Source organism: Nostoc sp., assembly GCF_036919615.1.
Taxonomy (GTDB): Bacteria; Cyanobacteriota; Cyanobacteriia; order Cyanobacteriales; family Nostocaceae; genus Nostoc.
Genome location: NZ_JBALCN010000044.1, coordinates 1 through 57,671, shown reverse-complemented (window position 1 = coordinate 57,671; position 57,671 = coordinate 1). Strand labels below are relative to the sequence as shown.

Annotated in this window: 53 protein-coding genes and 1 pseudogene (1 of these 54 running past the window's edge); 31 read left to right on the top strand and 23 right to left on the bottom strand. The window is 42.1% G+C overall.

Annotation, left to right across the window (positions count from 1 at the left end; genetic code table 11):
• Positions 1-848, top strand: the 3' portion of a protein-coding gene (locus tag V7K48_RS14395) for a tetratricopeptide repeat protein (protein ID WP_335073479.1). Its footprint begins 658 nt before the window's first position; only the last 848 of its 1,506 coding nucleotides appear in the window; its start codon lies beyond the left edge, outside the window; it ends in the stop codon at positions 846-848.
• A gap of 80 nt (positions 849-928) precedes the next feature.
• Here V7K48_RS14395 and V7K48_RS14390 read toward each other — a convergent pair whose 3' ends face one another.
• A complete protein-coding gene (locus V7K48_RS14390; protein WP_335073477.1) occupies positions 929-1,558 on the bottom strand; it encodes a Uma2 family endonuclease in 630 nt (209 codons plus the stop codon).
• 161 nt (positions 1,559-1,719) lie between these two features.
• Here V7K48_RS14390 and hflX point away from each other — a divergent pair, with 161 nt between their 5' ends.
• The 3 genes from hflX (at position 1,720) to gshB (ending at position 5,538) form a co-directional block, all read left to right on the top strand.
• Positions 1,720-3,465 carry a GTPase HflX gene (gene hflX, locus V7K48_RS14385; protein ID WP_335073502.1) on the top strand — a complete coding sequence of 582 codons (1,746 nt, stop codon included), beginning with the start codon at positions 1,720-1,722 and terminating at the stop codon, positions 3,463-3,465.
• A gap of 583 nt (positions 3,466-4,048) precedes the next feature.
• A complete protein-coding gene (grxC, locus tag V7K48_RS14380; protein ID WP_335073475.1) occupies positions 4,049-4,321 on the top strand; it encodes a glutaredoxin 3 in 273 nt (90 codons plus the stop codon).
• A 242-nt stretch (positions 4,322-4,563) separates the two neighbouring features.
• The gene (gene gshB, locus V7K48_RS14375; RefSeq protein WP_335073473.1) at positions 4,564-5,538 is read left to right on the top strand and encodes a glutathione synthase; all 975 of its coding nucleotides are present in this window, start codon (positions 4,564-4,566) and stop codon (positions 5,536-5,538) included.
• A gap of 427 nt (positions 5,539-5,965) precedes the next feature.
• Here gshB and ftsZ read toward each other — a convergent pair whose 3' ends face one another.
• The 3 genes from ftsZ to V7K48_RS14360 form a co-directional block, all read right to left on the bottom strand.
• Entirely contained in the window at positions 5,966-7,276 is a 1,311-nt protein-coding gene (gene ftsZ, locus V7K48_RS14370; protein ID WP_335073470.1) for a cell division protein FtsZ, read from the bottom strand.
• Positions 7,277-7,336: 60 nt separating this feature from the next.
• Complete coding sequence (locus V7K48_RS14365) at positions 7,337-7,624, bottom strand: hypothetical protein (RefSeq protein WP_335073469.1); 288 nt, start codon at positions 7,622-7,624, stop codon at positions 7,337-7,339.
• 731 nt (positions 7,625-8,355) lie between these two features.
• On the bottom strand, positions 8,356-9,189 hold the full coding sequence (locus V7K48_RS14360) for a cell division protein FtsQ/DivIB (RefSeq protein WP_335073467.1): 834 nt from the start codon (positions 9,187-9,189) through the stop codon (positions 8,356-8,358).
• Between the two features lie 696 nt (positions 9,190-9,885).
• Here V7K48_RS14360 and V7K48_RS14355 point away from each other — a divergent pair.
• From V7K48_RS14355 to V7K48_RS14345, 3 genes are all read left to right on the top strand, one after another.
• On the top strand, positions 9,886-11,217 hold the full coding sequence (locus V7K48_RS14355; RefSeq protein WP_335073465.1) for a P-loop NTPase fold protein: 1,332 nt from the start codon (positions 9,886-9,888) through the stop codon (positions 11,215-11,217).
• A 92-nt stretch (positions 11,218-11,309) separates the two neighbouring features.
• Complete coding sequence (locus V7K48_RS14350) at positions 11,310-16,352, top strand: nSTAND1 domain-containing NTPase (RefSeq protein ID WP_335073463.1); 5,043 nt, start codon at positions 11,310-11,312, stop codon at positions 16,350-16,352.
• 7 nt (positions 16,353-16,359) lie between these two features.
• The gene (locus V7K48_RS14345; RefSeq protein WP_335073461.1) at positions 16,360-16,578 is read left to right on the top strand and encodes a hypothetical protein; all 219 of its coding nucleotides are present in this window, start codon (positions 16,360-16,362) and stop codon (positions 16,576-16,578) included.
• A gap of 157 nt (positions 16,579-16,735) precedes the next feature.
• On the opposite strand, the gene V7K48_RS14340 is transcribed toward V7K48_RS14345, so the two are convergent.
• A complete protein-coding gene (locus V7K48_RS14340) occupies positions 16,736-17,089 on the bottom strand; it encodes a hypothetical protein (RefSeq protein WP_335073460.1) in 354 nt (117 codons plus the stop codon).
• A 1,005-nt stretch (positions 17,090-18,094) separates the two neighbouring features.
• Here V7K48_RS14340 and V7K48_RS14335 point away from each other — a divergent pair.
• From V7K48_RS14335 to V7K48_RS14315, 5 genes and pseudogenes are all read left to right on the top strand, one after another.
• Positions 18,095-18,931: a photosystem II manganese-stabilizing polypeptide gene (locus V7K48_RS14335; RefSeq protein WP_335073458.1), complete on the top strand. Its 837-nt coding sequence runs from the start codon at positions 18,095-18,097 to the stop codon at positions 18,929-18,931.
• A gap of 893 nt (positions 18,932-19,824) precedes the next feature.
• Positions 19,825-20,601 (top strand): RNA polymerase sigma factor SigF, encoded by a 777-nt coding sequence (locus tag V7K48_RS14330; protein WP_335073500.1) that lies wholly within the window; start codon positions 19,825-19,827, stop codon positions 20,599-20,601.
• Positions 20,602-20,767: 166 nt separating this feature from the next.
• Entirely contained in the window at positions 20,768-21,658 is an 891-nt protein-coding gene (locus V7K48_RS14325; protein ID WP_335073456.1) for a hypothetical protein, read from the top strand.
• 2 nt (positions 21,659-21,660) lie between these two features.
• Complete coding sequence (locus V7K48_RS14320) at positions 21,661-21,912, top strand: hypothetical protein (RefSeq protein WP_335073454.1); 252 nt, start codon at positions 21,661-21,663, stop codon at positions 21,910-21,912.
• 369 nt (positions 21,913-22,281) lie between these two features.
• Positions 22,282-22,615, top strand: a pseudogene (locus V7K48_RS14315) (ABC transporter ATP-binding protein); the annotation flags it as partial.
• 2 nt (positions 22,616-22,617) lie between these two features.
• Here the strand turns inward: V7K48_RS14315 and V7K48_RS14310 are convergent.
• Complete coding sequence (locus V7K48_RS14310) at positions 22,618-23,298, bottom strand: tetratricopeptide repeat protein (RefSeq protein WP_335073452.1); 681 nt, start codon at positions 23,296-23,298, stop codon at positions 22,618-22,620.
• Positions 23,299-24,004: 706 nt separating this feature from the next.
• Here V7K48_RS14310 and V7K48_RS14305 point away from each other — a divergent pair.
• Both V7K48_RS14305 and V7K48_RS14300 read left to right on the top strand, forming a co-directional pair.
• Complete coding sequence (locus V7K48_RS14305; protein ID WP_109009512.1) at positions 24,005-24,331, top strand: YbjQ family protein; 327 nt, start codon at positions 24,005-24,007, stop codon at positions 24,329-24,331.
• Positions 24,332-24,626: 295 nt separating this feature from the next.
• Positions 24,627-25,259, top strand: coding sequence for a hypothetical protein (locus tag V7K48_RS14300; protein ID WP_335073450.1), 633 nt, complete (start codon positions 24,627-24,629; stop codon positions 25,257-25,259).
• A gap of 153 nt (positions 25,260-25,412) precedes the next feature.
• Here the strand turns inward: V7K48_RS14300 and V7K48_RS14295 are convergent, their stop codons facing one another.
• The 3 genes from V7K48_RS14295 to sufR form a co-directional block, all read right to left on the bottom strand.
• The gene (locus tag V7K48_RS14295) at positions 25,413-25,565 is read right to left on the bottom strand and encodes a hypothetical protein (protein ID WP_335073498.1); all 153 of its coding nucleotides are present in this window, start codon (positions 25,563-25,565) and stop codon (positions 25,413-25,415) included.
• A 158-nt stretch (positions 25,566-25,723) separates the two neighbouring features.
• Entirely contained in the window at positions 25,724-25,984 is a 261-nt protein-coding gene (locus tag V7K48_RS14290; RefSeq protein WP_334724529.1) for a hypothetical protein, read from the bottom strand.
• An 89-nt stretch (positions 25,985-26,073) separates the two neighbouring features.
• On the bottom strand, positions 26,074-26,772 hold the full coding sequence (gene sufR / locus V7K48_RS14285) for an iron-sulfur cluster biosynthesis transcriptional regulator SufR (protein ID WP_335073448.1): 699 nt from the start codon (positions 26,770-26,772) through the stop codon (positions 26,074-26,076).
• Positions 26,773-27,010: 238 nt separating this feature from the next.
• Here sufR and sufB point away from each other — a divergent pair, with 238 nt between their 5' ends.
• From sufB to V7K48_RS14250, 7 genes are all read left to right on the top strand, one after another.
• On the top strand, positions 27,011-28,450 hold the full coding sequence (gene sufB, locus V7K48_RS14280; RefSeq protein ID WP_335073446.1) for a Fe-S cluster assembly protein SufB: 1,440 nt from the start codon (positions 27,011-27,013) through the stop codon (positions 28,448-28,450).
• A 130-nt stretch (positions 28,451-28,580) separates the two neighbouring features.
• Positions 28,581-29,369 (top strand): Fe-S cluster assembly ATPase SufC, encoded by a 789-nt coding sequence (gene sufC, locus V7K48_RS14275; RefSeq protein ID WP_335073444.1) that lies wholly within the window; start codon positions 28,581-28,583, stop codon positions 29,367-29,369.
• A complete protein-coding gene (sufD, locus tag V7K48_RS14270) occupies positions 29,369-30,748 on the top strand; it encodes a Fe-S cluster assembly protein SufD (RefSeq protein WP_335073442.1) in 1,380 nt (459 codons plus the stop codon). The genes sufC and sufD overlap by 1 nt, the downstream gene beginning before the upstream one ends.
• Before the next feature lie 125 nt (positions 30,749-30,873).
• Positions 30,874-32,136: a cysteine desulfurase gene (locus V7K48_RS14265; protein WP_335073440.1), complete on the top strand. Its 1,263-nt coding sequence runs from the start codon at positions 30,874-30,876 to the stop codon at positions 32,134-32,136.
• Between the two features lie 103 nt (positions 32,137-32,239).
• Complete coding sequence (locus tag V7K48_RS14260) at positions 32,240-32,848, top strand: hypothetical protein (RefSeq protein ID WP_335073438.1); 609 nt, start codon at positions 32,240-32,242, stop codon at positions 32,846-32,848.
• Position 32,849: 1 nt separating this feature from the next.
• Entirely contained in the window at positions 32,850-33,482 is a 633-nt protein-coding gene (locus V7K48_RS14255; protein WP_335073436.1) for a Uma2 family endonuclease, read from the top strand.
• 84 nt (positions 33,483-33,566) lie between these two features.
• Positions 33,567-33,785, top strand: a complete 219-nt coding sequence (locus V7K48_RS14250) for an addiction module protein (RefSeq protein WP_335073434.1) — start codon at positions 33,567-33,569, stop codon at positions 33,783-33,785.
• 197 nt (positions 33,786-33,982) lie between these two features.
• On the opposite strand, the gene V7K48_RS14245 is transcribed toward V7K48_RS14250, so the two are convergent.
• Positions 33,983-34,660 carry a Uma2 family endonuclease gene (locus tag V7K48_RS14245; RefSeq protein ID WP_335073496.1) on the bottom strand — a complete coding sequence of 226 codons (678 nt, stop codon included), beginning with the start codon at positions 34,658-34,660 and terminating at the stop codon, positions 33,983-33,985.
• Between the two features lie 134 nt (positions 34,661-34,794).
• On the opposite strand from V7K48_RS14245, the gene V7K48_RS14240 reads away from it, so the two are divergent.
• The 4 genes from V7K48_RS14240 to V7K48_RS14225 all read left to right on the top strand — a co-directional run bounded on the left by V7K48_RS14240 (position 34,795) and on the right by V7K48_RS14225 (position 41,323).
• Entirely contained in the window at positions 34,795-36,372 is a 1,578-nt protein-coding gene (locus V7K48_RS14240) for a CPBP family intramembrane glutamic endopeptidase (RefSeq protein ID WP_335073432.1), read from the top strand.
• 806 nt (positions 36,373-37,178) lie between these two features.
• Positions 37,179-37,454, top strand: a complete 276-nt coding sequence (locus tag V7K48_RS14235) for a TM2 domain-containing protein (RefSeq protein WP_335073430.1) — start codon at positions 37,179-37,181, stop codon at positions 37,452-37,454.
• A gap of 660 nt (positions 37,455-38,114) precedes the next feature.
• The gene (locus tag V7K48_RS14230) at positions 38,115-40,604 is read left to right on the top strand and encodes a heavy metal translocating P-type ATPase (protein ID WP_335073428.1); all 2,490 of its coding nucleotides are present in this window, start codon (positions 38,115-38,117) and stop codon (positions 40,602-40,604) included.
• A gap of 278 nt (positions 40,605-40,882) precedes the next feature.
• Positions 40,883-41,323, top strand: a complete 441-nt coding sequence (locus tag V7K48_RS14225) for an FHA domain-containing protein (protein ID WP_334971932.1) — start codon at positions 40,883-40,885, stop codon at positions 41,321-41,323.
• A 72-nt stretch (positions 41,324-41,395) separates the two neighbouring features.
• On the opposite strand, the gene V7K48_RS14220 is transcribed toward V7K48_RS14225, so the two are convergent.
• Entirely contained in the window at positions 41,396-41,743 is a 348-nt protein-coding gene (locus V7K48_RS14220) for a hypothetical protein (protein WP_335073426.1), read from the bottom strand.
• Between the two features lie 486 nt (positions 41,744-42,229).
• On the opposite strand from V7K48_RS14220, the gene thyD reads away from it, so the two are divergent.
• A complete protein-coding gene (gene thyD, locus V7K48_RS14215) occupies positions 42,230-43,150 on the top strand; it encodes a thylakoid membrane protein ThyD (RefSeq protein ID WP_335073424.1) in 921 nt (306 codons plus the stop codon).
• A gap of 84 nt (positions 43,151-43,234) precedes the next feature.
• Here the strand turns inward: thyD and V7K48_RS14210 are convergent, their stop codons facing one another.
• The 3 genes from V7K48_RS14210 to V7K48_RS14200 form a co-directional block, all read right to left on the bottom strand.
• The gene (locus V7K48_RS14210; protein WP_334971938.1) at positions 43,235-43,480 is read right to left on the bottom strand and encodes a hypothetical protein; all 246 of its coding nucleotides are present in this window, start codon (positions 43,478-43,480) and stop codon (positions 43,235-43,237) included.
• Positions 43,481-43,568: 88 nt separating this feature from the next.
• Positions 43,569-43,991, bottom strand: a complete 423-nt coding sequence (locus V7K48_RS14205) for a tetratricopeptide repeat protein (protein WP_335073422.1) — start codon at positions 43,989-43,991, stop codon at positions 43,569-43,571.
• A gap of 130 nt (positions 43,992-44,121) precedes the next feature.
• Complete coding sequence (locus tag V7K48_RS14200; protein WP_179069217.1) at positions 44,122-44,478, bottom strand: iron-sulfur cluster assembly accessory protein; 357 nt, start codon at positions 44,476-44,478, stop codon at positions 44,122-44,124.
• A gap of 320 nt (positions 44,479-44,798) precedes the next feature.
• Between V7K48_RS14200 and V7K48_RS14195 the strand changes: the two genes are divergently transcribed.
• The 4 genes from V7K48_RS14195 (at position 44,799) to V7K48_RS14180 (ending at position 50,374) form a co-directional block, all read left to right on the top strand.
• Positions 44,799-46,439: a DUF6930 domain-containing protein gene (locus tag V7K48_RS14195; protein ID WP_335073420.1), complete on the top strand. Its 1,641-nt coding sequence runs from the start codon at positions 44,799-44,801 to the stop codon at positions 46,437-46,439.
• A gap of 1,565 nt (positions 46,440-48,004) precedes the next feature.
• Positions 48,005-48,181: a CopG family transcriptional regulator gene (locus V7K48_RS14190; RefSeq protein ID WP_334827121.1), complete on the top strand. Its 177-nt coding sequence runs from the start codon at positions 48,005-48,007 to the stop codon at positions 48,179-48,181.
• Positions 48,182-48,457: 276 nt separating this feature from the next.
• The gene (zds, locus tag V7K48_RS14185; protein ID WP_335073418.1) at positions 48,458-49,897 is read left to right on the top strand and encodes a 9,9'-di-cis-zeta-carotene desaturase; all 1,440 of its coding nucleotides are present in this window, start codon (positions 48,458-48,460) and stop codon (positions 49,895-49,897) included.
• Positions 49,898-49,930: 33 nt separating this feature from the next.
• Positions 49,931-50,374: an SRPBCC family protein gene (locus V7K48_RS14180; protein ID WP_335073416.1), complete on the top strand. Its 444-nt coding sequence runs from the start codon at positions 49,931-49,933 to the stop codon at positions 50,372-50,374.
• A 323-nt stretch (positions 50,375-50,697) separates the two neighbouring features.
• On the opposite strand, the gene V7K48_RS14175 is transcribed toward V7K48_RS14180, so the two are convergent.
• The 6 genes from V7K48_RS14175 to V7K48_RS14150 form a co-directional block, all read right to left on the bottom strand.
• Complete coding sequence (locus V7K48_RS14175; RefSeq protein ID WP_335073414.1) at positions 50,698-50,898, bottom strand: hypothetical protein; 201 nt, start codon at positions 50,896-50,898, stop codon at positions 50,698-50,700.
• A 176-nt stretch (positions 50,899-51,074) separates the two neighbouring features.
• Positions 51,075-51,293, bottom strand: a complete 219-nt coding sequence (locus tag V7K48_RS14170) for a type II toxin-antitoxin system HicB family antitoxin (protein ID WP_335073412.1) — start codon at positions 51,291-51,293, stop codon at positions 51,075-51,077.
• Entirely contained in the window at positions 51,286-51,468 is a 183-nt protein-coding gene (locus V7K48_RS14165) for a type II toxin-antitoxin system HicA family toxin (protein ID WP_335073410.1), read from the bottom strand. Before V7K48_RS14165 ends, V7K48_RS14170 begins: the two co-directional genes overlap by 8 nt.
• A 75-nt stretch (positions 51,469-51,543) precedes the next feature.
• Positions 51,544-51,780, bottom strand: a complete 237-nt coding sequence (locus V7K48_RS14160; protein WP_335073408.1) for a 2Fe-2S iron-sulfur cluster-binding protein — start codon at positions 51,778-51,780, stop codon at positions 51,544-51,546.
• Between the two features lie 130 nt (positions 51,781-51,910).
• Positions 51,911-53,395 (bottom strand): cobyric acid synthase CobQ, encoded by a 1,485-nt coding sequence (gene cobQ, locus V7K48_RS14155; RefSeq protein WP_335073406.1) that lies wholly within the window; start codon positions 53,393-53,395, stop codon positions 51,911-51,913.
• 265 nt (positions 53,396-53,660) lie between these two features.
• Positions 53,661-54,065 carry an Npun_F0494 family protein gene (locus V7K48_RS14150; protein WP_335073404.1) on the bottom strand — a complete coding sequence of 135 codons (405 nt, stop codon included), beginning with the start codon at positions 54,063-54,065 and terminating at the stop codon, positions 53,661-53,663.
• 194 nt (positions 54,066-54,259) lie between these two features.
• On the opposite strand from V7K48_RS14150, the gene V7K48_RS14145 reads away from it, so the two are divergent.
• Positions 54,260-54,697: a peroxiredoxin gene (locus V7K48_RS14145; protein WP_335073402.1), complete on the top strand. Its 438-nt coding sequence runs from the start codon at positions 54,260-54,262 to the stop codon at positions 54,695-54,697.
• Positions 54,698-54,896: 199 nt separating this feature from the next.
• On the opposite strand, the gene V7K48_RS14140 is transcribed toward V7K48_RS14145, so the two are convergent.
• The 3 genes from V7K48_RS14140 to V7K48_RS14130 form a co-directional block, all read right to left on the bottom strand.
• On the bottom strand, positions 54,897-55,295 hold the full coding sequence (locus tag V7K48_RS14140) for a hypothetical protein (RefSeq protein ID WP_335073400.1): 399 nt from the start codon (positions 55,293-55,295) through the stop codon (positions 54,897-54,899).
• A gap of 33 nt (positions 55,296-55,328) precedes the next feature.
• Positions 55,329-56,216, bottom strand: a complete 888-nt coding sequence (locus tag V7K48_RS14135; RefSeq protein ID WP_335073398.1) for an ABC transporter permease — start codon at positions 56,214-56,216, stop codon at positions 55,329-55,331.
• Positions 56,217-56,343: 127 nt separating this feature from the next.
• Complete coding sequence (locus V7K48_RS14130; protein ID WP_335073397.1) at positions 56,344-57,363, bottom strand: ABC transporter ATP-binding protein; 1,020 nt, start codon at positions 57,361-57,363, stop codon at positions 56,344-56,346.
• Positions 57,364-57,671 lie beyond the last annotated feature (308 nt).

Below are 57,671 nucleotides of genomic sequence, written 5' to 3'. Positions count from 1 at the left end.
AGACTCGTAAAGCAAGTTTACTCCTTGAGCTAGGAGATTTACTAACCACTGCTAAAGAGTATGAAGCAGCGATCGCATTTTATGACCAAGCACTAAAATTTCAACTAGATAACCACAAAGCTTGGAATAGGCGAGGTGTTGGGCTGGGCAGTTTAGAACGCTACGAGGAGGAAGTAGCATCTTACGATAAAGCGATAGAAATTAAACCAGATTATCACTTAGCTTGGTATCACCGAGGTATCGCGCTTAAAGACTCAGGTAAATGGAAGGAAGCTCTCGCTAGCTGGGAAAAGGCGATAGAAATAGAACCAAATGACGACTCAACCTTGAACTGGCTAGGAAATGCTTTAGATAAACTAGGTCAATCAGAAGAAGCAATAATTTATTATGACCAAGCCATTGCCCTTAATCTCAACCATCCTCATTCTTGGTATAACCGGGGTATTGCGCTACGCAATTTAGGACGCTATGAAGAAGCGATCGTTTCTAACGACCAAGCACTGAAATTTAAAGCAGATGACTACGAAGCTTGGTACTTGCGAGGCAGTGTGCTAAATGATTTAGGACGCTATGAAGAAGCGATCGCATCCTACGACCAAGCACTAAAATTGAAACCTGATTATCACGAAGCTTGGTATTTTCGGGGGGCTGCATTAATTAAATTAGGTCGCTGGAAAGAAGGAAATAAGAGTATTAGCAAGGCAAATGAAATCAATCCTGATTTTGTGAGAGATATATTTCATATTCAGAAAAAACAAATACTTGCTAGTTTACTTCAAAAATTGGGATTGCAAAAATTAGTTCAAATTTGGACAGCCTTCTTAAGAATAATTAGATTTAGGCATTGAGTCCGCGACCTTGGTATTAAAGTCTATAGTTGAATGGTTGAAGCGATCGCCCTCATACATTGACTGAAAATACTAACTGATTAAATTTGTTTCTTCACCCACTCCCGAAAATTTTGTGTCATTTTCATCACGCCAATTCTTTGACTTTCAGCTAAAAATCGAGCAATTTCAATTAAAGGCAATTGTGCAAAACATGGCGAATTATTACACTCTATATATTGCCCTTGTTGCAGTTGGTAAATATATAGCACACCTTCGTCATAACGCCAAATTTCCATAACACCTAAAGACGCATAAATATCGAATTTATTCAGCGAAGAACTCGTTAAATCTATTTCTACTAATAAATCCGGTGCTGGGTCACAATTCAAATCAATTTCTGATTTGTTCCTCACCAACCCTTCATTGCGAATATAGTAACTGCTATCTGGTTCCGCACCACGCCGCAAATCTTCCCGTTTCAAAGTCGTTGAACCTGTAGGAAAAATCTCTAAATTCAACTCTTCACCCAAAACGAAAATGAGCATTTTCAACAAGCAATTCCAATGTTCATGCGGCATTAGTGGAGTCATAATTTCCAGCATTCCTTGGTCATAGGTGATTCGAGAGGCTCTATCCTCTCCCATCTCAGCTAGCATGGTTTCAAAAGTCTGCCAACTGATATTTCTCAATACAGCCCTTTGTTCTGAGGCGGCGCGTGTTGTTACCATTGCTTGATTTGTGGGTTAATACCACCAAAATAGCGTCAAATCAAGACGCCTGTGAACTAATTCATAATGCATCCCTCAAGGGAGAGAGATAGGAGCCGAAACCCTGTTGTAAAATAGACATATAAGAATTGGGGGGGCCATTTAACTGGTCATAAACGCCTATAGAAACTATTTTTGGAAATCTCCAAGGTTTGAAGTCCAGCCAGCTGAAACAACTACAGCGGCTGTATCACCAGCGCATACCAGGCGATCGCATCACCACGCCTGAGTTTTCCCAGCGTCTGGCAGCAATTAGCACAGAAGTCAATCAGCCTGTGTGCGCCTACATCAACCGTCGCGGACAAGTGATTCGCGTCGGGGTAGGCACACCGCGTCAAACGCAAATACCACCGCTGGAATTGCCCCGTTACGGTGCAGAACGACTCAGCGGTATTCGTTGTATTGCCACACATCTGAAGCCAGAACCGCCAAATGAGGCGGCGCTCACGGCTATGGCACTGCAACGCTTAGATGCCCTAGTTGTCCTAAACATTACTGGAACGGGATTTACACGGCGGGGAGGCGGTTCGACTGGGTACGTCAAAGAAGCTTATTTAGCTCATCTGACACCCCAAGAATCTCGCACCCTGATTACTAGTACTGCGGCTCCCAAGGTAGGGGAAAGCCAAATCCAATCTCCAAGTTGGAATATATCGCCACCTCTGGACTTGGATGATCTGGCAGACCAGGATTTAGTAGACTTGGTAGAAAATCTGGAAGCGGAATTCCAGCGGGAATTTATCGCCCAGGAAGTAGATGCTGACCACGATCGCGTGCTGATTGTGGGGCTGATGACCAGTGAAATGACTCCCCTACAATTCCAAGACAACCTATTGGAATTGGCACGTTTAGTTGATACCGCTGGGGGAGATGTATTACAGACAATACAACAAAAGCGATCGCGTATTCATCCCCAGACGGTAGTTGGTGAAGGTAAGGTGCAAGAAATTGCCCTAACTGCCCAAACACTAGGAGTTAATCTCGTCGTCTTCGACCGCGACCTTTCACCCTCCCAAGTCCGCAACTTAGAAATGCAAATTGGTATCCGGGTGGTTGACCGCACCGAGGTCATTTTGGATATCTTTGCCCAACGCGCTCAGTCCCGTGCTGGTAAGTTGCAAGTAGAACTAGCACAGCTAGAATACATGCAGCCGCGACTGGCTGGTAGAGGTCGCACCATGTCGCGATTAGGTGGTGGTATTGGAACTCGTGGCCCTGGTGAAACCAAACTGGAAACTGAACGACGTGCCATTGGGCAGCGCATTTCCCGACTGCAAAAAGAAGTCGATCAGTTGCAGGCCCATCGTTCGCGATTACGGCAGCGACGGCAGCATCAGGAAGTTCCCTCAGTGGCTTTGGTTGGATATACCAACGCTGGCAAGTCCACTTTGCTAAATGCTCTCACGAATGCAGAAGTTTATACAGCCGACCAGCTATTTGCCACTCTTGATCCCACCACGCGCCGTCTGGTAATTCCTCATGGCGAAACTGATGAACATCAGGAAATTCTGATTACAGATACAGTAGGGTTTATACACGAACTGCCTGCATCATTAATGGATGCCTTCCGCGCCACCTTGGAGGAAGTCACAGAAGCCGATGCCCTATTACATTTAGTAGATTTGTCTCACCCGGCTTGGTTGCGTCATATTCGCTCAGTCAGAGAAATCTTAGCGCAAATGCCAATAACTCCTGGCCCGGCGCTGGTTATTTTTAACAAGATTGATCAAGCCGATAGTGAGACACTGGCTCTAGCTAGAGAAGAGTTTCCCCTAGCGGTGTTTATTTCTGCCAGTCAGCGCTTGGGATTAGAAACCCTACGTCACCGCCTTGCCCAGCTAATTGAATACGCCGTTGACAGTAGGTAAATACTGAAATTAAAGTTTTGTATTTCAGTTAAAAATGCCGTAGTTCTATTGACTACGGCATTTGTTATTAAAGATAAAAAATATTTCTACTCCACTAAGCTGAAGTTACCCATATAAATATACTAAATATACTGAAAAAGTTTTTGCCGTAATAGTTTGAGCGATTGGGAACAAAACTGTATGCCTCTGTAGACTGCTTCTGTGTGCCTGCGATCGCAGGCATACGCCACCACAGAGGATGAAATAAATTCAATTATGTTTTATTAAAGATATTTCTAAATTAGAAAATAGTTCATTCCATATGGCATAAGTAGACTAACATACCTCGACTCTAAGCAAACTATACAATTGCTAAAAAGCCTATAAAACAAGCTTTTTAGCGATTTTGGTTTTTGAATGCGTACTCCTCCAAAGAAGCAAGCTACGCGTAGCATGTCTCCAAGGGACTCATCTGTACTAATAACTTAATGTGGCAAATTTAGTTAGTAGCCACTTCTGAGGATAAAGTCAAAAGCAGATCGGGTAGCTACAGCCAGTGGCAAAGTTCTAAAATTAAGAAGTATTAAATCAAGTTGAGGATATCATGGCTGCAAAAGTAGAAATTTACACTTGGAGGACTTGCCCATTTTGCATTCGTGCCAAAAGTTTGCTGAAGAACAAAGAAGTTGAATTTATCGAATATAGCATTGATGGAGATGAGGCAGCCAGAAATAAAATGGCTCAAAGAGCAAATGGACGGCGCTCTTTACCGCAAATTTTCATCAATGATGATCATATTGGTGGTTGTGATGATATCCATGCTTTAGATAGTCAAGGCAAGCTGGATGAGCTACTAACTTCTAGCAATAGCGTGTAGATTCAGAAGGTTTTGCTTGTCGCTAGCGACAAGCCACTGCAATTACACGGCAGTCGCTACAATTCTGGAAAAACAACGCGCTGCTTTGTTTACGGACTTTTATCCCCACAAAACCGATGTCTATCCACAAGATTTTACCCTCCAGGTTCTACTCAGCAGTACAGATGTACGTCAATTGCTAAGATCATCAAGAGATAATAATTGAATAACCATTTAATTTCTTGGCGATTGAGGTATAAAGGGTGAAACTGGCTTTTATCATTGATCCCATCCATCAGCTTGACCCGTGTCATGATACCAGTATTGCCCTGATCGAAGCAGCGCAAATCTTGGGACACGAAGTTTGGGTGACTCAGGCAAACCTGCTGAGTGTGGTGGAGAGCAAAGCTTGGGCTGTCCTACAGCGAGTTGAAGTTGTACCAGTGCAGTTAATGGAGGGACGCTGGGTAGCAGCGAATCCTTGGTATAAGTTGAGCGATTCCTCCTTAACTTTTTTAGAGACAATGGACGCCGTATTTATGCGGACAGATCCACCAGTTAATGATTCCTACCTCTATGCCACCTACATTCTGGATTACATTGACCAAAATAAAACCCTGGTGATTAACAGTCCTAGTGGCATCCGAGGGGCAAATGAAAAAATGTATGCCCTCCAGTTTACCAAAGCGATTCCAGAAACGATTGTCAGTGCTGATAAACAGTTTATTCGGCAATTTGTAGAAGCAAAGGGAGCTGCGGTTCTCAAACCACTGGGTAACAAAGCTGGGGAAGGAATTTTGTTTTTGCAATCAGGCGATCGCAATTTTAACTCCATTGTCGAACTCAGTACTTTCCAAGGTCGAGTGCCAGTAATGGTACAAACCTATCTACCAGAGGCAAAAGAGGGAGATAAGCGAATTATCCTGCTCAATGGCGAACCGATTGGTGCGCTCAATCGCCTCTCTAGCGGAACTGATTTTCGCAATAATATGGCAACTGGTGGCACAGTCGCTCAAACTGAAATTACCCCAAGAGAGGATGAAATCTGTACCCAAATAGCCGAACGCTTACGCCAAGACGGCTTAATTTTTGTGGGTATTGACGTTATTGGTGGCTACCTAACTGAAGTTAACGTCACCAGTCCTACCGGAATTCGTGAGATTGATCGCCTAGATGATACTCGCCTTGGTTATCAAGTTATTCAATGGATTGAACAAACTCTAAAAATCAAAAAATAATTTGCATTTACCTTCTCTTTTTGCTTCGTGTTCTATTCTGCCGAGAGCAGACCTCGTTCGGACGGGCACTTACGTGGTCAAAATTTCTATATTACTCCTTATAAGTAAATATATTTACTTATACGGAATATAAGTTTAATGGATGACAAGGGGTAGATGTAGCGATGTCTACGCATCCGTAGTTGGGCAGGTCTTCCTATTTTTTTGTGACAAAAGCATAGCAGGACATGCGAGTCAGCAGACTCCTGCCCAAGTTCATTCTATAAAGTAGCGTTGACAAGTTTTTTTACCAATTGGCAAAATCGGGGATGGCAACAGATTGCTTACCCCTGCCTTTGGTAAAACCCTGAAACTAGCAGATTTTATACATGCACTCAGCCTGACCTGAGACTGATAAGTTAATCTAAAATCTCAAATCCAAAATCTTTTAATTCCTTGGTGTACGTCGGTTTCTCAGAAAATCAGGTATATCCAATCCAGGTTTTTCTTTTGGTTCCGGAGTTGGAGTTGGAGTTGGAGTTGGAGTTGGGGTTGGGGGATTCACTGTAGGTTGCTGTGTTGTTGGTCGCTTCGAAGTATTAGGGGCTACTCGAACGTTAGCCACGCTTTGTTGTGGCACAGCTTGCACTTCACCTGTAAACCCGGTGGCAATTACAGTAATTCTTACCTCACCTTGGAGTCTGTCATCAATTACGGCCCCAAAAATAATATTGGCGTTGGGATCAACTACTTCATAGATTGCTTCTGCGGCAGCATTCACTTCATGCAAGGTCAGGTCAGTACCACCAGTAATATTAAAAACAACTCCTCTAGCGCCTTCAATAGAACATTCTAGTAACGGCGAAGAAATAGCTGCGATCGCAGCTTCTCTGGCTCTCGATTTTCCAGAACTCACTCCAATTCCCATCAATGCCGAACCCGCATCTGCCATCACAGCTCGGACATCAGCAAAGTCAACATTTACCAAACCAGGAATCGTGATGATATCAGAAATACCTTGCACCCCTTGACGCAGCACATCATCTGCATAGCGAAAAGCTTCTTGTACAGGCGTTTGTTCGGGGATCACTTCCAGCAGTTTGTTGTTGGGGATAATAATCAGTGTATCTACTCTACTTTTTAGTCCTTCAATACCTTGTTCCGCTTGGCTGGTGCGGCGGCGTCCCTCAAACACAAATGGACGTGTGACTACACCAACAGTGAGAGCGCCCATTTCTTTGGCTACTTCTGCCACGATTGGAGCTGCACCTGTCCCAGTACCACCCCCCATACCAGCAGTAATAAATACTAAGTCTGCTCCCTCTAAAGCTGTAGCAATTTCGTCCCGTGATTCTTCGGCTGCCTTTTGACCGATGGCAGGATTACCACCTGCTCCTAAACCCCGCGTTAGCTTCTGTCCAATTTGCAATCTACTTGGAGCGCCAGCTAAGGTAAGAGCTTGGGCATCTGTGTTTATTGACCAAAACTCTACCCCAGAGACATCAGACTCGATCATGCGGTTAACAGCATTGCCACCACCACCACCGACACCAATCACTTTGATGTTGGCGACTCGACCAGGAACAATCTCGCCAATTCGGCTATTTTCCGGAGAAATCTTCTTATTATCGTGATTTTGTCCGAAGTTCAGCCCAGAGTTATTAAAGGGATTGGTTGAGTTAACTGCCAGAGAGAACCCCGGCTGTCCCGTAGATTGGGAATTTTTATAGGTAAGTCCTTGGTTATTATCAAGTGTCATTGGATTTGTGAAAGGGTAGATAAACGACTTTTTCAGGTGTTATTCACCTCAGAGTCAACTTTAGTTTGACAGTGCCACAATACTATGGCACTGTTCTTTATTGTTTTCACTACTGCCAAGCCTAACAGAATTGCCAGTGCGAAAATTTGCTATGGGATAAGCTTTTAAGGCAGCCGATCGCACAGCCAATTCTAGAGAAGTATACCTACATTTATCTAAAAGTGACCTGTATAACTTCAACCAGACATTAATCTCTTGATTATTCTCAGCGGAGGGCATAACTTGTAAAGACACACTATAGCGCCTCTTCTCTGTCTCAACAATAATATTGTTAATAGGTTTCACCATTGGGGATGATTGCAACTTTAGACACAAAACTTACGTTATACTTACTTATCCTTAAGGTGAAAGGTGAAAGTAAGCAAGAATTTACTTGTCAGACTATACCTGATTAACTTGTTGTTTGGGGAGTCTTAATGGAGACTTTGTTGCAGCAATAGTCTATCCTACGAAAACCTTCACTAGTGCGCTCAACAAATCAAGATTTCCTAAGAGGTTTGATTACCCAATAGGAATTACAGCACAGAGTAGTCCAAACTTATTGCCCAGAAGCAATGCTTATGCAACTTTGGGCGGTACGTTACAGATTGAAACTTCGGTAAACTGTCTTTGGAAGTGTCCTCAACAGACCAAAGCCAGAGCGTTTTTGGCTCTGCACTTGGATGGCGGCGTAAACCGTTCTCATCAGTGCCCTCTTTTCGCAAGTCGGATCTTAATGAAAAACTCAAGCATTTCTCTCTTTTTTGCACTGGGTTTAGTCAAAGAATGTATGGGCAGAAGGCGTTTTGCACGCCATAGACCATTATTAGATTGTCTGACATCTTGCACCCTACTATTAGATGTTAAGGTAACAATTGAGAATGTTTTACTCACAATCGAGATTTTATGATTGATCTTCTCATTTTAATTAGAAGTTAATGCCGATTTGCGTGGGATTTGCCAGAAAACTGAAAATAATAAATATATTTATCAGCATAAAGCTTCTTAATTTACTAGGAGCGCTCAATACATTAAACACGCTAGATGTTTTTAGGGATTTTGGGAGTTAATTTTTGGTCTTTTTGGTTCATTTGTACTAAGGGAAATTCGGGATTTTTCAGATCAATATACTCTATTTCACCGGAATTGAGTTTTGCAGCTAAATGGCGCATTTGGGCGAGTAGCTTAATTTGTTCAGACAACTGAGGGCCGGGAACGCCAAGATGCACATTTCCTAGTTCTGTTTTCAAAATTAAATTCGTTGGATTTCGACAATCAATTTCCATTACTTTCACCGGACTTTGGCTGATAGCTTGATGAAGTTGAGTCCAGTAGAGGCAGTATTGTTTTGGTGAACCAATTACTCTGAGATTGGGTAATTTCTTAGTAGGATTCAGTGATGTGTATTTTTCTAAAGGCATCCAGACCCCACTTGCATCTAGTAAGCCGATTGTTACTTTTTTATTGCCAAGTGTTTGAGTCACCGCTACAGGTACTCGTTCTTGGATTTCAATGATTAACCCAGGAGGAAACAGGCGGCGTCTGACGATCGCTTGGGCAATAGTTGGTTGTTTCTTCAAAGAATTAGCGATCGCCGACGGTTCAATTCGCCACAAAGACTGGGGGTAAGATAGCACCAACAGTGACTGAGCTGTCTCATCCGACAGTAATTTATTGCCTGATTTCATCACTATTTGTTTGGGAGCTTTTAGCATCCACACTGGTTGGACTGCCACCCACAGCAATCCACCTGCCAAACTAGTAATGGCAAAGGTTCGCCAAATAGCCTGAATAATTCTCATCTGCCGCTGCCGACGTAATTTTTGACGGCGCTGGGCTAGATCGGTGCGGGAAACTGATATTATGCCAGCCATTCAAACCCCTTTCTGGTTGCAATCCAAATTTCTTGACGCCCTCGGATCATGATTAATTTCAGTAAACATGGCATCTGTTAGCCGCTCTCCTCAAGACTTTTTTATTTTTAGTAACACTTTACAGTAACTACATAAAGATTATCGCGCTAGTGATCATTCCGATTAAAGTTTCCGGTGTCCATTTTTTACTGACTGTAGCCTTTTTAACAAGTTAGTTTGTCAAATTTTTTCCCTAAAGATTACAAAATATTAATTTAGATGTTTAGGATTTTCTTTTCTTGACAAATAGAATATGAAATGATATACCAGTATTCCTAAGCCTCTGTGTACTTTGCTATAATTAATACCAGTCCTACTTCATCAGCTATATAAACTGAGAACCATGTAATCTAGTAGCTTTTTTTACTGATTCACCAAGTCCTAATAGTCTGTGCCAGGTCAAGTAAAACCTACAGATTGTCAAAACTCAATAGCAGGTGTAAAAAGGACAGATATGCTTAAAGTTATTAGGGTCAATTAAATCTCTACCATACTACTGACAGCTACTGACAGTGATCCTGCACCAAATACTGTCCCTTGCAAGACACTACCAACTTGCAAGTTATTCGTATGCCTACATCCTGGATAGAGATTACTTGTATAAAAAATACGAATGAAATTGCATCTACACACACATCTACATACACCTCTACATACATGAAAATGACATTAAATTTGTCACGTTTTTATAAAGCATGTAACCCCAGCTACACGCTAAATATAAGTAACGTGCTAGATCGTCAGTATTACATAGATTTTGCTGATGTACGTGGTTGCAAGATTGTCGAAGAATTGCAACGGACTATCATTCGGATTTCTCCTGATGAGCCAACCTGTCAGTTATTTACAGGTCACATTGGCTGCGGTAAGTCAACAGAATTGCAGCGCCTTAAGACAGAACTAGAAGTCGCGGGATTTCATGTGGTTTATTTTGAGTCCAGTCAAGACTTAGACATGGCAGATATTGATATCAGCGATATTTTGCTGAGTGTAGCTCGTCAAGTCAGTGCCAGTTTAGAAGGCATTGGCATTAAACTCAAACCTGGTTACTTTACCAATTTGTTTAAAGAAGTAGGCGATTTTTTGCAAAGCCCCATAGAGCTTTCTGGACAAGCAGAGTTGTCCTTGGGTATTGCCAAAATTACCGCCAAAACCAAAGATAGTACCCAGTTGCGGAATCAACTGAGGCAATATTTGGAACCACGTACCAATAGTATTTTGCAAGCGATTAACGAAGAAATTTTAGAAAAGGCTATTGAACAGCTAAAGCTGCGGGGTCAAAAAGGACTGGTAGTGATTGTAGATAATTTGGATCGAGTCGATATGCGTCCCTTAGCGTCCGGGCGATCGCAACCAGAATATCTCTTCATCGACCGAGGCGAACAGTTACGCCGACTCAAATGCCACCTAGTTTACACAATCCCCCTTACGTTAATTTTCTCTAATGAGTATGAGACACTGAAAAATCGCCTGGGGGGAGGAATTGCACCAAAAGTACTGCCGATGGTATTAGTGCGGCAAAGAGATGGCAGTGACTACGAACCAGGGATGTCACTAGTGCGCCAGTTAGTTCTAGCAAGAGCTTTTCCAGAAGTTCCTTTGAATGGCAGGCTTTTATTAATTACAGAATTATTCGATCACTCCCAAACCTTGGATCGTCTATGTCGCGTTAGTGGTGGTCACATTCGTAACTTATTGGGTTTACTTTATAGCTGCCTGCAACGACAAGATCCGCCTTTTTCTAAGGACTGCTTAGAAGCCGTGATTAAAGATTACCGTGACGATCTGCTATTAGCTATTAATGAATCCCAGTGGGAATTATTGTTTGAAGTAGTTCAGCAGCAAAGAGTTAAAGGTGAGTCTGACTACCAGAGCTTACTAAGAAGCATGTATCTGTTTGAATATCGCGATCCTCTGGGGCGCTGGTTTGGCATCAGTCCAGCCTTGGCAGAAACAGAAAAAGTTTTGGCTTGGCAACAAAACAAGTAACAGTGCTGAGTAAGTCATTTGTCCTTTGTCATTGGTCTTTTGACTAATGACTAATAAATAACTAATAACTAATGGCTAATCACTAATAACCAATGACTAATGATAAGCAGCTACATGTCTACACCAAAGAAAATCAGTATACTTTGCAAAGACTGATTAGAGCGATCGCGCTTTCTGAAGGTCAATTTGCCCTGATTTTAGTTCGATGCAACTATGGGCAATTACGTGAGCAAATGTTAGAGAATATTCGCTCGATCACCAAAGACATCAACTTTAGAGAAATCGTTCTCAATCCATCGACTACTTCCTTACACAACACAATAATCTCAGAACTATCTTTAGATAATCCTGCCGTCCTTACAGACTCTTTGCCATCTGCTGTGATGATTTTCGGTATTGAGTCAATTATCGACCTGGAAAACTTACTTACAGTCCTCAACCAAGCACGAGATATCTATGCCGCGACTTTTCCATTTCCAGTAGTGTTATGGCTACAAGATGAAGTGGCATCATTGCTTTCAAGATTAGCGCCTGATTTCAAAAGCTGGGCTGCAACCACTATTAAATTTGAAATGACCAAAGCAGATTTAATTGCTTTGATCCATCAAGAGGCAGAATCTCTATTTGCCAAAGTTTTAGAAGCAGGTGCTGAAACATTTTTATCTAATGCCTCTCTAAATTTAGATCCTAAGTCCCAACACCGCCACGAAATAGAATCAGCCCGTAATGATTTACTGCGCCTCTATGGCGTTCAACTAACACCAGGATTAGAAGCTAGTTTAGAATTTGTGTTGGGGCGAGATAAATACGCCAATGATCAAATTAATGGTGCTTTAGCCAATTATCAAAGAAGCCTAGCGTTATGGCAGCAGGAAACCAAGAGAGTAGCAGAGTTGGAGAGTAATTCTTCTTTCCCCGTTTCATCTCCTCACCCTACCCCACCCTCGTCTTTACTCAAGCAAGCAATAGTACTATTCCAACTGGGGCTGTGTTATCACCGAATGGCAGACTTATACCATAATACTAGTAGCTATTGCGAACATGCTCTGTTGTGGTTTAAACAATGCTTGCAGCTATTGGAAGAGGTACAAAGAGAAGACTTAGTTGCTAAATTTATTTTGCCTGCTTGTGAAATGCTGCAACGCTTACAAGCCTGGGATGATTTAAAAGAATTAGCTCAAAAGTCATTAAATCTACATAAAACTTATGGAACTCCAGCACAAATTGCTCAAAATTATGGCTTTTTGGCAAATGTGGCGGCTTCTGAGTCGAATTGGGTACTGGCTCATGAATTAGCGAATACAGCACTTTCTATCTCCGAAGAAGCAACAGAAATTTCTCTACGAGACGCTTTGCGAACACGACGACAAGAAAGTTGGTATCTTCTCTTGCTAGCACGTACACAGAGGCATCTGGGTGAGTCGGAGGAGGCTATCAATAATCTGGAATGGGCGAGGGTAGTTTGTGAGCTACAACATCAGCCATCACTTTACTTAGAGATTTTAGAAGAACTGCGATCGCTTTACTTTTTTGAGCGTCATGACTATACAGAAGCCTTTAAGCTGAAGCAAGAAAAAATTCAAATAGAACATCAGTATGGCTTTCGTGCCTTTATTGGGGCAAGTCAATTGCAGCCGCAACGCCCCAGAATTAACCCAGTACTGGAACCTCACAAAATACCCTTTATTTCTGAGGAAATTGCCCTAGAAATATCTGCTTCTGGACGACAACAAGATGTCAATCGCTTAATTGAAAGAATTAGCCGCGCTGACTACAAACTCACAGTAATTTATGGGCCATCAGGTGTAGGCAAAAGTTCAACTCTCAAAGCTGGTTTAGTCCCAGCACTAAAGGGAAAACCTATTGGTGAACGCATTCCTATACCTATTGTTTTGTCTGTTTATACTGATTGGATGACAATCTTGATAAGCAGTATAAACCAAGCATTGGCATACACAGGAATATCAGTTAGTCTTGACTCTACACCTACTATCCTGCTAGAAAAAATTCGGTTAGTATCTGAGCACAATTATACAATAATTATTATATTAGATCAGTTTGAAGAATTTTTCTTTGTTAGTAATCCTCCCACACAAAGAAGAGAGTTTTATAAATTTTTTACGGAATGTTTAAATATTTCATTTGTCAAAATTATTCTTTCATTAAGAGAAGATTATTTACATCATTTATTAGAATTTGAACGTTTGAGCCAGAAAAATATTATTGGATTATATGATTTAGGAGTAATCAATAAAAATATTCTCGATAAGGACATTCGCTACTATTTAGGAAAATTCTCTAGCCAGGATGCTAAAGCCATAATTCACAGTCTTACTCAACGTTCACATTATGAACTGAGTGATGAATTAATTAACAAATTAGTCCAGGATTTGACAGGAGAACTAGACGAAGTACATCCAATTGAATTACAAATAGTTGGTGCTCAACTACAAATAGAAAACATTACCACACTCGGAGAATATAAGCTTTGCGGTGGTTCGGCAAAATTGGTGGAACGCTGGCTTGGGGAAGTTATCAAAGACTGCGGTCAAGCAAACGAAGAGTTAAGTTGGAAATTATTATTTGAGTTAACTGATGAAAAGGGAACACGCCCGTTAAAAACTAAAGCTGATTTAGCTGCTGCATTAGTTAATAATCATCAGCTAGATACAATATCAAGCTTTGACACAGTTGGGGAACTAATTTTAGAAATATTGGTGGGTTCATGTTTGGTGTTGCGAGTTAGAGAAGAGTTAAGCGATCGCTACCAGCTAGTTCACGATTATTTAGTTGAACCAATTCGCCAAAAAAACAATTATGGCATGGTCGCCGAATTAGAAAAAGTCAAACTAGAAAAAACTAGAGCTGAAGTAGCCCAAAAATTTAGTCAAAAGCAACTCAATTTGGTATTACAACAGCGGCTGCGAGAAGCAAGGATAGCAGGCGCAATCCTGGCAATTATGGGGGGAACAATTGCAGCATTATGGTGGCAAGCCGACTTGCAAAAAAGAGCAGCAATTCGCCAAAGTCTACGAGCTGAACGCAGTGAAACTAACTTTAAAATTAGTGCGATCGCTGCTGCTAGCGAAGCTTTGTTTGCGTCTAATAAAGAGTTTGATGCCCTATTAGAAAGTTTGCGGGCTTGGAGAGGACTTAAACAGGCAGATGGAGTGCAGCCAGATACCCGAATGCGGGTGGTGACAGCCATGCAACAGGCAGTTTATGGGGTAACGGAGGTTAACCGCTTAGAAGGGCACACTGATGTAGTCTGGGGAGTAACTTTCAGCCCAGATGGTCAGTTACTAGCGTCAGGTAGCCTAGATAAAACTGTGAAACTTTGGCGTCCTGACGGAACCTTACTCCAAACCCTCAAAGGTCACACTGATGCTGTTAATTGTGTCAGTTTTAGCCCTGATGGTCAAACCCTAGCCTCCGCCAGCCTCGACAAAACGGTGCAAATCTGGCACAAAAACCCGGTTACAGGCCAATTTGACCCTAAGCCATATAAAACCCTGAAAGGACATGGTGATTCAGGTGACAGCGTTAATTTCAGTCCTGATGGCGAGTTGTTAGCTACTGGCAGTAAGGATACAACAGTAAAACTCTGGCATAAAGACGGTAGCTTAATAAAAATACTGAGAGGACATCAAGGGTCGGTTAACTGGGTCAACTTCAGTCCCGATGGTCAATTCATCGCCTCCGCTAGCGACGACAAAACAGTGAAAATTTGGCGACGGGACGGTAGCCTCGTTACAACTTTGCAAGGACATAAGCAAGCTGTGACTGTAGCTGTTTTCAGCCCAGACGGTAAATTGTTGGCATCAACAGGTCTAGATAAGACAGTAAAACTTTGGCTCAGGGAAAGTAACAGCAATAAAGACGGTTTTGACTTTCGTTTTTACAAAACTTTACGACACCATAGCGATATAGTATGGAGTTTAAGCTTTAGTTCCGATAGTAAAAAGTTAGCTTCTGCAAGTGAAGACAAAACCATAAACCTCTGGAGTATCACTGGTACTTTACTCAGAACTTTCAAAGGACACAGTGATCGTGTTGTCAGCATCGCTTTCAGTCCAAATAACAAATTGCTGGCCTCAGGAAGTTATGACAAAAGTGTGAAATTATGGAGTTTAGATGTCCCAACACCATCTATTCTTCAAGGGCATCGAAAGCAAGTTTTGAGCGTTGCTTGGAGTCCCGATGGTCGGATGCTAGCTTCTGGTAGTAGCGATCGCACTGTCAAACTTTGGCAACAGTACAGCAGTAATGGCGAGGTCAAAACCCGACTTTACAAAACTTTAGTGGGGCACACAAATAGAGTTTCTAGTGTCAGTTTTGACCCCAAAGGTGAAATCCTGGCCTCAGGAAGTTATGACAAAACAGTTAAACTTTGGCGGCTTGACGGTACTTTAATCATGACTCTCTACGGACATAGCGATAGTGTGATGAGCGTGAATTTCAGTCCTGATGGTCAGTTTTTGGCATCAGCTAGCAAAGATAAAACAGTAAAACTTTGGAACCGTGAGGGCAAATTACTCAAAACCCTAGTGGGACATCAGGATTCGGTAAATAGCGTAAACTTCAGCCATGATAGTCAGGTTTTAGCCTCTGCCAGTGATGACCAAACTGTTAAACTTTGGCAACGGGATGGTACATTGTTAAAAACTTTCTCACCCCATGACAGCTGGGTGACAGGTGTCAGCTTTAGTCCTACTGATGAGTTACTGGCTTCTGCTAGCTGGGATAACACCGTAAAACTCTGGCGACGGGATGGGACGTTATTAAAAACCTTATTAAAAGGGTACAGCGATAGCGTCAATGCCGTGACTTTCAGTCCCAATGGTGAATTACTCGCCGCCGCCAGTTGGGACGGTACAGTAAAACTTTGGAGCAGTGACGGCAAATTAATTAAAAGTCTCAATGGGCATCGCGCTGGGGTATTAAGTGTCAGTTTTAGCCCAGATGGTCAAACATTAGCATCAGCTAGTGATGACAAGACGATAATTCTGTGGAATTTACATCTTGATGATCTGCTTGTTCGTGGTTGCGACTGGGTAGGCAATTACCTCAAGCACAACCGCAATCTTGAGGAGCGCGATCGCCTTCTTTGTGATGGCATAACCCATAGACCCTAGTGTCGCTATGCAAAATTCCAAATCACGCCCTGTTCAGTACCCTTCTTTTGACAAAGACCAAGGCAACGGCATGGCAAAGCCAGACACTCTCTACCAGACACGCAAGGGACGCGGACTCGTTGGCGCAGCCCAAGGTAGAGAAAAGGCTGCACTATCGGCAAAAGTTCCTGCTCCGACTTCTCTCTTGGCGGAGCATCTCTGGCTTTGCTCAAAATTCAAAATATGACGTACTAGATTAAACAGTTATTAGTTTCTTGGAAACTATGAATTATGAATTAAGAATTATGAATATAGATTGAAGCCTCAACAAGCAACCGCTCTTGGTTTAGCGGTTGATGAGGTGCTTAGAGTTGTGAATTCCGAGCTCGAAAATTATTTTCTAGCTAATCAGCCATGCCGGAGCGATCGCTCTGCAAAATCTCGTGGCTATTTTCTTCGGGAGCCTCTTGTGGCAAATTTGCTAAAAATGCTTGTAGTCTCATCCGCTCAATGTAAGGCCAGCCTCCTTCAGACTCAATATCTTTCAGTAGTGAGTAAAGTTGCCGACGGTTAACAGGCAAACTCTCTTGAAAAACCCCATCCCGGATCTCTCGGTGTAACTGCTCCAATTGCCGCAGTAAAGCCAAAAGAGCTACAGTATCGCCTTGAGAACCCTGAACTGCATCATACACCACGGTTGCGAGCGTTTGCAGTTTACAGGACAACTTCTCTGATTGAATATTTTTGTGATCGTTCATCCCACCCTTTCCGTATAAATGAGGCCAACTCAAATTTACCGAAGATTTTTAATTTTCCCTAGCTTGTCAGCCTAGATTTATTAGCTGTGATTCTAAACAAACAGTAAAGGAAACAGGACTTACGCAACTGGCACAATCGGTCTCGGTGCGGCAAAGCCGCACCTTCAATATCAACCAAGGTTAGTTGACGCTCATAATGAGGGTTTCAGCCGTCATTTTTGGAACTGGTAATCATCACCAAAGAGCGATCGCCGACGGCGGTTCCTGCGGGATCTTACTACAGCAGACTTCTCTTTTTGTCCCTACATCCCCTTACTTGCCCTAGTAGGGGGTGAATATAACTACATTTGTATCTTTATCAAAAGCAATTGCGATCGCTCCTAAAAGGGAGCGGTAAAGTTTAACATAGCCGACAACAGCAGCTAGATGTGATCAGGACGAGACTTTCTTGGATTTTGAGTACTTTGATTTTGAGTTAAAAAAAATCGTATGATCTGGCTGATTTCCCAATCAAACAATGGGCTGTATGTAGTGGCGTCACATACATGATACAAAAAGACTTGGGCGACGCTGCTTTTGCCATAGGCAAGAGCAAAGTGCGAAGCAGACTCCTCTCTTCGCACTCTTCGAGGCAAGCATTTATGCTGCTCTGTGTGGGGCTTACTCAGCCACCCGCCCAAATTTAACAAATGCCACCAACAGTAAAACTGCTGGTTCTTTGCTCCCCTAGTTACAAACATCCAAAATGGATGCAGTGTGCTACTTAGTCTGGGGTTTACACCCCAAGCTTAAGAGAACGACACGTTTAACTACGTTTAGCAACAGAAAAGTTTGAGCAGCGGCTGACAACCTAAACGCTCGGACACTTGCTTCAACTCTCTTAATCGGAGGAAAGCCGTGTCCGACCAAAGGTAGCTTTTCGCAGAGTAGCGGCTTCTCATCAGAGATCAAAGCTTCGATGCAGTTTTACAACTTAGATATTAATTTTTGAGATTGAGGTTGACCATGAGGTATCGCGCTTTAATTGTTGCATTCTTGGCTTTGTGCCTGGGGCTAATAACTGCTTGTAGTGATGCTCCTGCTAGTAGTAGTAGTAGAGATGTACTTACTTACGATCAAATTCGCGGCACTGGCTTGGCGAACAAATGCCCCCAACTCACAGAAACACGCCGTGGTTCCATTCCCCTTAATTCTAGCCAGTCCTATGCCATCAAAGAACTTTGCTTGGAACCAACTAGCTTCTTCATCAAAGAAGAACCTGCTAATAAACGCCAAGAAGCAGAATTTGTTGCTGGCAAATTGTTGACCAGATACACTTCCACCATTGATCAAGTGCAAGGCAACCTAAAAATCAACTCAGATAATAGCCTGACCTTTGTGGAAACTGATGGTCTTGACTTCCAAGCCATCACTGTGCAACTTCCTGGTGGTGAGCGAGTACCTTTCCTGTTCACCATCAAAAACTTGGTTGCTCAAACACAACCTAGTTTGACCAGTATTAACACCTCCACGGACTTTGAAGGCACTTTCAAAGTTCCTTCCTATCGTGGTGCTGCCTTCCTCGATCCCAAAGGTCGTGGTGTCGTCAGTGGCTATGATAATGCCGTGGCTCTCCCTGCCCAAGCAGATGATGAAGAACTTACCCGCACTAACGTCAAGCGTGCTGAAAATCTTAATGGCAAGATTTCTCTGCAAATCGCTAAAATAGATGGTTCTAGTGGGGAAATTGCTGGTACTTTCGAGAGCGAACAGCCATCTGATACAGACTTAGGTGCTGGCGAACCTAAAGAAGTCAAGATTCGCGGTCTATTTTATGGACGGGTTGAACCGAGTCGTGGCTAAATCCTCTTAAATAAGGGACTGACAACAAATAAATTATCCAATCTTGTGGGGTGGACCGAAAAGTCCGCCCTTGGCTACGGGCGCTCGTGTCGCCCACCCCACAAGAAGTAATTGAGTATTTTTTTATTTGTCCAGTCCCTAACCCAACTGACTGGCACTTAGAACGACAATTTTGTAAATATCAGACTTGATCACAAAAGTTAACTTATTTACCTTCTTTTTTCAGGAGGGTTGATAGGTTTTTTACAAAGATGGGGAAAAGTGAAAGCCGAGCAAAATTGTCGGCGAAATAACCCTTGCAATTGGGAATAGTCTGATACCTCGGTCTTGTGGGTGACTTGATTCATCCCTTTAACCTTTTCCCTTTCATTAAAAGACTATAGACTTAAGTACAGAAAAGGGCAAGATGCCCTTTTATTATTGGTTTGCGTAAAGATACGTATTACTTTTTAAATATTATTAGTAATTTTTAAAGATTGAATAAACCCAGTTGAATGGACACGTAATTTTACTGTAAATCCAACTTTTGCTGATTCAACAAGATTGCAACTAGTGTTGTTTTATTTCTCTAAATTAATTTCACTATTAATTAATTCAAATTAAGTACAATCTCGGTTTGATATTTAGTAATTAATTTTATATTTTATTTGTATGTAGTTTTCAAAAAAGCTACAGATCATACCAAACATAAATAATAAACTCAATCCCGATTTCACCCATTTAAATTTTGCTCGATTATCAAGCAACCTATGGAATTTTTTCTATAAAAACCTTGTTATATACCATAGTATTTGCTATGACATATAGCGCGATATTGTCTTTGATATCGTGCGATCGCAGCTAAGTTTAAAAATGAGTAATTGGTTGTTGATTTACTCAATAAATACGGTGCTATGCCTACCACAGTCACCAATGAGCTTAAACATGAAATTTGGCAGTTGTTGCGAGAATATCAGCAATCTCCGTCAGAAAAAGTCCGCAATCAACTGGTAAAACTCAATTTTGGGCTTGTGAGAAAAGAAGCTCACTACTGGACGAATCAATGTCATGAAACCTACGATGATTTGCTCCAGGTTGGATGTTTAGGTTTAATCAGAGCTATTGAAAAATTTGAACTTTCCAAGGGACATGCCTTTAGTTCCTATGCTCTTCCCTATATTCGGGGTGAAATTCAACACTATCTCCGAGATAAAGGTGTCACCGTGCGAATTCCTCGGAAGTGGTTAGCACTACAACAGCAAGCAATAGGAGTTTCACGTTCTTGGCGGGAAAAACATAATCGCCAACCAACAGACTCGGAATTAGCAACAGCACTGGAAATTTCTGCAAACGAATGGCAAGAAATTAAATTAGCATGGATCAATCGCGCTCCCTTGAGTCTCGATGTACCAGTCCAAGACGGAGAAGAAGGCTCTACCTGTTTGGGAGAATTAGTTCCAGATCCTCACTATCGCAGCTTTCAACTAGCACAAGAAGACCAACTTCGCTTACAACAAGCATTGGTTCAGCTAGAAAAACGTACCCGCGATGTGTTGGAATGTGTGTTTTTGCAAGATTTGACACAAAAACAAGTTGCAGAACATCTAGGAATCAGTGTAGTAACGGTTTCCCGTAGAGTCAAGAAAGGCCTGGATTTGATGAAACAGCTTATGGGTGTGGCAGAAGATTGACTGCAAATAAATACCAATCCGCAGTTATGCTGTGTAGGCAGTGCTATAAATAACCCTTGAAATGTAAAAAATTAGGTTATAAAGGGAACATACTTTGCCTTTGATCCAAATTTCAGGCATGTTGATTTCCACTTTTCAATTTTCCAATGGCTTTTGAGAACAGCTCATGGGCAGAAATTTAAAAATTACAATTGCAGCTATTTTAACTTTAGCGATCGCTGGATGTGCTTCTGAAGATACACAACAAGCCATCAATCCTGCGCCGATTCCCAAAATAGCAGCAAAGTCGCCAGCAGCTCAATCCTTTAACAATCCAGTGATAGCTGCCAAACAGGTTTCACAACTTACTCCTGCATCTGTTAACTTGATTCAATCCACTAATGCTACAGAACGGGCACGGATAGTTGTACTATCAAAAGATCGAAGTGACCCCTTTACACAACTTTTCGGGCAGATGGTTCCCGGAATGTCTAAAACATTTGGAAGACCTGTTCCCGTATTGCCTAAGCTACCTACTGCATCACTAGCAGGACGAAAACTTCCAACACGCATAGCTTTAAACAGACCTGTTCCCGTATCGCCTAAGCTACCTACTGCATCACTAGCAGGACGAAAACTTCCAACACGCAGCATAGCTAAAAAAGTCAATCCTACCTTGACTTCAGTCTTGCCTAAGGTTTTGCCTCAAGTTGTTCCCAACCCCACTTTAGTATCTGTATTGCCACCACCAGCACAACCTGAGTTAGCAAGGGCAGTGCTTGTGACTGGTGTAGTTCTAATTAGTAAGGAACCACAGGCGATTATCAAAGTACCGGATGAGCCGACGAGTCGCTATGTGCAGGCGGGACAGCGATTAGCAAATGGCGTACTGATTAAACGTATTGAAATGAATCAGGGCTACAATCCCATCGTGATTCTGGAACAATATGGTATTGAAGTTGCCAAAATGGTAGGCGAAGGGGCCGTCAATTCAACACCGTCAGCTGCATCTGCTAGCGGCAATCCTATTTCAGTGACAACGCCCCCCTCAAATCCTTCTAATCTGGGAGCTTCATAAAGATGGAGACTAAGGAAAAAATTGAATTCGCTGGTTTGCCTTTAGCAGTCTATAGAGAAATAGCAGCTCATTTACATCAAGTCGAAGGTGTAGAAGTGGATTTAATTCCCCAGTCATCCCAACAGTTTGATTACAATCAAAGTCAAATTGGTGGTTTGTCGATCTCGTGGACAGCAAACTCCGGTTCAGAAAATCGGCAACGAGTTAACCAAATTTTGGCTTACTATCGAAATCGCTATATGAATCCCATTTGATTTCGTTCAAATCGAAGCCTCAGATTCCCGATTTCTCAGAGAAGTCGGGAATTTTGTTGTTTATGAATAATTAAGTAGGATTATGGTTTATCACGACTCCATACTAATTCTTTGTGAAACTGCACAAAATCAAGCTTATGTAAAGAGTTACCTTTTATAAACTGCTTCCATCACAGCTGCTCAAAGATTTCTCTCTCACAATATTGATAAACTTCTTGCCCTTGTAAAATGAAACAGCCCTGTCCGTAGGGGTACAGTGATTTGAAATTTTTAATTGGAGCAAAGTGACTTTGACTACTACTGTCTTTTTAGAAAACATCTACAAGTTTTACAACAATGTACCTGTAGTCAATGACCTGTCATTCAAAACTGACAACCCATTATATGGATCAGGTCGAATTTTTGGGCGATGCCTTTGGCTCTACCAAGCCAGGACGCATCGTATTATGGATAGCGGTAAGCTGATTTGTTTGGGAACTTTACAACAGATGCGTTCTGCTCACGTGAAAGTTTGGTAATGAAACAATTAGGTGTGTCTGAAGTGGGAAGTGATCGCGCCCGTTGCTGGGAATATTTGTTTTTCCCATCCCTGGAAGCAGCAAATGTCTACTTGAATGAACAGCCCGATAAAACCAGAATGATGGTGTGTCCCTGTAACCTGGAAGATATTTTTGTGGAATTAACGGGACACCAGTTAGATTAACCTCATCCTCCTAACTGTCGCAGCATGGCTTCTACCCTATTGACGCCATCTGAGTCATTGCGCCGCTTGTACAAGTCACGGGCTTTCTGAAGCAAGCTGTTCGCTTGTTTGGTTTGTCGTCGCTGTTTATACATCGAACCCATCAACTCATAAGTCTGAGCGTTATTTTTATCCAAGCTGATTGCCTGCTCGTATGCCCAGGTAGCTGCACCATAGTCTCCCATACGAGATTGCGTCACAGCCAATCCTAAATAGGCGTTAACATTGTTACGGTTCAGCTGTATGGCCCGACGGTAGCCTTCCTTTGCCCCAGGCGTATCGCCCAAATTCGCTTTGATGTAACCCACAGCGTAGTAAAAATCACTATTATTAGGGTTGATGGCGATCGCCCGACGATAAGCTGTTAATGCCGCCTGGTAATTTCCCTGTTGAGCGTACAAGTAGCCAATACCTGAATGAATTTTAGCATTCTTGGGATCTAGGCTAGCTGCTTGCTGATAAACAGCGATCGCACCACCATAATTGCCGGTATCCACTAACCTCCGTCCATCTTCTAGTAGTTGCTTTAATTGGGGGTTTTTGCCTTGCGCCACTAATACCTGAGCCTGAGCCACTGAAGGTATGCTGAAGGCAAAACATCCTAGTAACACCACACTAAACACAAATGATGTTGGCTTGTACACAGTAAAATTCCTGAAATTTTAGAGGACTTTTTTTCTTGTACATTAAAACAAAAAAATGGACTTTTGAAAACTGTATTTATTCGTATGAATTAAGATATTCATAGTTCATTCGCTATTTCCTCTACAATCAGTGCTATACCACAGAGTTTTTATTGAAAGATGAGGTGCGAGGTATAAATGCTGAAATGATTTTACCCTACATATAAATCAGGACAACACCAAAATTACACTCTTTATTATCAGTAGTTATACGTGTAAATCCTCAAAAACCAATAAGTGATACGCCAATCCGATAAATTATTGAATATTAATTACTATTGAGTATTTCATTTAAAAACTTGCTAACTGTGTATCCAATTTTTCCTTCTTTATACTACCTTTAGGGAAGGCGCACACTTTACTTGCGAGCAGTCGTTCTCTATCAATTGTCTAGATCATTTTTTGGTCATTACACGATAAAATAAATTCAAAAAGCAAAATGCTCCTTCAAATCCTGATTTATTTTTAGAACAATATTACAAATAAAAACGCAGTTGCAATGGCACTTCCTAACCTGCTGAAAGCGATCGCAGTCTAAAATTGTGTGAGAGTATGTTTATCAAACCTATCTCAACGCAGGCTAATTATGGATGTGTAAATTTATTTACACTGATTAGAGGATTTCAATAATAAATATTAACTTATATACTATCTGGGAGGCTAATTTATGATTATAACTACCACTGATGTGATTCAAGGAGCCGTTATTGAGTCATATTTAGGCATAGTAACAGCAGAAGTAGTTTATGGCAGCAATTTCTTGCGGGATTTTTTGGCTGGTATTCGAGATATTATTGGTGGACGCACTGGTAGCTATGAGCGTTTATTTGAGCAGGGTCAACGCAAGGCATTAGAAGAATTAGAACAACGAGCACAACGTTTAGGAGCAAATGCTGTGATTGGGATTGAAATTGATACTGGCACAATTAATATAGACCAGTCAGGAGTTTTATTACTGATTACTGCCACAGGCACCGCAGTCAAGATGCGTTAATATTTTAATGGTTGTCTAATTAATTTTTTTAGTATCTTTCGATCAGGTTTATAAACTTTTGTATAAAGTTGAATTTCCTATAGAATAAAAGCTGGGTTACGATAGCAGCTAATAACTGTATTGTAAATTAAAATTTGTTAAAGAAGTAAGTCTGTTTTTTCTCACCAAAGATAGATTTATTAAATATTTCTATTGATAGATATAAAAATAGATGATTTAGTTATTTAATTTTAAGCATAAACATGAATCTACCTGAGCAGTAACTTTGCTGAAACAGGATTGGAGAACATAAGCTATGTCATACGTAAATCGGACAGGTGATGACACTATTCCTACTGGGACTGTGGTAGCAGGCCGAGTAAGTGAATATCATGATCTTGTTCGCTGGGGGCCGATTATTTCTGGATTGTTGGTTTCCTTAGCCACTCAATTAATTTTGAGTGCTATAATTGGTGCGGTTGCGGCAGGCACAGTTGAAGGTTCAGGTGCACCCAGATCAATTGCCCCTAACGCTGCGGGTAATGCAGGGCTTTGGTCAACTATCGCTTTATTAATTTCCCTATTTACTGGTGGTTGGGTTACAGCTCGTGCTTGTGGGCCGATGAACCGCAATACAGCTCTTCTCAACGGCGCAATTCTTTGGGCAACGACTTTGGCAGTTAGCTCATGGCTGTTAGCAAGTGGAGTATCTGGTGCTTTTGGTGTTGCTGCTTCCAACGCTGGGGCAGTCATAAACCAGGTACAACAGCAAGGTGGTGTTAATGTACCACAAGCAAACATAAGTGCCCAACAAGCTCGTGATGCGGCAGCTAATTTACGTTCGGGATTGTGGTGGTTTGTGTTTGGTTCTTTGTTGGGTTTAATAGCCTCAATGATTGGAGCTGTAACTGGAACTCGTAGTCCCCGGACTAACAATTACAATCCTTAAAGAATTGTTTGACAAACAAAATTTTATCAACTTTAAAAGCACCTTGAAAAAAGGTGCTTTTTGTTTATTATTTCATGCTGACGTTTGTAGAGTCCAATTAATTCTGCCGTTGCTAAAACATGACTATCAATTGTTGCTAAAATTTTGCTTTTGTTAGCACCTGCTGCCAAACTTTTTATCTATGGCATAAAGTTGAAAAAAGTAGCGATGGATGCCACTGGGAGGACACAGACCACTGTAACCAAATTTGCCAAAATCGTTTTTGCCCTGTAGTCCGCCATTGGTTAAAGTTTTTAGAACTGCTATATATTCTGGTAATTGGCGAATTGTAAATAAGCAAAATTACCAATATATCTTATCTATTAATATCCTGCTTCTAAGCAACAAAAATGTTTCTTAGAAGCGGGATATTTTGCATGGCTATTTTTTCAAAGTCAATGAAACGAAAACTTCACTACTACAGTTCACCATTTCAGGTATGAAGCTTCAATTCCCTGCTCACGTCGAATTTTACCATCTTTTTCAAACCAGGAAATTAGTTGCTGTGCTGTCAAATCTTCAATAGCAACGCCGTACTCTTGAGCGATATACTTCAAAAGCTTAAGTGATGAAATTGTCAATCTTGTTAAAAACTTTTCTGGGGAAGACAACAAAGCTGCGTCTACTTTTGCTGACTCTTCCAGGGTTAAAAATTGTGCTGACGGTTGCTGTGGTAATACGTCCATAAACGCTATTTCAAACTTAGTTGGTTATTGATAATGGATAGTTGCTATTTAGCTATTATCCATTACCGAAGCTAGATGTAAAAGCGAGTTTATTTATCAGAATTTAGCTGGCGAGCTTGTACCAAATAGCCACAACGATGTTCGCCGTTGATAATCCAGTGGGTGCGTTCTACGGTACAATCAGGTAAGACGGCAGCAAACATTTCTAATTCGTGACCACAGATGCTGGGGAAAGACTCGGCAACGTTGGAAATAGCGCAGTTATGCTCCATTAAGATAAAGCGATCGCTCTCAAAGCAGTCATTCACATCAACAGGGTGATACTCCGCCATGAAGCCTTCTGCTTTTCTCAACTCTACTAAGTTAGCTACACGTTCTCGCAGTGAACCGCTACCGACGCGATCGCGGTATTCTAATGCTTTGCGCTCCCACTGTTTCTGTAAAATCGATTTGAATTGGTCGTGTCCCATCGTTTCGGCTAAGGTGTCTAGCAGCGAAACCGCAAAATGACCGTGGCCATCACCAAAGCGATCGCTCATTGTTCGGTGCAAGCGATCGCGTCCTTGATGACTCAGTTGATAAACGTGCTGTGGACGCCCCATCCCTGCCGCCTGCACTGTTGTCGAATACAAAACTAGCTCGTCCGTCTCCAAATCTTTGAGATGCCGACGAATCGCTTGAGGGGTAACGTCTAAAACTTCAGCTAGCTCTAAAGCCGTTGCTTTTTCGTGTTTGTGTAGATATTCTAGGATATCTTGCTTGGTTGAGGACTGGTGGGTAGTCGCCATCTTCTGGTGCCAGACGTTCAGCTAACGTCCCAAAAATTTCTTTGAAAATTTGACTTTGACAACATTGTTGTTGTTAATTTAGCGTAAAATGAAGATACATTAAACAACAGCTATGTTGTTTTACTCTCCACCCATATTCTAGCAGCCGTGTAACCATTCCGTAACGTGATATGGGAATCGGTTAGCCACAGCCCGTCTCCCATCCTCAAAGAGTTCTGAATACGAGAGATTATTACTGATGAGTGCCACTGCCAAAACCTTAGTCAACCAACCCTACAAGTACGGCTTTATTACCGATATTGAAGCCGACACTATTCCGCGTGGACTAGACGAGGACGTTGTTCGCTTAATCTCCTCTAAAAAGAACGAGCCGCAGTTCATGTTGGACTTTCGCCTCCGGGCTTATCGCCAGTGGCAAAAAATGACGGAACCAACTTGGCCGAATGTCAAGTATCCGCCAATTAATTATCAGGATATCATTTACTACTCAGCGCCGAAACGCAAGAAAGAAAAACTAAACAGTTTGGACGAAGTTGATCCAACCCTTTTAGAAACCTTCGAGAAGTTAGGCATTTCTCTATCTGAACAGAAACGACTGGCAAATGTTGCCGTCGATGCGATTTTCGATAGCGTCTCTGTTGCCACTACATTTAAAGAAAAGCTAGCGGAAGACGGCGTTATTTTCTGCTCGATTTCGGAAGCGCTGCAAGAACACCCAGAACTGATCAAAAAATATTTGGGTAGCGTTGTTCCTGTAGCTGACAACTACTTTGCCGCCTTGAACGCTGCCGTATTTAGCGATGGTTCCTTTGTCTACATTCCTAAAGGCGTTAAATGCCCAATGGAACTGTCTACCTACTTCCGCATCAACTCTGGTGATACGGGACAATTTGAGCGGACTTTGATTGTCGCCGAAGAAGGTAGTTATGTTTCTTACCTCGAAGGTTGCACCGCACCAATGTATGACAGCAACCAGCTGCACGCCGCCGTTGTGGAACTCGTCGCCCTCGACAACGCCGAAATTAAATACTCTACCGTGCAAAACTGGTACGCTGGAGATGCTAACGGTAAAGGCGGTATTTACAACTTTGTCACCAAACGCGGTTTGTGTCAGGGCGTAAATTCTAAGATTTCCTGGACTCAAGTAGAAACAGGTTCAGCAATTACTTGGAAATATCCCAGCTGTGTGTTGGTGGGTGATAACTCTGTGGGTGAGTTTTACTCGGTGGCGCTGACAAATCACATGCAGCAAGCCGATACTGGCAGTAAAATGATTCACGTAGGTAAGAATACTCGCAGTACAATTATTTCAAAAGGAATCTCCGCAGGAAAATCCAGCAATAGCTACCGGGGTTTGGTGAAAGTCAACCCGACGGCGATTGGGGCGAGAAATTATTCCCAGTGCGACTCAATGCTGATTGGGGATAATGCCCATGCGAACACTTTCCCCTACATTCAGGTGCAAAATAACGCTGCGAAGGTGGAGCATGAAGCTTCTACTTCTAAGATTGGGGAAGATCAGCTGTTCTACTTCGCTCAACGGGGTATTTCCTCAGAAGATGCAATTTCGATGATGATTAGCGGCTTCTGTAAGGATGTTTTTAATCAGCTACCGATGGAGTTTGCTGTGGAAGCTGATAAGTTGTTGAGTTTGAAGTTGGAAGGCAGTGTTGGATAGGGTTTCTAGTCAGCGCTTTAGTGCTGGAAAATCGTTACAAACTGAAAAAATTAACGCTTGTAGTCGGCGCTTTAGCGTTGATTAAAAGCGCTAAAGCGCCGACTACGAACCAAAAAAGAAGAGAGACAACATGATTATTGAAAATAGTGAAATTGTGCTGTCAGTAAGGGATCTGACGGCTAATGTTGATGGAACACCGATTCTTAAAGGTGTAAATCTTGAGGTGCGATCGGGTGAAATCCATGCGATTATGGGGCCGAATGGTTCTGGAAAAAGTACCTTTTCTAAGGTGTTGGCTGGGCATCCAGCCTATGAGGTGACTGGCGGTGAGGTAATTTTCCAGGGGCAAAATCTCCTAGAATTGGAACCGGAGGAACGAGCCAGAAGTGGTGTGTTTTTAGCGTTTCAGTATCCGTTAGAAATTCCGGGTGTGAGCAATTTGGATTTCTTACGGGTGGCGTACAATTCCCGTCGTAAGGCGCAAGGTTTAGAGGAAATAGACGCCTTTGATTTTGACGATTTGATTGAGGAAAAGCTGGATGTGGTGAAGATGAATTCCAGTTTTCTCAGTCGGAGTTTGAATGAAGGGTTTTCTGGTGGCGAGAAAAAGCGGAATGAAATTCTGCAAATGGCGTTGCTGGAACCAAAGTTAGGAATTTTGGATGAGACTGATTCGGGTTTGGATATTGACGCGCTCAGAATTGTGGCCAATGGAGTAAATCAACTGGCAAGTCCTGAAAATGCCACAATTTTGATTACCCACTACCAGCGGTTACTCGATTATATTGTGCCTGATTTCGTGCATGTGATGGCACAAGGGCAGATTATCACCAGTGGTGGTAAGGAACTGGCACTAAAATTGGAGTCTCGCGGTTATGATTGGGTGCTGGAAGAGTTTGCAGCCGAGGTGGGTGTGTAATGAGTATTCAAGTGTCTCCCAGTCCAATTCCTAACTCAAATGCAGTCAGTTTGACATCGACTCTGTTAGATAGAGATGATTATCTGACTGGGTTGTTAAATCAAGTAACCGCAACGAAAACAGAAGGTTGGTTGCGGGAATTAGGCCAAAGTGCTGCTAATTGGGTACGCCACTCAATTATCCCGACTACCCGCGAGGAAGAATGGCGGTTTACTGATTTGTCGTCTTTGCGAAAGGTGCAATTTAATCTAGAGACGGGAAATTTGGCGTCTCTAGAATTTGATATTTTGCCAGAAGCGGCCAATAGTCGTTTAATATTTGTCAACGGCGTTTTTGCACAGGAGTTATCAGCAGTTACAGATTTACCGTCTGGAATTATGGTGAGTAATTTGGCTGGTTTGTCTGTGGTTGAGCAGGAGGGTGTACGGCAGTATTTAGCTCAAGCTGAGGGAGCGCAGGAAGTTTTTACTGCTCTGAATACGGCTGGGATAACTGATGCAGCTGTGGTGTGGGTGAAGAAGAATGTGGTAGTTGAAACGCCAATTCATTTGGTGTTTATTTCGGTTGAGGGGGAGATACCGACGATTTCGCAGCCGCGTTGTTTGGTGGTGGCGGAAAGTGGTTCACAGGTAAGTTTGGTTGAGGAATATACGAACCGCAGAGGCGCAGAGAGCGCAGAGAAAGAGGGAGTATATTTCACGAACGCGGTTACGGAAATTTGGGTTGGTGACAATGCTGAGGTTAATCACACTAGGGTTGAGCAAGAAGGTGCAGAGGCTTTTCATATTGGGAAGACTGCGATCGCTCAGGCTCGTGATAGTCGATATACTTGTCATGCCATAACTTTAGGTGGGAAGCTGTCACGGCACAATTTAGAAGTTTTGCAAACTGGTGAGCAGACAGAAACTACTCTCAATGGGTTGACGATGATTTACGGTAAGCAGTTGTCTGATACTCACAGTGCGATCGCACTAAATTATCCTCACGGTACAAGCGATCAATTGCATAAGTGTATTGTAGGCGATCGCGCTCATGCGGTGTTCAATGGTAAAGTTTTTGTACCCAAACCAGCACAGTTGACAAATGCAACCCAGTTGAATCGGAATTTGCTGCTATCATCGAAAGCCAGGGTTGATACTAAACCCCAATTGGAAATTACTGCCGATAATGTCAAATGCGCTCACGGTGCTACCGTTAGCCAATTAGAAGATGATGAAATATTCTATCTGCAAAGTCGGGGAATTGATGAAAACGATGCTCGGAAGTTGTTAGTTAACGCCTTCGCTGCTGAAGTCATCAATAAAATACCGATTCCCTCTCTGCGAGAAATCCTTTTAAACATAGTTAATAATCTTAAGTCCATATCGCCTGACTCTTGAGAAAATTTTAGATTTTAAATTTTGGATTTTGAATCTTCAATCCAAAATTCTGTGGAGTTAATCTAAAATCGTTCGACTGAGCGTAGCCGAAGTCCCAAATCCCAAATTGTTTGATTAATCTACCAATGACTTTCACTCCTACCAAAACCCTTGCTGATCAAGTTCGTGCTGACTTCCCGATTTTGCATCAAGAAGTCAATGATAAACCTTTAGTTTATCTTGATAATGCTGCAACATCGCAAAAGCCTTTGTTCGTATTAAATAGCCTGCAGGATTATTACGAGCAATATAATGCTAACGTGCATCGCGGTGCCCATTCCCTGAGTGCTAAAGCTACCGATGCTTATGAAGGGGCGCGAGACAAAGTTGCTAAATTCATTAATGCTGCATCACGTCAGGAAATCGTTTATACCCGCAATGCAAGTGAGGCAATTAACCTAGTAGCTTACAGCTGGGGAATGAACAATTTGCAGCCTGGGGATGAGATTATTCTCTCGGTGATGGAACACCATAGTAATATTGTGCCTTGGCAATTGGTGGCACAAAAAACAGGTGCAGTGCTGAAATTTGTGGAACTAACACCAGAAGAAACGTTTGATTTGGAACAGTTTAAAAAGCTGATTTCCGATAAAACCAAATTGGTGTCGGTGGTGCATATTTCCAATGCACTGGGTTGTATTAACCCAGTGCAAGAAATTGGTGTGATCTCTCACAAAATCGGTGCTAAATTCTTAGTTGATGCTTGCCAAAGTGTCCCTCACTTCCCGGTTGATGTGCAGCAGATAGATTGTGATTGGTTGGTAGCATCCGGTCATAAAATGTGCGCCCCAACTGGGATAGGATTTCTGTATGGCAAGTTGGAATTGCTAGAATCAATGCCACCATTTTTTGGTGGTGGTGAGATGATTGCAGAGGTATATTTAGACCATTCCACCTATGCAGAATTACCGCATAAATTTGAAGCTGGTACACCTGCAATTGGGGAAGCGATCGCACTTGGGGCTGCGATAGATTATCTTAGCAGTATCGGCATGGATAAAATCCACGCCTACGAAGCAGAATTAACAGCTTATTTGTTCCAACAATTAGAGCAGATTCCCCAAATTAGAATTTACGGCCCTAAACCAAATGCTAAAGGGGAAGGTAGGGCTGCACTTGCGTCATTCACCACCGAGGAAGTCCACGCTAACGATTTATCTACATTATTAGATCAAGAAGGCGTTGCCATCCGTTCTGGACACCACTGTACTCAACCATTACACCGTTACTTAGGTCTTGCTGCAACCGCACGAGCAAGTCTATCTTTCTACAATACCCGCCAGGAAATTGATATTTTCATCAAAGCACTGAAAGAAACTCTGGACTTTTTTGCGGGTTTCCTTGCTTAAAGTTACAAAATATTCAGACACTGATTGTGCCAAATATCAGCAACATATCTTGCTAATAGTTGGCACAATTTAATTATTTGGATTCTTTACAGGAGCAACTAAAGTGTCATACAGTGACTTTACTTTAGACAGAGTTAGAAAAACCTTTGGCTTAACTATTTCTGATAAAATTGATATATTTGCATCTGTAAATGAAGTAGAGTGTCCACCATTACTTGCAGAAGTATTGCGGGAAAATGTACCTTTAGCTCTTGCTAGTAATACTGAAAAATCCCGTTCAGAGATGATTATTGCACCTATTCTAATTGCTGTAAGGAAATATTTAAATAATCAAGTAAGTTTATTTTCTGGTATCGATTTTACTGTTGATTCAGCACAAGGATTAAATGGAAATTGCGATTTTATTATTAGCCGCTCACCAGAATTACTAATTCTTAACGCACCAGTGGTGACAATTGTAGAAGCTAAAAAAGAAAATATCAATGCAGGATTAGGTCAGTGTGTAGCAGAGATGTTAGCAGCTAAATTGTTTAATGAACGTGAGGGAAATAACATCCAGACAATTTATGGTACTGTCACTACTGGAACTAACTGGAAGTTTTTGAAACTTATTGAGCAAGTGATTGAAATTGACTTGAGTGAGTATTATATTAATGACATAGGTAAAATTATCGGGATTTTATCTAATATCCTGACGGAAAAAGTATTTTAATATGCTTGTCAAGTCAACTCTTGCGGAACAAAGAACAGTCTTACATAACATTAGCTGGGAAACCTTTGAAGCCTTGCTGAGAGATACAGGTGAGGATAGAGGTTCTCGCTTTGCTTATGACTGCGGTGTTTTAGAAATCATGACTCCACTTTTTGAACATGAAAACCCCAAAATTCAGTTTGACCGATTGATATTCGCTTTAGCAGTGGAATTAAAAATTAAAATTAGAAGTGCTGGTTCTACAACATTAAAACGTCAACCAATAACAAGGGGAATAGAACCTGATACTTGCTATTATATTCAAAATGAGCCACTAATTAAAGGGAAACAAGAATTAGATTTAAGAACAGACCCAGCACCAGATTTAGCAGTTGAAATTGATATCACTAGCAGTTCTGTTAATAAGTTTAATATTTATGCGGCTTTAGGTGTAGCAGAATTATGGAGATATAACGGTGAAGTTTTAAAATTTTATCAACTAGTAGAAAGCGAGTATATTGAGATTAAGTTTAGTATAGCTTTTCCTGTAATTTCTGTTAGTAATATGAATAGATTTATTCAGCAAAGTAAAACTATGGATGAAATTGATTTAGTGCAATCCTTCCGCGCTTGGGTACAGGAGAAGATAGGGTAAAGTCTACCTTATTGATAAATGAATAAAATAGGTAGTTTATAATCTACAATAAGATTCTATTGAGCAACTACATTAACAACAACCATGCATCCCATATTAAAAGTCGATATTTCCGAACTAAGTGTATCTGAACGTATACAGCTTGCCGAGGACTTATGGGACAGTATTCTTACCACACCCGATGAAGTTCCTCTCAACAATGAGCAAAAACAAGAATTAGATAGACGTTTGGAGATGCATCGCCAAAACCAAAACCAAGGTTCAACCTGGCAATCCGTCAAGCAAAGACTAGGTTTATTCTGAATGAGTTATCAGTTAATAAGTAGATGAATCTAAATAAATATAAGATAGTTCGTCATTGCGTTGGTGCAGCCTTCCCGTAAGGTACGAAGTCAAGCAATCTCAGTCTTTGCGATTGCTTCACTCCACTGCGTTACGTTCGCAATGACATTTTATATTTAATTTCGCCTAGCTACTTAAAGCGATCGCTCCCTACAAAATCAACTCAAAGAATCTGGATCTATCCCTAATCTTCGCAATTCTTGTGCCAACCTGTCGGCGCGTTGTTCGGCAGCAATAGCTCGTTCTTCTGGTGTTAAATATCTGACTCCTTGTTTGTCATACCAATACAACCAATCCCGCGTAATTCCCTGATAGGTTCCCCGTTCGTGACCAATTGCTAAACCTATTTCTGTTAACCAAACAGGATTTCCTAGCTGCAATACATATTCCCCATTTACTAAGCGATAAACTTCTAAAGGTGGTTTTCTACGGCGTTGGGGATTGTAAACAACATAATACAAAATCTCCATATCAGCATACATTTTCTTTTTGCTGCTGTATTCCCCACGCCGTTTATGAGAAACCACCTCCAGCGCCACGATTGGCATAACTTTTTCTTCCCACAACACATAACTTAAACGCAAGTTCTCATCAAAAACTCGCTCGACTCCTAAACTTAAAAATCCATCTGGTACAATCGGCGGTAGTTCGGGATCGTAATAAATACCCATATCAACCCCAAAAAACCAATCCATACGGCTTGTCCATAACCAAGCAAGGATGGCTTTGAGTAAACCGGGAATTAAATCTTGTAATTCATTGTCCACAGGTATATAGTCCGAGTCGGGCAGATCCTCGGCGGAGGGTAAGCAGTGCAATGGGTTGTAATTTAACATGGTGGGTGCGTAGGCGTAGCCCGTCGTAGATATCGCAAACTTATAATATTGATGATATCTATCCACCTCTGACTTTTTCTTGCGATAATTCCCAAGGGAGACGCGCTCTCCACTGGTTAGTTAAAGGGGGATAGATGACAATCAAGCGGTTGGTTTTAATTTTTGTGCTGACGCCAATAGCAGTTCTGTTGGCAGTTTCGTCTTTATTTGGTAGTTGGCAAGAACCTCAGTTCCAAAGTCGCTTAGAACTCTACCAAACCAATATTGCTCTACAAGCCCAAGCTTGGCAATCAGAAGATAGCAACGATGACAATCTCCAAGCGGTTCGGGAAGCAATACTTGGTGAGCAACCCCTAAAAAGCGCCACAAAGCAATATCAGGAGGCGCGTCAATCAGTTCAAGCTAATTTGGACAAAGTTAACAATAAACTTCCACAATTACGCTCTCAACCTGAAATAACTCCCATACCTCCGAAACCTCTACCGGACGTTCCTCCGACTACTAAAACCTCTCGACGAGGACAGCAGCAACAGTTACAGCAGTCTTTTAAGCAATTACAAAAATTACTGGCTGAATTAGACCTGCGGGTGGGAATTTTACAAGCACAGCAAGGACAGACGGATACAGCTCTCAAGACTTGGAGCGAATTACAACAACGCTCAGATATCAATCCAGAATTTGGACAAACTGCGGCTGTATTGAGTGGACTGTGGAGCAATCCTCCCCGTCTGCTCCCAAATGCTCAACAACCGATTCAAAAGAATTTAGAAGGTTGGTTTCGCTCTACTGCTTTGGTTAAGCTATACCAACTCCAGCAACGACAAGACGCTTTATCAGCAGTTAAAGCTGCACAACAAGAATCTGCGGCTCAAGCAGTGATCAAATTAGCGGTTATTGGCACTATTCCCACCTTGGCAGCTTTAATTGGTCTAATACTGCTGATTTTATTATTTGCTCAACGCTTGTTGAAAGGAAAAGCCTCCTTATTAGCTCAAAATGCTGATGTCCTTTGGTCAACACCTTGGGATGGTGAAACGATTTTACAGGTTTTTGTCGTAGGCTTTTTCTTCATGGGGCAAATTTTTGTACCCTTGGTGATATCGCTGCTACCCATCCCACATCCCATTATTGATGTGCGACTTCAGGCTTTTTCTGTCTTGATTAGTTACTTACTGGTAGCATCAGGTGCGCTGTTAGTACTATATTTCTCTCTTAAGCGCTTTTTTCCCCTACCTGAATTTTGGTTTCGCTTCCGTTTTCAAGATAACTGGTTTTTGTGGGGACTGGGAGGCTATTGCGCGGCTTTACCTATAGTTGTGGTGGTATCTTTGATTAATCAACAGCTATGGCAAGGACAGGGTGGTAGTAATCCCCTGTTGCAATTAGCGCTAGAAAGCCAAGATGGTGTAGCACTTGGCATATTTTTCTCCACAGCAGCGATCGCAGCTCCATTTTTTGAAGAAATTCTGTTTCGTGGTTTTTTGTTACCATCTCTGACTCGTTACTTACCCGTGTGGGGAGCGATTCTGATCAGCAGTTTATTGTTTGCGATCGCTCACCTCAGCTTGTCAGAAATTCTGCCGCTGACCGCATTGGGGATTGTATTGGGGGTAGTTTACACGCGATCGCGCAACCTCCTTGCTCCTATGCTCCTCCACAGCCTCTGGAATAGTGGTACATTATTAAGTTTGTTTGTTTTAGGTAGTAATTAATACTTAATTATTACTGTTGTTTAAAACTCGAATATCTGTTTTTATCTCCATAGGTAAGAACAATTTACTAGTATTAATTGGTTGTAAGCATAAATACTAGCTGAAAACCCAATTAAGATAATGGCAAAAGCAAATTAAAGAATGCTATTAACATAAACAACAAATTATCTAGTTAAGCATTTCTCCTTATCCGGGTGATTTTAGCTATTTTTGAGATGTTAATTGTCTTCTCGAACCATTTTTAGGTGTAATGAATTGGATACAATTCCGTTTTGCGCTTATGGAAGTAGGAATCGGCAACTCAAAATGGTTTAGTAAAGATATGGAAGATGCCTCTTGCGCTTCTAGATTCCCACTAGCCACACAACTGGTCTAGTCATTGGTGTGATGGTGTTTCACGCCCGCTAGAAGCGATGTCTACAACGGGCTACGCCTACGTAAAAAACTCCGGAAATAATACTGATGGACTTGTAAAAAGTGGTGTATCACAGCAATTTTTGCTGATTATTGAGATTTATTCTTCTCAAGATCAATGTCTTACCTAAAAATCTGCTAAACTGCTGCACCAGGGTTTGCAATCATCAAATCCACCAAAAGTCATTAAGAAGCACCAGGTTTTCAGGCTATGCCGCAAGACATCTTAACGTCCCCTCTGGCATAGAAGCACGCTGATTTTGGTTATTTGTCTTGAGGCTTACTTATACTGGAAAAATTAAAAATCTATTGATTAAGCAAATACATTTACTCGCTTTCATTACAATAAAGACTTTATTTTTATACCTCACTTATCAAGGAGCAGCACTCATATGGCAAATCTCAACCCCAGTCATCCTACCAAACAACTTCTAGCTGGTTACTGTGGCATTATTTTTGGAGGATTTGGGGTTCATAAGTTTATTCTAGGATACACTCCGGAAGGCTTTATCATGTTGGTGATTTCTGTAGTTGGGGGTTCTTTCACCTACGGCATTGCCTTGTTAATTATGCAACTTGTAGGTTTAATTGAAGGCATGATCTACTTGAATAAGTCTCCTGAAGAATTTGTAAATACCTACTTTGTGAATAAGCAGGGCTGGTTCTAGTGCAAGAAGGCAGTTCGAGCTTGTGGCAGAAGATAACACACGCTTAAAAGGGTGGGATTGTAGACAGTCTCTTACAGTACACCGTAGCTGGGGATAAGGAGCAGTTACTGAAAAAACATCCTTTTTCCCTTGCGCTTTCAAAAGCTCAAAGGGCTTCTCCTTTCTTTACCCCTTAACCGAAACGTATTGCCATTAGTACTCTGTCTATTGGGATACTTAACTCACTTGCTCTATCTAGCTTCTTTAATCCGACAAAATCCTGGCAATCGCGGCATGTTGCTAGGCTGATTTATCTTTAGCAGCAGTTATAGAGCACTTGTACCTCTTATATTTATTTCTATTGATATGCTCATTCTCAAACCTAAACAGCTTAAGTGGGCAATGTTCTTCTTGTTGGGCATAGGGTATTTCAGTGTTATATCTCATTTGGAAACCAACTATTTCTTAAAAAGTCTGATTGTGACCATGCCAATGCAGATGGTAGCTATTATCTATGTGACTTATTTACGCTGGAGCCGTCATTGACCCTCAGCGAAGTAGGATAAATTAAGAAATTTAATAGGGTTGACATACAGTCGTAGTTCCATATTTCGCCTACGCTCAAATTAGAGACGCTTTTAGTCAGGCGTTGAATTTCTGTAGCGAATCTAAACACTTGCCATGCAACTCGTCCCAAAAACTAAGCTAGCCCCAGAATTTGACCCAATCCTAGAGAAAATTATTCTCGATGTTGGGGGCATGAAGTGTGCTGGGTGTGTGAACGCAGTAGAACGACAGCTAACCCAACATCCAGGAGTCAAGAGTGCCTGTGTAAACCTGGCCACAGAGGTAGCAGTTGTAGAGTCAGAAACTGGTGCGGTAGATGCAGATGCACTAGCACAGCGGTTAACAGCGGTTGGATTCCCAACTCAACCCCGAAAAGCTAGGGGTACAGTAGCAGGCGAGATGTCTACCTTACCAGACCCAGCAGAACGACAACGCCGAGAAATGCGCTCTTCTGTTAGGCAGTTGGCGATCGCTGCGATGTTGCTGGTGTTGTCGGGAAGCGGACATTTTGGTAATCTTGGTAGCTCAGTGCTGCCAGTGCTAAATAACATCTGGTTTCACTGTGGACTGGCGACAGTGGCGCTATTAATTCCTGGTCGCTCGATTTTAGTAGATGGCTGGCTGGGCTGGCGGCGAAATGCGCCTAACATGAACACCCTAGTGGGATTGGGAACGCTGACAGCCTACATTGCTAGTTTAGTAGCGCTACTTTTTCCCCAAATGGGTTGGGAGTGCTTCTTTGACGAACCAGTAATGATGCTGGGCTTTATTCTTTTGGGAAGGACATTAGAGCAACAAGCTAGAGGTCGCGCCGCTGCCGCATTTAGGAAGTTACTAGCACTCCAGCCACTTTTAGCACGATTGATTGCCAACCCAGAGAAAGTCGGAGTGGGGTCTTCTAGTGTAGAGATTCCTGCAGAACAGGTGCGTGTTGGTGAATGGTTACAAGTGCTGCCAGGTGATAAAATCCCTGTCGATGGTGAAGTGGTGGTTGGTCAAACAACGGTCGATGAGTCAATGTTGACTGGGGAAGCCGTGCCAGCGATCAAGCAACCAGGAGATATGGTGACAGGAGGGACAATAAACCAGTCAGGAGCGATCGCTATTCAGGCAACGCGGATTGGAAGTGATACAACTCTAGCTCAAATTGTCGCTTTAGTAGAAACCGCCCAAACTCGGAAAGCTCCAGTACAGAAATTAGCAGATACAGTATCTGGTTACTTTACCTACGGGGTGCTGACAGCATCTGTATTAACATTTGTCTTTTGGTACTTTTTTGGCACTCACATCTGGACTGATATCACCATGTCTGGTGGTATGGAAATGATCAGCCACGCTGACCATTCCGTAGAGACGCGATTAATCGCATCTCTACCCACTCCCCACTCCCCCCTATTAATCAGCTTAAAACTAGCGATCGCAGTTATGGTAGTCGCCTGTCCCTGTGCTTTGGGACTTGCCACACCAACAGCCATTCTTGTCGGGACTGCTATGGGCGCAGAACGGGGTCTGTTAATCAAAGGCGGCGATGTTTTGGAAAGAGTACACCAGTTAGACACCGTAGTTTTTGATAAAACTGGCACTCTGACCACGGGTAATCCCATCGTTACAGATTGTCTGTTAATTTCAGAAATGGGCAGTGAGAATCCCTACTCCCTCATCCAATTAGCAGCAGCCGTAGAAAGCGGTACTCACCACCCCCTAGCAAAAGCGATTCAGCAAGAAGCACAGCGGCAACAGTTATCTATTCCAAAGGCTGTGGACTTTCACACAGAACCAGGACTGGGGGTGTCTGCTGTAGTAGAGGGTACAGTTGTACTATTAGGTAATTGGGAGTGGTTGAGTTGGCACGGCATTGCGATTAGCGAAACTGCACAACAGGTAGCACAGGATTTGGCAACAGATGGTAAAACAGTCGTTTGCGTAGCAGCTGGGGGAACTTTAGCCGGGTTAATTGCTGTTTCTGATACCCTCAGACCAGATGCCCAATCTACCGTAGACAAGTTACGTCAGATGGGCTTACGGGTAATGTTGCTCAGTGGCGATCGCAAAGAAGCAGCTAGCGCCATAGCCAAACAACTAGGATTAGCTAGTGCTGATGTCATAGCAGGTGTTCCCCCAGCTAAAAAAGCAGCTGCAATCCAGTCTCTCCAGTTAGAAGGGACAACGGCACAAGGGGGACAAGGAGACAAGGGAACAAAGAAAACTCCTCACTCCTCACTCCTGACTCAGCACTCAGTAGTCGCAATGGTAGGAGATGGAATTAACGATGCTCCAGCTTTATCCCAAGCAGATGTAGGAATTGCTTTACACTCTGGGACAGATGTGGCGATGGAAACTGCTGAAATTGTCTTAATGCGCGATCGCTTAAACGATGTTGTCGAATCTATTCAGCTTAGTCGCGCCACTTTCAACAAAATCCGCCAAAATTTATTCTGGGCTTTTGCATATAATACAGTTGGGATTCCTTTAGCAGCGGGTGTTTTGTTCCCTAGTTTGGGTTTTGTCCTTAACCCATCTGGTGCTGCTGCATTAATGGCTTTTAGCTCTGTTAGTGTCGTCACAAACTCAATATTATTACGGCGATTAGCTCATCACCCGTAGAATACTCTTTTGCACGTAAAATTTTCCAGCACAAATCTAGGTTATTCCCATCTCAAGTTAAACTGAGTCGCCCCGTCAGGGTTTATACAGCCCACAAAGCCTCTTGAGACACTTACCAAAGCTATCATAGCTACTGGAGTAGAACGGCCATGTTCTACTCTTTCAAGGTATTATGCAATTTTAAAGCTTATTTAGATCAGCACCACAGACTTATGGTGCCCAAGAATCACAGAATACGATACTAAATCTTGACTAATTACAGTTCCACCGATTTGTCAATGGCAGCAGAAACCAATGAAAACCATCTACTGATTATTGAAGACGATCAAGGTCGCAAAGAATTTTCTCTCGAGCACCCCGTCTACTCTATTGGTAGAGACCGTGAGTGTAATATCCGTTTGATGTCGCAGTTTGTCTCTCGCCGCCATGCCACATTAGTGAGATTGCCACGAGAGCATAATAGTCATAGCTACTATTACCGGATTGTAGATGGCGATGCCAAAGGTAAGCCTAGTTCCAATGGTTTGATGATTAATGGACGTAAGATACCAGCTCACGATCTAAAAAATGAAGACGAGATCGTTTTTGGCCCTCAAGTACGTGCCATTTATTACCTTTTAAAAAACACTCAGCGTTTGGGACAAACGGATTCAAGTGAGTACGATATTACACTAATAAACCCCGGTATGGCCGAGGATTTAGAGGATGTGGGAGAGTGAATTATAACTACCAATAACAGTCTGAGAATCCCACGACTTGAAGTCGTGGGAGTATTAATTCAATCACCAACGCTATCCTGCAAGACTTTCAATCAAATGCCAATGGCGGCTACTTTCAATAGCCTGCTTGATGAATTCAAACATTTGTCGGCAGTAATTATCTAGTTGGAGTGGTAGTTCTTCATTTTTCATCACAATACTCATGCGGGTTTCTGTTTCAGTAGATTTTGATTTATCAATCAGTACTTCTACAGAAACCAATTTAGGAAAAGGAACATTGCCGGGAACCTCACGAGCGATAATGTACTCGGCCGTGTGGTACTGAATATCCAACTGACAGTCCTGTAGAAGTTCTACAAGTAACGGCAACAGATGGTCATTAGGAACAGAAACAATAAATGAACAGGTATAGCGAGCCATAATAGCCCCACGCCTTGCAACACTCCGTCCATCCTATAATACCGAAGTATCTAAACGTAAAGTCATTAAAAAAGCAAAGTTTTTGAGTTTTGAGGCAGGAGGCAGGGGGGAAACCACTGATGAGATATTGTATAAACTCAAAAGTGCGATCAGGCAGGAAGCAGGAGGTAGGAGGGAAACCCGATAAATAAATTCGTATTTTTCTCACAAGGATACTTTTTGTCTCACGCTTTGCCTGTTGAACAAAATCCTTTTACCCAATTCAATAAATAAATTTAGGGTGTTTAAACCTTTTGACAGAGCGAAAAGTCGGAGCACCGGAAACCGACGATTTGTTAGCGCAGCGTTAGCGAATAATCGAGCATCCGCAGGATCGTCACTTTTCAATAGAAGGCAAAATAATATTTTCTTCTCTTGCTCTGCCCTGTTTGCTAAGTTGAAAGTTTGATAAAAAACTTTACAATAAAGGTTTGGCTGAGGTAGAAAATGAAAGTCGCAATTACTGGAGCAACAGGATTTGTAGGTAGTCGTTTAATACAACGACTCCACGGAAAAGGTGATCAAATAGTAGTATTAACTCGGAACACCGCCTTTGCTCAAAAGGTTTTTCCATCTGAGGCTTTTCCCAATCTAGAAATTGTTGCCTATACACCAAATGTATCTGGTTCTTGGCAAAGTGTCATCGCTAGTTGTGATGGCATAGTTAATTTGGCAGGAGAACCCATTGCTGAAGGACGCTGGACACCAGAACGCAAACAAGAAATCCTCAATAGCCGGAAGCTAGGTACACAAAAATTAGTTGAAGCAATAGCCAACGCTAACCCCAAACCAACAGTATTAGTTAACGCTTCGGCTATTGGCTACTACGGCACTAGTGAAAGCGCAACCTTTGATGAAACAAGTCTATCTGGTAACGATTTTCTCGCCCAAGTCTGCCAAGCCTGGGAAACAGAAGCGATAAAGGTAAAAGATGCTGGTGTACGGTTGGTAATTCTGCGTCTTGGGATTGTTCTGGGCAATGGTGGTGCTTTAGGTAAAATGATTCCGCCTTTCAAACTCTTCGCTGGTGGTCCTATTGGCAGTGGTCGGCAGTGGTTCTCATGGATTCACGTAGACGATTTAGTTAACCTGATTTTGCAAGCTTTAACTAAATCGGAAATAGAAGGCGTATATAATGGCACTGCCCCTAACCCAGTCCGGATGGCAGATTTAAGCCAAACTTTGGGACGAGTGATGAATCGCCCTTCTTGGTTGCCTGTTCCTGCTTTTGCGATCGAAGCTCTTTTAGGAGACGGGGCTATAGTAGTTTTAGAAGGTCAGCAAGTCATCCCGAAACGCACCGTAGAAACTGGCTTTGAGTACAAATATCCTAATTTGCAATCAGCATTAACACAAATTCTTACATAGAGTCAAAAGTCAACAGTTCAAAGGGACTGGAGATTGGGTATTGGGAAGAATTCAGCCCCCAATCCCCACTTCCCAGTCCTTTGACTATTGACTAGAGAGAAATTTTCTGGAAACCCAACTGATAATACCGCTGAGAATAGCACCGCCCATGAGGATGCCAATTGCTGGGTTAAATAAGGGTTGCCACAGTTTATGCCACAAATCCAAACCCAGGTTTACTCCCGCCGCATCACCGATCGCTGCGATCGCTAACCAGCCAAAACCAAACAAAACTAAAAAAACATCTGCGACTAAAGCCATGTTTAGCCAATTTAACAATTTATCTTTCATGATCGGACTGGGTATTAGGAATTGGATATTGGGCATGGGAGATTGGATATTAGGAAGAATTCAGTCCCTATTCCCCACTCCCCATCCTCTACTCTTCAAATAGCCAATTTTTGACTTTTATCAAACTCTGCCAATCTGGTTTTCTACTTAAACCGTCTTCAATACTATTTTTTATTTCATCACTCCATTCTTCATTGACAAAAATTAACTGTTGTGCGACATCAATGTGTTCCCGCAAACCTTTTTGACCTGTTTCCAGCATTGCTAAGGCGAGATTTACTCTGGCCTGTGGATCTTGTGGATTTAACTTAACTGCCTTCTGTGCAGCTTTGTAAGCCAAACTGGGTTTGTTATCGAGTAGATACAACCACGCCAAACAAACCCAAGCAGCACTAGTTTTAGGAGCGCGATCGCACACTTCTTTAAACACAGGGATTAAAGAATCTACTCCTTCTCCTGCTTTATAGCGTTCTAAACCTGTATCAAACAGGGATTCAACTGTTTGAGTCATAGTAAATTTGTCAATAATCATTTAGTTAATAGTCATTAGTCATGATTCAATAGTCATTGGTCAATAGTCAATAGTCAAAAAACCTTTACTCTTGACTCTTGACTGTTGACTTCTGACTTTTAACTTTTAACTAAACTCCAAATGACTTGCCGCAACCGCAGGTTTGGTTGGCATTGGGGTTGGTAAATTGGAAGCCACCGCCAATCATGGCATCGCTATAATCGAGCATTAAGCCATAGAGATATAACAGACTCTTGCGATCGCTGACAATTTTGAAGCCATCATAATCAAAAACTTCATCCTGAGGGGTGATCTTGCTGGTGTCTTCAAAGTCCATCATGTAAGACATCCCAGAACAGCCACCTTGACGAACTCCTACCCGTAAGCAGAAGTCTGTGCCTTGTTTGTCCCGGAGGGATTTTACCTGGTGCAATGCGGCTTCGCTCAACAGAATTCCGCGTTGTTGAGCCTGAATTGCTTGTGTCATATGCTTTTTCAACTCCTTAATTAGTCTAAGCGTTACCCTGTATCGGCTTGTTAATGCCTCTGGGTTGCCCTTGGTGTTTTTGTATTCATTCTAGCGGCTTAGAGGTCGCTAGATGCCAAATTGTAAACACTCTGTCAAAAGCAGCCAAAGATTTCTATTCTAGAATTGAGAGACTCAGTGTGTTTATAGATTCGGTATTTTTGAAATTCAAGCCTTGCGGCAGCCTGAGAAGCAACCACCCTTCAGGTACAGCCATAAAAATTTAATCCGAGGCTAGCTATCCCCCAAAGTTTACTTCCAAATTGCTTCTTTTGATCTCTATGACAAGTTTTAATCGCTCTACCAGTCGTCGGTTGAAGAAATTAACTCAAATTCCTTCTGTATGGGAGGGCGATCGCCGTCCGTTGTCATCACCAAACCAGCACTCAGACTCAGAGGAAAAGGGAGAATGCATTCTTTGGGTAGATTACTCCCAAGGTGTGGTTCGAGGAATGGACGTGGTAGCTTCAGATATCGGACCAGAAGCAATAGTTCGCACTTTAATGCGAGCAATGGAACATCCCCACAGTCCGGCAAAACCTGCCAGACCCCAAAGAATTGTAGTCAAAGACCGCGAGATCCAATTTTACCTGCGGGGGGTACTGCAAGATTTGGATATCGCGATTGACTACGCACCAGAACTGCCTTTAATTGACGAATTATTTCGTGGATTTGCCGACATCCTCGATAGTCAAACCCCCGACTTACCCCCACAATATGCACAAATCTTGCGAGAGAAAGCATTTGCAATTTGGCAAGCAGCACCTTGGGAATTTTTGGAAGAACAACAAATTTTGTCAATCGAGATTAATAAGTGGGATGTTGGTACACTCTACGCCTCAGTCATGGGAATGCTGGGAATGGAGTATGGAATTTTGTTTTATCGCTCAGAAGACTCTCTAAAACAGTTTCGTGCCGCAGTTTTAAGAGATGAAGAATCAACAGAGCATTTAGAAGAAGCATTTCTCAAGCAAGATTGCCTGTTTCTGACTTTTGAAAGTGCTGATGAAACCGATGAGGATGAGGATGAAGCAGGTGATTTGGCGGATCTGCCATTATCAGAAATTGACCCCACCTTCGGTAATATCCACCCTTTAGAAGGACTGCGGTCTGTTTTGTATGAGGAAGAAGCACTAGTAATCTTGGTTGCGATCGAAAGCCTGAGCCGCTTTATTCGCGATCACCGTCGCCAGCTTCATGAGAACATCTTCCCTACCCTCAGCCGTCGCTATCGTATTTCTCTGCCGCAGTCGGAAGAATCAACTAAATCTGTGGCTGTGACAGTCTCTACTATGCCGCAATTAGCAGCAGAATTAGAGGAAATGGCAGGCTTTGGTGTCGATGATCAGGAGATTGAAAGCCTTGGTTCACCGACTTTCCAATCATTGCAAGATGACTTGATACCAGAAGATTCCTTCCTCAGCTTAGGTGTAGTGTCCTGGGAAATGTTGGAACACCTCAAAAAGGGGGTCAGCTACCATAAGGCTGGTGAAATCAAACAAGTGGGTGACGGTTTGCCAGTGATTTTAATTCAAACTTCTCGACCCAAGGCTAAGATTGTAATTGAAAGAATTGAAACAGCAGGCGGACTCAGAGCAATTTGCTTTAATCCAGGTGCCGATCCCTTCGATGGCGATCGCTACGACCTGGGTTTATTGCAAACTCAAAATGGCGAATTATTCCTATTCGGTGAATTTTTAGATGAAGATCCTATTCATGTCGAAGCCCGGAAAAAATGGAACCAGCGGTGTAAAAATACTAAGGGCTACTGTGGCTTAATTATTGCCAAAGGACTAACGGGAGCTTCCCGTGGCAATCCTCAGTTACGAGATATGATGGCTTTGTTTGAAGCGCGATCGTTTTCACCTAAAGATTTAGGTATTGGCACTCTCCAACTGATGCCCCAACTTAAATTTGAATAATTGCACGAATTCCCGCAATCCTCAATCTCAAATTGTGGCTATGAGAAATTAAGTCGATGTATATTTGGTTCGCATATTGACCAAAAATGCATCTGAGAGGGGAAAAAGGGAAGTTTTACCTTTTAACGTTTACTCCTCTTCTGTTTCCCAACTGAGCGCTAAGTGAAGTAAAAAGTACTCAGGATTTTTGCATTTGTATATACCTCATCCCTTGTAAGCGGTTTTTTAACCGGAGACGGAGTGTCTCCGGCTCCGCTCAGGACTTTTCATCCGCAAACCTCTCAGGGCGCGGCACTTAGTAATCCATATTCATGTATATGTAAATACTAATAGGCGACGAATGACTAGAAGTTAACTTCACCTCAATTTCATGAAGTACCTGTATTTTTATATTTTTCCAATGATTTCATTTGGACACTTATCAGTATAAAAAACTACAAATTACTAAAAATTTATCTGTAAAGTCCTGTTTAATCAAACCTAACTGACCACTTAGATATCGAAATCTTTTTTTTAATAAGTTTTTGAGTTGAGCATCTTGTTATGTATCAATATCATTAAGCAAAAGTTCAGATGTATATCTTTTTATTTATAATTTCTTTATACAAAATTTAAATTAGCTTATTTGGTATCTAAATGAAGATTATTTAAAGTGTGAAAATAATAGATATAATGAATAGACTACTAAAAAAGAATGAAATATACAATTATTTTTATGGGTATACTTAATAAATAATAAATAGTTTAAACTAAAAACTTTTTTGCCAGTAATTCCTCTCTTAGTTTAAATCTGATTAGAAGGTTTACTGTCGAATTTTTAGCGTCATAATTGGCTAAAAATTATTTATATAGCCTCCAGATAGATGAATACAAATAATGTCAAAAAACCGCTGAGTTTAAAGCAAACTATATCGCTAGAGTGAGGATAAAAACATGCAAAATTTCATTGTATCTTTACTAGAAGTTAATCTAAAAGCATGAAGCAAAACTAAAATCTTCTGCTCTGCAACAGTCAACTAACATCATATTTGTAATGGGTGCAGATGGATGTTTGTTCTAGAGCGATCGCTTATTTGCCTACTTTCTAAGTGATTATTCCCGATCTATACACACCACTCTAACCCGCCTGTAAGCCAGCGTTTCAGCATGATAATGATTCTGAAGCTTTATTGTCTGCTGTTGTACCAGATGTTCTCTCAAAGCGGGTTTGGCGAACTTGGTTAAGAGAGAAGATCAAATGCTTTCAATGGAGAATAATTTTGTAAATCTTGATTGAGTCAACAGTAGGTGTCTCAAATTAATTTATCAAATTTTATTATCAGGCTTTACTCATGCTGTTAGTAGGGTTAGTATCTTCCAAAGCAAGTATGTGCTATTTTGGCTGTCACAATAGTAACAAATAAAGTGGAGTTTTTTGATTTTTTTAGAAAATGATGAATCCTTTGACAAAATAAACATTTTTAATATTAATGGTATTACTTGTTTCCTGAGACAAACTCTGATATTGTTATCGGTCTCCTCTTTAGTTAGATTCTTTCAATGATCTAAAATATACAGCAAATAGCATGATAATGACAAATAAAAAATGGGCAGTTAAACGTATAACAGTTAATCTTGCAACACAGGAAGCAGAAAAACTAGAAAAATATTGCGAACAAACAGGTAGACCCGCAACCGACGTGATTCGTGAACTGATTAGAAGTTTGCCTGTCTCCGATGACAGCAAAGATGTAAATAAGTAAGAAGATGCTTTCACAACTTATCCAGATAACTGCTTTGCCACCAAAAAAATAGCCATGATACTTTTTTGAGTCTGCCGGAATGGACAAGAGTTTGTCTTGCTGATACAGACGCGTTTTTCTCGCGTCTGGTCAATTGCCGGGACTAAAACAAGTGATCAAAGAGGTTTTAGTATCGACATTGCTATGCCTTAATATGCTGGTGGAGTTGACATTAAGTAGCAAATTCCGACACCAACCCAGTTACAATCTGTAAAGAAACTGAAAAGGAACGACGGAATGCGCGTTGCAATCGTAGGTGCGGGACTGGCTGGGCTAGCAACCGCAGTAGATCTAGCTGATGCTGGTTGTGAAGTAGAGATTTTTGAGTCTCGTCCGTTTGTGGGTGGTAAAGTTGGCAGTTGGGTTGATGGAGATGGCAACCATCTAGAAATGGGGTTGCACGTATTTTTCGGGTGCTACTACGAACTATTTGACTTGATGAAGAAAGTGGGGGTTTTAGAAAACTTACGCCTCAAGGAACATACCCACACTTTCATTAACAAAGGGGGTCAAACTGGTGCTTTAGATTTTCGTTTCCTTACAGGTGCGCCTTTCAATGGCTTAAAGGCATTTTTCACTACTTCCCAACTATCGTTGCAGGATAAATTGCAAAATGCGATCGCTTTGGGTACTAGTCCCATAGTTCGCGGATTGGTAGACTTTAATGGGGCGATGAAAACCATCCGCAAATTAGATAAAATTAGCTTTGCCGATTGGTTCCGCAGTCATGGTGGGAGTAATGGCAGCATCAAACGCATGTGGAACCCCATCGCCTACGCATTGGGATTTATTGATTGCGAAAATATGTCTGCCCGTTGTATGTTAACGATATTCCAGTTATTTGCAGTCAGAACTGAAGCTTCAGTTTTGCGAATGCTGGAAGGTTCTCCCTATGAGTATTTACATAAGCCAATTCTGGAATATCTGGAAGTTAGAGGCACCAAAGTTTACACGCGTCGGCAAGTGCGGGAAATTCAATTTACTGAGTTAGACGAACAAACCCGCGTCACTGGTATAGTAGTTGCCCAAGGTGATACAGTAGAAACTATCACTGCTGATGCTTATGTTTTTGCCTGTGATCTTCCAGGAATTCAACGCATCCTACCCCACGAGTGGCGTAAGTGGTCAGAATTTGACAATATTTACAAACTGGATGCAGTGCCAGTGGCTACAGTGCAGTTACGCTTTGATGGTTGGGTAACGGAACTGAACGATGGAGAGCAACGTAAACAGCTAAATCATGCGGCTGGAATTGATAATTTACTTTACACAGCCGATGCCGATTTTTCTTGTTTTGCTGATTTGGCGTTGACTAGTCCTGCTGATTATTATCGCCCAGGACAGGGGTCATTGTTACAGCTAGTGCTGACACCGGGAGATCCGTTTATTGCCCAAACTAATGAAGCGATCGCCCAGCATGTCCTTAAGCAAGTGCATGAACTGTTTCCCTCGTCACGGGAGCTAAATATGACTTGGTACAGCGTGGTAAAACTTGCCCAGTCTCTCTACCGAGAAGCGCCAGGGATGGACGCGTACCGTCCCAACCAAAAAACACCAGTTGATAATTTCTTCCTTGCAGGGAGTTATACTCAGCAAGATTACATCGACAGCATGGAAGGTGCTACTATTTCTGGACGGCGGGCGGCAAAAGTGATTTTGGAAAGTTTGAAGAAATAACTAACCGCAAAAGACGCAAAGGAAGAAGAGAGAATGTCAGATTGGTTAGAGCATACTGTGCAGGTAGAAGTAGAGGTTCCCATAGATTTAGTATGGAGCCTCTGGTCTGATTTGGAGCAAATGCCCCGGTGGATGAAGTGGATTGATTCGGTGAAAATTCCGCCAGATAATCCAGACATATCTCTTTGGAAACTGAAGACAGGGAGTCTAGAATTTACTTGGAAATCCCGAATTCTCAAAGTTATTCCTAACCAAATTATCCAATGGGAATCGATTGATGGTTTGCCTAATCAGGGAGCGATTCGCTTTTACGATCGCCAGAATAGTAGCATTGTCAAAATGACCATTTCCTATGCCATTCCTGGTCTTCTTGGCAAAATTATGGATAACTTATTTTTGGGGCGGATAGTTGAATCGACGATTCAAGCTGATTTGGAAAGGTTTAAAGAATACGCGCTGAATGTTAAAGCTAATTGATATAGATAGCAAAAACAGGCAGTAGGAAACAATGTGTAAAAGTTTCTTACTGCTTGAAAGAAATTAAGTTTTAAGCTCCGTATTATTTGATCTGCTAGAGAAGTAGGGTCAATCTGAACTCCAAGTATAGTATTACAAGAATTACATAAGTACCCAACAATGTCATGAGTTGTATGACTATCTCCTTTTAAAGAACAAAATTTTACAGAACTAATTAATTTTTTACAGTTCGGGCATTGTCCAGAATTAAGCATTTATTCTTCTAATTTATCAATTTAGTTTTGCTTACCCTCAGCACTTCATGTATGCTGAGGGTAAATTACTTACCGTTTACCTTTACCCTTCAATTTCTTGTCAGAATCAGAGGGTGGCTTGGAATCATCAGCCTTAACATAAGCAATCAAGGCAGCAGGCATAACTGTTTGTACATAGGGAAAACGACAATCTTCCTGTACAACAGCAAAGCCAAACCCGATACCACCCGCGAGGATAGCAGCAAGCTGACGGTTATTCAATTTATTCACTATAGTCAACCTTTATTTATTAGTATCAATAAGCTGAGTAAGTCCCAGCCAACAAAAAATATAACATTAATTAAGTTACAAAAATAACAGTGAGATTACATAAAAATATTATTTAAACCAAAATAATCTGCGATCGCACAAATTGTGCAGCATTAGTTACCACTTAGTAAATTGCGTTAACGCACCCTACTTACTGTTGGCTCTGGAAGTGGATCACCTACAGCTTTGTAAGCAATAATTAGAGACTCTAAAGCTTTAATTCCATTTGCCACAGCCAACTCGTAAGTATCCCCATGAGTCCGCCAGCGTTGTCCTGAAAAATCAGGAAATCCTACTAAGAAGCAATCATCTTCCTCAGACCATTGGATAAGCATTCGGTACTTGAGTTTATTCATCTTCTTTTTTCCCTTCTACTTCCTCAATTGCTTGTTTCACTTCCTTCTCTTGGTAGCGTTTAGCATCTGCTGCATCTTTGCCTGAAAACGTGATTTCTCTGCTATAGAAGGGATGCAGCCAGTTAGTGTGACTGCCTTTTCCTGGAAGTTCTGTAAAACCTGCTTGGGAAAGCATTTGCTTCAGTTCTCAGATTTTCTTTGGCATTAATTTTCTGAAAAAATGCGATCAGCCTCAATAGCAGGGGCGATATTACCAAGTTGGATCGCTAAACAAATTAATCGTCAATTCCTCGCGTGGCGGTACTGCGGTGATACAAGCGCGGACGATCTCTCCATCCTCTAATTCCACGGTACAAGCGTGACAAGACCCCATGAGACAACCGGTGGGAATAAATACCCCTGCCCGATCTGCTACATCTAAGAGGGCTTCTCCCACTTCGGCATCTACTGTGACATCATCTGGTAAAAAGCGGACATTAACAATCATCAATGTTACGCATTTAATTTAGTATTGACTCATGAAGGTTGTCCTTTGTCATTAGTCGTTTGTAAAGACAAATGACTAATGACCAATGACAGTTTTAAGGAAAAAATGGGCGATTTTTATGCACTTTAGCTTAAGACAAAAACAGACTTAAGTCTAAATGGCTTTCTACTTCAGTGGCTAAAGAATCCAAAATCTGTTCTCTCTGTTCCCGATAGTTAGCAACACCGGTGGGCAAAGATTTTAAACCCCGTTGTTGACGGAGGCGATTTAACCAAGCCCGTCGCCAAGGGCCATTGTCAAAAAGCCCGTGCAGATAACTTCCCCACACCGATTGACAACTATCCACTAACCCTAAATTAATATCGTCAAATAGGGCATGGTACGATTCAGGATCTATCCCTTGCTGTTCGATGCGCGATCGCCCTTGGTGGATTTCAAAGCCATTGACTGGCAAACCCTGTTGTGGATAATTTGAGCTAACTTGGCGCTGGCGAGCAATTTTTTGTCCTGTAATTACAGTTCTGATTGGTAAAAGATTTAACCCTTGAAATCTGCCTGCTTGTCCCTCTATCCCTTCTGGATCGGCGATGATTTGACCAAGCATTTGATAGCCGCCGCAGATACCTAATACTGTTCCACCAGAGGCGGCATAGTGTTGGATAGCTTCTGCCATACCGCTTTTTTGCAGCAGTAGCAAATCAGCAATTGTGGTCTTTGTACCTGGGATAATTACAGCATCAGGATGTCCTAAATCTTGCTTAGGACTTAAATATTTCACTGAAACTGTGCTTTCCGATTCGAGTGGGTCAAAGTCAGTGAAATTGGCAATTCTTGGTAAACGGATGACAGCAATGTTGAGGTCAGTTTGGGCTTTATTCGATGACGATTGACGTTCTAGGAGATCAAGGGAGTCTTCTGCTGGAAACCCTTCTTGTAAGTAAGGTATAACACCGATAACAGGGATACCCGTGCGTTCTTCTAACCATTTTATTCCCGGATCTAAGAGCGATCGCTGTCCTCGAAACTTATTTATTACTACACCCTTAATTAAGGCGCGTTCATCTGGTTCTAATAACTCTAAGGTTCCAACGACATGGGCAAAAGCACCACCCCGATCAATATCAACCACTAACATCGTCGGCGCATTCAAATATTTTGCCACTCGCATATTAGTTAAGTCGCGGTGCTTAAGGTTAATCTCCGCTGGACTACCGGCACCTTCACAAACCAGCAAGTCAAATTCTGTTCCTAAATGCTGTAGCGATTCTTCAATTGTCCGCCAGCCTATGTCAAAATATTGCTCGTAGTAATCTGAGGCACTGACTTTACCCACAGACCTACCTTTGATAATTACTTGGGAAGTCATATCCCCTTGAGGTTTGAGTAAAATTGGGTTCATTTCTACCCAAGGCACAACTCCTGCTGCCCAAGCTTGCACTGCTTGGGCATAGCCAATTTCTCCACCACTAGCAGTGACATAAGCATTTAAAGCCATATTTTGACCTTTAAAGGGAGCCACCCGCCAGCCACGCCGCGACAGAATACGACAAATAGCTGTAGTTAAAAGTGATTTCCCTGCATGAGATGTTGTCCCCACCACCATAATTGATTTCATAGTTGCTATCACTTAGTTTTTAAAGATACAGGCTGAAATTTTAGGAGGGAAGAAGACACAAGGAAACGCGGACACGGAGAGAAGATTTGATAATTTCTCCACGTCAGAGCGTCTCTTTCTCTCTCTGTCTCCCTTTTTGACTCCTTACCAGCACGATCACAAAATTCAATTAGATGATTATGGTAAAGACTTCATGAATAGGTGTGATGTTTCCGTATATATTGTTCCCTTTGATTCCCTAATCCTAACTCTTTGGTTTTTTCTTCTAAAAGGGTATCCGTAACCAACGAATCACAGCATCGGATAAATGATCGCGCCATGAAGGAGTCCGCCAATTTTTTCCCTGGTATTGTTCCACTAACTGGCGTCCCAAGGGAGTAAGGCGAAAACTATCTGTAATTCCCTGACCATCGACTTCGCGCCGCAATACACCTACTTGGATCAGCCAGCCTAAGGCATTGTCACAGGCTAATTCTGATAAAGGGCGTTTAGTATAGCCTTGCTTGAGTCCATTTTCCAGGGCGATCGCAGTTAATGACACACTCTGGTGTCCCATGACTTCAAATAAAGATAGATTAAAGGGTGAACAGACTAGCGATCGCTCGGCTCTTTCTACTGTGCTTTGAGGATAGACAAAAATATTTGGGTTTTGGGAATCAACAGCAGGCATTGTGTATGGGTAGAAATTTTTCTTCTAAGAAAGATTAGTTTAAGAATATATTTTTTTTTGTACCAGCTACCTGATTTAACAAAAATTAGTTACCTCAAGTATAGTTATGCTATTTTTTAGTAATTATATTTAATCATTATAAATTAATGTAAAATTTCAAGTGCATCAACAATCTGAAACAGGAAAGGTTTATTATGCCTCTAGCAGTTGGTACGGATGCACCTGCATTTACCGCCAAAGATACAAACGGCAACACAGTCTCGTCATCTGATTTCGCCGGCAAGACAGTTGTTTTATATTTTTACCCCAAAGATGACACGCCAGGCTGCACCAAACAAGCCTGTAGTTTTCGGGATGCCCAGTCTCAATATCAAGGCAAAGATGTTGTAATCTTGGGAGTCAGTGCAGATGATGAAGCCTCCCATCAGGCATTCACCCAAAAATATAATTTGAATTTTCCCCTACTGGCTGACAGCGACAAATCCCTCATCAAAGCTTTCGATGTGGATGGCGGTGGTTATGCCAAGCGCGTCACCTACGTAATTGACCCCAGCGGCAAAATTACCCATGTTGACGCTAATGTAAATACCAGCAGCCATGCTAGCGATATTTTAGCTGCACTTGGGCTGTAGTTTTTACCTGATAACCAAGGATTTTTTAATTATATGACTTACGCACTGAAAACCTGAAACCTCGATCCCCCCTAACCCCCTTAAAAAGGGGGGGGATCTGAAAAGCCCCCTTTTTAAGGGGGTTGGGGGATCTCTTCTGCGTAAGTCCTAAAATAGTCTCAGCCCCAAGCCCTAAAAGCTTGGGGTTCTTTGTTTGAATTCAGTTACCTGATGGTGGTGTAATTGAGCGTGGTGTAACCACTGGTGGTGTAATCACTGGTAAACTGGGGGCTGCTTGCTGTTGTTGACCTCGAATTAGTCTTTGTTGCCTTGCTTTAAAAGCTGCTGCTGCTGAGTTTAGTTGGTCGTTCTGTTGGTCAGAATTCCAGTTGAGAGTCCCAAAATTTGCCCGATGAATCAGGTCAAACATGTTGAAATTGTCTGAGTTTGAACGAGAGAACGGATCGGTATTTTGGTCTGTTGTACTATTACTGGGAAAAGCATCCGCTGGGCTGTTGATTTGAGCCGAACTCGGTTGAGCCATGAGTAAGGAAGCAAAGCTAATTCCTGCCGCCGTAGCCACAAAGAGTCTAATAATTTGTAAAAATGGTTTTTTCATGGGGTTTTTACCCTAAAATTTCTCTATTTTATCTTAAGCAAGAGTTCGACGCAGTTGGGGCTGAATACTCACTAAGGCGACTAGGGCAAAGCCAAACAACACCAGCAACGCCCCGCCAAAGGTAACATCACCCCAAGGAGCCTGCATTACTACACTATCTAGTCCCCAATTACTGTGGAGATACAGATAGCGAATTGGTTCGATCGCATAGCTGAGAGGATTCAGAGTAGCCACAACCTGCAACCACTGAGGCATAAAAGATAGAGGAGCCAAAGCAGTACTAGCAAACAATAATGGTAGGTTAGTGACAAAAATCACTGCAATCAATTCAATGTGTCCGGGTAGAGCAAAAGCTAAACCGAGAGAGATGGCTGTCACGCCCAAAGCTAAGAGGAAGACAATTAGAGCGATCGCACTTAAACCCGCTACATCTGGTAGTCCAGCCCCCAAGAACGCTGCTGCCGCCACAATCACCGCTGCTTGCAGCAAACTTTGGCTGATGATGAAGATTGCCGAAGCAAAGACAATGGAAAACCGTGATGCTAAGGGTGCCACCAGCAAGCGATTCAAAAAGCCGAACTCGCGGTCAAACATTACCGGCAAACCAGCATTCAGCGCCCCGGCAAAGGCTGTAAACACAATTATGCCGGCAGCCAAAAATTGTCCGTAATTTGTTGTATTGCCAAATATACCTTTGGGAGCATTTTGGAACAAAGCACCAAATAGTAATAACCACATTACTGGCTGAATAATTCCGGCAACCAATGTGGAGGGACGGCGTTGCAACTGAATAAACAAGCGACGAGTTAAAGCCAGCGTCTCTTGTACCAATTCACCGAAAAAGTTAGGTGCAACATTAGCATCTGCTTGCGGCGATGCTATCGGCTGCCAATTGATATCAGATTTAGGAGTAACGCTCATAGCAATTTTGGATTTTGGATTTTGGATTTTAGATTGGTGATTGAGAATTGGGGATTTTGAATTTTGAATTTTAGATTGGGGATTGGTAAGTATCTCCATACCCTATGCCCTGTTTGGCCCATTTCCCCTATCTCATATTCTGCTTTTTCTCAGCCTTGGGATCGCGGGTGGCAACGGCTGCGAGTTCTGCATCCAACAAGGTGCGTCCTGTAGCGGCGAGGTAAACATCATCGAGACTGGGGCGAGATTGGGCGATGCCAAAAATGGGTAAACCAGCAGTATTCAGCGCTTGCTGGATGTTAATCAGAACATCATTCTGAGGTGTCACCACCAAGTTGAGGGAATTACCTTGAGCGCTGTTGATGATCACTTCTTGCACAAACGGCAGAGGTTGCAAGAGGTTTTTGGCTTTTTCGGCTTCCTGAATGGGGGAAAACTCGCGGATTCGCAAGGTGATGCGATCGCCCCCGACTTGATCTTTCAATTGTGAAGGTGTACCACTTGCAATCACAACGCCCCGATCTATAATTGCCACGCGATCGGCTAGGGCGTCAATTTCTTCTAGATAATGGCTGGTAATTACTACCGTTGTCCCTGAGGCGCGTAATTTTCGCAGAAACTCCCACACCACAAAACGAGTTTCTATGTCAAGTCCTACAGTTGGCTCATCCAACACCAAAACATCGGGTGCATGGAGCAATCCAGCAGCCAAGTCTAGGCGCTTGCGTAAACCGCCAGAGTAGGTTCCTGTTTTTTTATTGGCGTATTCTTGTAAACCGAGTAAATCTAATACCGTCTCAATGCGCTGTTTGGCGATCGCGCCTGGAAGGTGATAAAGTGCTGCTTGCAATTGCAGCAGTTCTTTTCCAGTCAGCACCTTATCTATAGCAACTTCCTGAGCAACATAGCCTAGTCGTTGTCTTGCCACTCTCGGATTATTTAACACAGAGATGCCAGATATTTCGATTTTGCCAGCATCCGGTGTGGTAAGTGTACACAAAGCACGCAAGGTAGTAGTTTTACCAGCACCGTTGGGGCCAAGTAAACCAAAGATTTCTCCTGATTCTACCTGAAAGGAAACATCCTGGACGGCGACCACTGTACCGTAGCGTTTTTGCAGATTTTGAATTAAAACGGCGGGAGCCATGACAGCTTATCCCCAACTATACAAATCTCAACAAAGTCTATCTTTATTGTAGAAGGTGGAGAGCAAAGTTGATCTGGGTTTAAAGTTGCTTTATCAAGCAATTCAACAATAGGTACAGCAAGAGCAGGGGAGCAAAAAGAATCTTTTTCCTTTGCCCCTTTGCTTTTTATTGACAAAATTGGTAATTGAGCCGAAGCTAAAAATTACCCATTCCTAAGAGGCTATTTATAAAGTAAATCTAAAGGTGGCTAACCAAATGAAATGATAACGCTAGGATACTTTTGAGATAGTGTATTTACGTAGCGTTA

Excerpts from the sequence above, each read along its gene's own strand:
- V7K48_RS14390 (WP_335073477.1), bottom strand. The coding sequence starts at position 1,558 with ATGGTAACAACACGCGCCGCCTCAGAACAAAGGGCTGTATTGAGAAAT.
- grxC (WP_335073475.1), top strand. The coding sequence starts at position 4,049 with ATGGCTGCAAAAGTAGAAATTTACACTTGGAGGACTTGCCCATTTTGC.
- ftsZ (WP_335073470.1), bottom strand. The coding sequence starts at position 7,276 with ATGACACTTGATAATAACCAAGGACTTACCTATAAAAATTCCCAATCT.
- V7K48_RS14365 (WP_335073469.1), bottom strand. The coding sequence starts at position 7,624 with ATGGTGAAACCTATTAACAATATTATTGTTGAGACAGAGAAGAGGCGC.
- V7K48_RS14360 (WP_335073467.1), bottom strand. The coding sequence starts at position 9,189 with ATGGCTGGCATAATATCAGTTTCCCGCACCGATCTAGCCCAGCGCCGT.
- V7K48_RS14355 (WP_335073465.1), top strand. The coding sequence starts at position 9,886 with ATGAAAATGACATTAAATTTGTCACGTTTTTATAAAGCATGTAACCCC.
- V7K48_RS14350 (WP_335073463.1), top strand. The coding sequence starts at position 11,310 with ATGACTAATGATAAGCAGCTACATGTCTACACCAAAGAAAATCAGTAT.
- V7K48_RS14345 (WP_335073461.1), top strand. The coding sequence starts at position 16,360 with ATGCAAAATTCCAAATCACGCCCTGTTCAGTACCCTTCTTTTGACAAA.
- V7K48_RS14340 (WP_335073460.1), bottom strand. The coding sequence starts at position 17,089 with ATGAACGATCACAAAAATATTCAATCAGAGAAGTTGTCCTGTAAACTG.
- V7K48_RS14335 (WP_335073458.1), top strand. The coding sequence starts at position 18,095 with ATGAGGTATCGCGCTTTAATTGTTGCATTCTTGGCTTTGTGCCTGGGG.
- V7K48_RS14330 (WP_335073500.1), top strand. The coding sequence starts at position 19,825 with ATGCCTACCACAGTCACCAATGAGCTTAAACATGAAATTTGGCAGTTG.
- V7K48_RS14325 (WP_335073456.1), top strand. The coding sequence starts at position 20,768 with ATGGGCAGAAATTTAAAAATTACAATTGCAGCTATTTTAACTTTAGCG.
- V7K48_RS14320 (WP_335073454.1), top strand. The coding sequence starts at position 21,661 with ATGGAGACTAAGGAAAAAATTGAATTCGCTGGTTTGCCTTTAGCAGTC.
- V7K48_RS14305 (WP_109009512.1), top strand. The coding sequence starts at position 24,005 with ATGATTATAACTACCACTGATGTGATTCAAGGAGCCGTTATTGAGTCA.
- V7K48_RS14300 (WP_335073450.1), top strand. The coding sequence starts at position 24,627 with ATGTCATACGTAAATCGGACAGGTGATGACACTATTCCTACTGGGACT.
- V7K48_RS14290 (WP_334724529.1), bottom strand. The coding sequence starts at position 25,984 with ATGGACGTATTACCACAGCAACCGTCAGCACAATTTTTAACCCTGGAA.
- sufR (WP_335073448.1), bottom strand. The coding sequence starts at position 26,772 with ATGGCGACTACCCACCAGTCCTCAACCAAGCAAGATATCCTAGAATAT.
- sufB (WP_335073446.1), top strand. The coding sequence starts at position 27,011 with ATGAGTGCCACTGCCAAAACCTTAGTCAACCAACCCTACAAGTACGGC.
- sufC (WP_335073444.1), top strand. The coding sequence starts at position 28,581 with ATGATTATTGAAAATAGTGAAATTGTGCTGTCAGTAAGGGATCTGACG.
- sufD (WP_335073442.1), top strand. The coding sequence starts at position 29,369 with ATGAGTATTCAAGTGTCTCCCAGTCCAATTCCTAACTCAAATGCAGTC.
- V7K48_RS14265 (WP_335073440.1), top strand. The coding sequence starts at position 30,874 with ATGACTTTCACTCCTACCAAAACCCTTGCTGATCAAGTTCGTGCTGAC.
- V7K48_RS14255 (WP_335073436.1), top strand. The coding sequence starts at position 32,850 with ATGCTTGTCAAGTCAACTCTTGCGGAACAAAGAACAGTCTTACATAAC.
- V7K48_RS14250 (WP_335073434.1), top strand. The coding sequence starts at position 33,567 with ATGCATCCCATATTAAAAGTCGATATTTCCGAACTAAGTGTATCTGAA.
- V7K48_RS14245 (WP_335073496.1), bottom strand. The coding sequence starts at position 34,660 with ATGTTAAATTACAACCCATTGCACTGCTTACCCTCCGCCGAGGATCTG.
- V7K48_RS14240 (WP_335073432.1), top strand. The coding sequence starts at position 34,795 with ATGACAATCAAGCGGTTGGTTTTAATTTTTGTGCTGACGCCAATAGCA.
- V7K48_RS14235 (WP_335073430.1), top strand. The coding sequence starts at position 37,179 with ATGGCAAATCTCAACCCCAGTCATCCTACCAAACAACTTCTAGCTGGT.
- V7K48_RS14230 (WP_335073428.1), top strand. The coding sequence starts at position 38,115 with ATGCAACTCGTCCCAAAAACTAAGCTAGCCCCAGAATTTGACCCAATC.
- V7K48_RS14225 (WP_334971932.1), top strand. The coding sequence starts at position 40,883 with ATGGCAGCAGAAACCAATGAAAACCATCTACTGATTATTGAAGACGAT.
- V7K48_RS14220 (WP_335073426.1), bottom strand. The coding sequence starts at position 41,743 with ATGGCTCGCTATACCTGTTCATTTATTGTTTCTGTTCCTAATGACCAT.
- thyD (WP_335073424.1), top strand. The coding sequence starts at position 42,230 with ATGAAAGTCGCAATTACTGGAGCAACAGGATTTGTAGGTAGTCGTTTA.
- V7K48_RS14210 (WP_334971938.1), bottom strand. The coding sequence starts at position 43,480 with ATGAAAGATAAATTGTTAAATTGGCTAAACATGGCTTTAGTCGCAGAT.
- V7K48_RS14205 (WP_335073422.1), bottom strand. The coding sequence starts at position 43,991 with ATGACTCAAACAGTTGAATCCCTGTTTGATACAGGTTTAGAACGCTAT.
- V7K48_RS14200 (WP_179069217.1), bottom strand. The coding sequence starts at position 44,478 with ATGACACAAGCAATTCAGGCTCAACAACGCGGAATTCTGTTGAGCGAA.
- V7K48_RS14195 (WP_335073420.1), top strand. The coding sequence starts at position 44,799 with ATGACAAGTTTTAATCGCTCTACCAGTCGTCGGTTGAAGAAATTAACT.
- V7K48_RS14190 (WP_334827121.1), top strand. The coding sequence starts at position 48,005 with ATGATAATGACAAATAAAAAATGGGCAGTTAAACGTATAACAGTTAAT.
- zds (WP_335073418.1), top strand. The coding sequence starts at position 48,458 with ATGCGCGTTGCAATCGTAGGTGCGGGACTGGCTGGGCTAGCAACCGCA.
- V7K48_RS14180 (WP_335073416.1), top strand. The coding sequence starts at position 49,931 with ATGTCAGATTGGTTAGAGCATACTGTGCAGGTAGAAGTAGAGGTTCCC.
- V7K48_RS14170 (WP_335073412.1), bottom strand. The coding sequence starts at position 51,293 with ATGAATAAACTCAAGTACCGAATGCTTATCCAATGGTCTGAGGAAGAT.
- V7K48_RS14165 (WP_335073410.1), bottom strand. The coding sequence starts at position 51,468 with ATGCTTTCCCAAGCAGGTTTTACAGAACTTCCAGGAAAAGGCAGTCAC.
- V7K48_RS14160 (WP_335073408.1), bottom strand. The coding sequence starts at position 51,780 with ATGATTGTTAATGTCCGCTTTTTACCAGATGATGTCACAGTAGATGCC.
- cobQ (WP_335073406.1), bottom strand. The coding sequence starts at position 53,395 with ATGAAATCAATTATGGTGGTGGGGACAACATCTCATGCAGGGAAATCA.
- V7K48_RS14150 (WP_335073404.1), bottom strand. The coding sequence starts at position 54,065 with ATGCCTGCTGTTGATTCCCAAAACCCAAATATTTTTGTCTATCCTCAA.
- V7K48_RS14145 (WP_335073402.1), top strand. The coding sequence starts at position 54,260 with ATGCCTCTAGCAGTTGGTACGGATGCACCTGCATTTACCGCCAAAGAT.
- V7K48_RS14140 (WP_335073400.1), bottom strand. The coding sequence starts at position 55,295 with ATGAAAAAACCATTTTTACAAATTATTAGACTCTTTGTGGCTACGGCG.
- V7K48_RS14135 (WP_335073398.1), bottom strand. The coding sequence starts at position 56,216 with ATGAGCGTTACTCCTAAATCTGATATCAATTGGCAGCCGATAGCATCG.
- V7K48_RS14130 (WP_335073397.1), bottom strand. The coding sequence starts at position 57,363 with ATGGCTCCCGCCGTTTTAATTCAAAATCTGCAAAAACGCTACGGTACA.